This window comes from Pseudomonas flexibilis (genome assembly GCF_000802425.1).
In the GTDB taxonomy this organism is placed as follows: domain Bacteria; phylum Pseudomonadota; class Gammaproteobacteria; order Pseudomonadales; family Pseudomonadaceae; genus Serpens; species Serpens flexibilis.
Genome location: NZ_JRUD01000019.1, coordinates 1 through 54,862 on the forward strand (window position 1 = coordinate 1; position 54,862 = coordinate 54,862).

General features: G+C 66.0%; 56 protein-coding genes and 1 pseudogene (1 of these 57 cut by a window edge). 27 read left to right on the top strand and 30 right to left on the bottom strand.

What is annotated here, in order from left to right; all coding sequences use genetic code 11:
• Positions 1-347: 347 nt before the first annotated feature.
• The 8 genes from SF06_RS18070 (at position 348) to SF06_RS12090 (ending at position 5,484) form a co-directional block, all read left to right on the top strand.
• The gene (locus tag SF06_RS18070; RefSeq protein WP_081993434.1) at positions 348-581 is read left to right on the top strand and encodes a hypothetical protein; all 234 of its coding nucleotides are present in this window, start codon (positions 348-350) and stop codon (positions 579-581) included.
• Between the two features lie 95 nt (positions 582-676).
• A complete protein-coding gene (locus SF06_RS18075) occupies positions 677-1,105 on the top strand; it encodes an Imm50 family immunity protein (protein ID WP_076380835.1) in 429 nt (142 codons plus the stop codon).
• Positions 1,106-1,204: 99 nt separating this feature from the next.
• Positions 1,205-1,534, top strand: coding sequence for a DHCW motif cupin fold protein (locus SF06_RS18080; RefSeq protein WP_074467482.1), 330 nt, complete (start codon positions 1,205-1,207; stop codon positions 1,532-1,534).
• Between the two features lie 83 nt (positions 1,535-1,617).
• Positions 1,618-1,929, top strand: coding sequence for a hypothetical protein (locus SF06_RS18355; protein WP_139326697.1), 312 nt, complete (start codon positions 1,618-1,620; stop codon positions 1,927-1,929).
• Between the two features lie 112 nt (positions 1,930-2,041).
• The gene (locus tag SF06_RS18085) at positions 2,042-2,470 is read left to right on the top strand and encodes a VOC family protein (RefSeq protein ID WP_076380833.1); all 429 of its coding nucleotides are present in this window, start codon (positions 2,042-2,044) and stop codon (positions 2,468-2,470) included.
• Between the two features lie 646 nt (positions 2,471-3,116).
• The gene (locus SF06_RS12085) at positions 3,117-3,596 is read left to right on the top strand and encodes a YqhA family protein (protein WP_039561674.1); all 480 of its coding nucleotides are present in this window, start codon (positions 3,117-3,119) and stop codon (positions 3,594-3,596) included.
• A gap of 129 nt (positions 3,597-3,725) precedes the next feature.
• Complete coding sequence (locus SF06_RS18090; RefSeq protein WP_076380831.1) at positions 3,726-4,040, top strand: YdhR family protein; 315 nt, start codon at positions 3,726-3,728, stop codon at positions 4,038-4,040.
• Between the two features lie 586 nt (positions 4,041-4,626).
• A complete protein-coding gene (locus SF06_RS12090; RefSeq protein ID WP_039561676.1) occupies positions 4,627-5,484 on the top strand; it encodes an alpha/beta fold hydrolase in 858 nt (285 codons plus the stop codon).
• A gap of 12 nt (positions 5,485-5,496) precedes the next feature.
• Here SF06_RS12090 and map read toward each other — a convergent pair whose 3' ends face one another.
• Positions 5,497-6,309, bottom strand: a complete 813-nt coding sequence (gene map, locus SF06_RS12095) for a type I methionyl aminopeptidase (protein ID WP_039561678.1) — start codon at positions 6,307-6,309, stop codon at positions 5,497-5,499.
• The gene (locus SF06_RS12100; protein WP_052199809.1) at positions 6,306-6,563 is read right to left on the bottom strand and encodes a ParD-like family protein; all 258 of its coding nucleotides are present in this window, start codon (positions 6,561-6,563) and stop codon (positions 6,306-6,308) included. The genes map and SF06_RS12100 overlap by 4 nt, the downstream gene beginning before the upstream one ends.
• A 153-nt stretch (positions 6,564-6,716) precedes the next feature.
• Here SF06_RS12100 and queC point away from each other — a divergent pair, with 153 nt between their 5' ends.
• Genes queC through queE form a run of 3 tightly spaced genes read left to right on the top strand, consistent with a single transcriptional unit; the run spans position 6,717 to position 8,481 of the window.
• Positions 6,717-7,424 carry a 7-cyano-7-deazaguanine synthase QueC gene (gene queC / locus SF06_RS12105; protein WP_039561681.1) on the top strand — a complete coding sequence of 236 codons (708 nt, stop codon included), beginning with the start codon at positions 6,717-6,719 and terminating at the stop codon, positions 7,422-7,424.
• Positions 7,412-7,768: a 6-carboxytetrahydropterin synthase QueD gene (gene queD / locus SF06_RS12110; protein ID WP_039561683.1), complete on the top strand. Its 357-nt coding sequence runs from the start codon at positions 7,412-7,414 to the stop codon at positions 7,766-7,768. Before queC ends, queD begins: the two co-directional genes overlap by 13 nt.
• Entirely contained in the window at positions 7,765-8,481 is a 717-nt protein-coding gene (queE, locus tag SF06_RS12115) for a 7-carboxy-7-deazaguanine synthase QueE (RefSeq protein ID WP_039561684.1), read from the top strand. The genes queD and queE overlap by 4 nt, the downstream gene beginning before the upstream one ends.
• 8 nt (positions 8,482-8,489) lie before the next feature.
• On the opposite strand, the gene SF06_RS12120 is transcribed toward queE, so the two are convergent.
• The 3 genes from SF06_RS12120 to SF06_RS12130 form a co-directional block, all read right to left on the bottom strand.
• The gene (locus SF06_RS12120; protein ID WP_039561686.1) at positions 8,490-9,296 is read right to left on the bottom strand and encodes an alpha/beta fold hydrolase; all 807 of its coding nucleotides are present in this window, start codon (positions 9,294-9,296) and stop codon (positions 8,490-8,492) included.
• A gap of 19 nt (positions 9,297-9,315) precedes the next feature.
• A complete protein-coding gene (gene ycaC / locus SF06_RS12125; RefSeq protein WP_039561688.1) occupies positions 9,316-9,936 on the bottom strand; it encodes an isochorismate family cysteine hydrolase YcaC in 621 nt (206 codons plus the stop codon).
• Between the two features lie 95 nt (positions 9,937-10,031).
• Positions 10,032-10,436, bottom strand: coding sequence for a RidA family protein (locus tag SF06_RS12130; protein WP_039561690.1), 405 nt, complete (start codon positions 10,434-10,436; stop codon positions 10,032-10,034).
• 124 nt (positions 10,437-10,560) lie between these two features.
• Here SF06_RS12130 and SF06_RS12135 point away from each other — a divergent pair, with 124 nt between their 5' ends.
• Both SF06_RS12135 and SF06_RS12140 read left to right on the top strand, forming a co-directional pair.
• A complete protein-coding gene (locus tag SF06_RS12135) occupies positions 10,561-11,472 on the top strand; it encodes a LysR family transcriptional regulator (protein ID WP_039561694.1) in 912 nt (303 codons plus the stop codon).
• Between the two features lie 112 nt (positions 11,473-11,584).
• Positions 11,585-11,992 (top strand): hypothetical protein, encoded by a 408-nt coding sequence (locus SF06_RS12140; protein WP_039561696.1) that lies wholly within the window; start codon positions 11,585-11,587, stop codon positions 11,990-11,992.
• Positions 11,993-12,310: 318 nt separating this feature from the next.
• Here the strand turns inward: SF06_RS12140 and SF06_RS12150 are convergent, their stop codons facing one another.
• Positions 12,311-13,072, bottom strand: coding sequence for an NYN domain-containing protein (locus tag SF06_RS12150; protein ID WP_039561700.1), 762 nt, complete (start codon positions 13,070-13,072; stop codon positions 12,311-12,313).
• 430 nt (positions 13,073-13,502) lie between these two features.
• On the opposite strand from SF06_RS12150, the gene SF06_RS12155 reads away from it, so the two are divergent.
• Both SF06_RS12155 and SF06_RS12160 read left to right on the top strand, forming a co-directional pair.
• Entirely contained in the window at positions 13,503-13,991 is a 489-nt protein-coding gene (locus SF06_RS12155; protein WP_027590475.1) for a DUF3015 domain-containing protein, read from the top strand.
• A gap of 93 nt (positions 13,992-14,084) precedes the next feature.
• Positions 14,085-15,940 (top strand): annotated as a pseudogene (locus tag SF06_RS12160) (Lnb N-terminal periplasmic domain-containing protein).
• 82 nt (positions 15,941-16,022) lie between these two features.
• Here SF06_RS12160 and SF06_RS12165 read toward each other — a convergent pair.
• From SF06_RS12165 to SF06_RS12190, 6 genes are all read right to left on the bottom strand, one after another.
• A complete protein-coding gene (locus SF06_RS12165; protein ID WP_051587438.1) occupies positions 16,023-17,072 on the bottom strand; it encodes a urate hydroxylase PuuD in 1,050 nt (349 codons plus the stop codon).
• 72 nt (positions 17,073-17,144) lie between these two features.
• A complete protein-coding gene (locus tag SF06_RS12170) occupies positions 17,145-17,993 on the bottom strand; it encodes an alpha/beta hydrolase (RefSeq protein WP_037008908.1) in 849 nt (282 codons plus the stop codon).
• Positions 17,994-18,187: 194 nt separating this feature from the next.
• Complete coding sequence (folE, locus tag SF06_RS12175) at positions 18,188-18,733, bottom strand: GTP cyclohydrolase I FolE (protein ID WP_027590473.1); 546 nt, start codon at positions 18,731-18,733, stop codon at positions 18,188-18,190.
• Between the two features lie 140 nt (positions 18,734-18,873).
• A complete protein-coding gene (locus SF06_RS12180) occupies positions 18,874-19,434 on the bottom strand; it encodes a Smr/MutS family protein (protein ID WP_027590472.1) in 561 nt (186 codons plus the stop codon).
• 34 nt (positions 19,435-19,468) lie between these two features.
• The gene (locus SF06_RS12185) at positions 19,469-19,777 is read right to left on the bottom strand and encodes a hypothetical protein (RefSeq protein ID WP_027590471.1); all 309 of its coding nucleotides are present in this window, start codon (positions 19,775-19,777) and stop codon (positions 19,469-19,471) included.
• Between the two features lie 75 nt (positions 19,778-19,852).
• Positions 19,853-20,446 carry a cysteine hydrolase family protein gene (locus SF06_RS12190; RefSeq protein WP_027590470.1) on the bottom strand — a complete coding sequence of 198 codons (594 nt, stop codon included), beginning with the start codon at positions 20,444-20,446 and terminating at the stop codon, positions 19,853-19,855.
• Between the two features lie 176 nt (positions 20,447-20,622).
• Here SF06_RS12190 and prmB point away from each other — a divergent pair, with 176 nt between their 5' ends.
• Positions 20,623-21,531 carry a 50S ribosomal protein L3 N(5)-glutamine methyltransferase gene (prmB, locus tag SF06_RS12195; protein WP_437123622.1) on the top strand — a complete coding sequence of 303 codons (909 nt, stop codon included), beginning with the start codon at positions 20,623-20,625 and terminating at the stop codon, positions 21,529-21,531.
• On the opposite strand, the gene SF06_RS12200 is transcribed toward prmB, so the two are convergent.
• Positions 21,532-23,259: a thiamine pyrophosphate-binding protein gene (locus tag SF06_RS12200; RefSeq protein WP_039561706.1), complete on the bottom strand. Its 1,728-nt coding sequence runs from the start codon at positions 23,257-23,259 to the stop codon at positions 21,532-21,534.
• An 87-nt stretch (positions 23,260-23,346) separates the two neighbouring features.
• Complete coding sequence (locus SF06_RS12205; RefSeq protein WP_039561707.1) at positions 23,347-24,957, bottom strand: FAD-binding dehydrogenase; 1,611 nt, start codon at positions 24,955-24,957, stop codon at positions 23,347-23,349.
• Positions 24,958-25,044: 87 nt separating this feature from the next.
• Here SF06_RS12205 and SF06_RS12210 point away from each other — a divergent pair, with 87 nt between their 5' ends.
• The 3 genes from SF06_RS12210 (at position 25,045) to SF06_RS12220 (ending at position 27,592) form a co-directional block, all read left to right on the top strand.
• Complete coding sequence (locus SF06_RS12210) at positions 25,045-26,076, top strand: AraC family transcriptional regulator (protein ID WP_039561709.1); 1,032 nt, start codon at positions 25,045-25,047, stop codon at positions 26,074-26,076.
• 63 nt (positions 26,077-26,139) lie between these two features.
• Positions 26,140-26,694, top strand: a complete 555-nt coding sequence (locus SF06_RS12215; RefSeq protein ID WP_139326700.1) for a LemA family protein — start codon at positions 26,140-26,142, stop codon at positions 26,692-26,694.
• 10 nt (positions 26,695-26,704) lie between these two features.
• Entirely contained in the window at positions 26,705-27,592 is an 888-nt protein-coding gene (locus SF06_RS12220; protein WP_052199811.1) for a GIDE domain-containing protein, read from the top strand.
• 57 nt (positions 27,593-27,649) lie between these two features.
• On the opposite strand, the gene SF06_RS12225 is transcribed toward SF06_RS12220, so the two are convergent.
• The 12 genes from SF06_RS12225 to SF06_RS12280 all read right to left on the bottom strand — a co-directional run bounded on the left by SF06_RS12225 (position 27,650) and on the right by SF06_RS12280 (position 41,470).
• Positions 27,650-27,937 carry a helix-turn-helix domain-containing protein gene (locus SF06_RS12225; RefSeq protein ID WP_039561713.1) on the bottom strand — a complete coding sequence of 96 codons (288 nt, stop codon included), beginning with the start codon at positions 27,935-27,937 and terminating at the stop codon, positions 27,650-27,652.
• Complete coding sequence (locus SF06_RS12230; protein WP_039561715.1) at positions 27,921-28,259, bottom strand: type II toxin-antitoxin system RelE/ParE family toxin; 339 nt, start codon at positions 28,257-28,259, stop codon at positions 27,921-27,923. Before SF06_RS12230 ends, SF06_RS12225 begins: the two co-directional genes overlap by 17 nt.
• Before the next feature lie 123 nt (positions 28,260-28,382).
• Complete coding sequence (locus SF06_RS12235) at positions 28,383-30,101, bottom strand: bifunctional protein-serine/threonine kinase/phosphatase (RefSeq protein ID WP_039561717.1); 1,719 nt, start codon at positions 30,099-30,101, stop codon at positions 28,383-28,385.
• A 116-nt stretch (positions 30,102-30,217) separates the two neighbouring features.
• Positions 30,218-31,030 (bottom strand): formate/nitrite transporter family protein, encoded by an 813-nt coding sequence (locus tag SF06_RS12240; RefSeq protein WP_039561718.1) that lies wholly within the window; start codon positions 31,028-31,030, stop codon positions 30,218-30,220.
• Positions 31,031-31,062: 32 nt separating this feature from the next.
• On the bottom strand, positions 31,063-31,407 hold the full coding sequence (gene nirD / locus SF06_RS12245) for a nitrite reductase small subunit NirD (RefSeq protein WP_027591027.1): 345 nt from the start codon (positions 31,405-31,407) through the stop codon (positions 31,063-31,065).
• Complete coding sequence (nirB, locus tag SF06_RS12250; protein WP_039561721.1) at positions 31,407-33,932, bottom strand: nitrite reductase large subunit NirB; 2,526 nt, start codon at positions 33,930-33,932, stop codon at positions 31,407-31,409. The genes nirD and nirB overlap by 1 nt, the downstream gene beginning before the upstream one ends.
• A gap of 365 nt (positions 33,933-34,297) precedes the next feature.
• The gene (locus SF06_RS12255; protein WP_037009246.1) at positions 34,298-34,774 is read right to left on the bottom strand and encodes a YMGG-like glycine zipper-containing protein; all 477 of its coding nucleotides are present in this window, start codon (positions 34,772-34,774) and stop codon (positions 34,298-34,300) included.
• Positions 34,775-34,949: 175 nt separating this feature from the next.
• Positions 34,950-35,822 carry a copper resistance protein B gene (locus SF06_RS12260; protein WP_234703326.1) on the bottom strand — a complete coding sequence of 291 codons (873 nt, stop codon included), beginning with the start codon at positions 35,820-35,822 and terminating at the stop codon, positions 34,950-34,952.
• A gap of 11 nt (positions 35,823-35,833) precedes the next feature.
• Complete coding sequence (locus SF06_RS12265; RefSeq protein WP_039561722.1) at positions 35,834-37,585, bottom strand: copper resistance system multicopper oxidase; 1,752 nt, start codon at positions 37,583-37,585, stop codon at positions 35,834-35,836.
• A gap of 39 nt (positions 37,586-37,624) precedes the next feature.
• Positions 37,625-38,626: a YncE family protein gene (locus SF06_RS12270; protein WP_027591928.1), complete on the bottom strand. Its 1,002-nt coding sequence runs from the start codon at positions 38,624-38,626 to the stop codon at positions 37,625-37,627.
• An 88-nt stretch (positions 38,627-38,714) separates the two neighbouring features.
• Entirely contained in the window at positions 38,715-39,176 is a 462-nt protein-coding gene (locus tag SF06_RS12275; protein ID WP_039561723.1) for a DUF411 domain-containing protein, read from the bottom strand.
• 14 nt (positions 39,177-39,190) lie between these two features.
• Positions 39,191-41,470, bottom strand: coding sequence for a heavy metal translocating P-type ATPase (locus SF06_RS12280; RefSeq protein WP_234703329.1), 2,280 nt, complete (start codon positions 41,468-41,470; stop codon positions 39,191-39,193).
• Between the two features lie 212 nt (positions 41,471-41,682).
• On the opposite strand from SF06_RS12280, the gene SF06_RS12285 reads away from it, so the two are divergent.
• On the top strand, positions 41,683-42,366 hold the full coding sequence (locus SF06_RS12285) for a heavy metal response regulator transcription factor (RefSeq protein ID WP_027591810.1): 684 nt from the start codon (positions 41,683-41,685) through the stop codon (positions 42,364-42,366).
• Positions 42,363-43,691, top strand: coding sequence for a heavy metal sensor histidine kinase (locus SF06_RS12290; protein WP_039561725.1), 1,329 nt, complete (start codon positions 42,363-42,365; stop codon positions 43,689-43,691). The genes SF06_RS12285 and SF06_RS12290 overlap by 4 nt, the downstream gene beginning before the upstream one ends.
• Positions 43,692-43,768: 77 nt before the next feature.
• Here the strand turns inward: SF06_RS12290 and pdxR are convergent, their stop codons facing one another.
• Positions 43,769-45,238, bottom strand: coding sequence for a MocR-like pyridoxine biosynthesis transcription factor PdxR (pdxR, locus tag SF06_RS12295; protein WP_039561880.1), 1,470 nt, complete (start codon positions 45,236-45,238; stop codon positions 43,769-43,771).
• A 253-nt stretch (positions 45,239-45,491) separates the two neighbouring features.
• On the opposite strand from pdxR, the gene SF06_RS12300 reads away from it, so the two are divergent.
• The 4 genes from SF06_RS12300 to glyA are packed head-to-tail and all read left to right on the top strand — an operon-like array spanning position 45,492 to position 50,020.
• Positions 45,492-46,727 (top strand): benzoate/H(+) symporter BenE family transporter, encoded by a 1,236-nt coding sequence (locus tag SF06_RS12300; protein WP_039561727.1) that lies wholly within the window; start codon positions 45,492-45,494, stop codon positions 46,725-46,727.
• A complete protein-coding gene (locus SF06_RS12305; protein ID WP_039561729.1) occupies positions 46,727-47,506 on the top strand; it encodes a YggS family pyridoxal phosphate-dependent enzyme in 780 nt (259 codons plus the stop codon). Before SF06_RS12300 ends, SF06_RS12305 begins: the two co-directional genes overlap by 1 nt.
• A gap of 42 nt (positions 47,507-47,548) precedes the next feature.
• Complete coding sequence (locus tag SF06_RS12310) at positions 47,549-48,721, top strand: aspartate aminotransferase family protein (RefSeq protein WP_039561732.1); 1,173 nt, start codon at positions 47,549-47,551, stop codon at positions 48,719-48,721.
• Between the two features lie 33 nt (positions 48,722-48,754).
• Positions 48,755-50,020 carry a serine hydroxymethyltransferase gene (glyA, locus tag SF06_RS12315; RefSeq protein WP_039561733.1) on the top strand — a complete coding sequence of 422 codons (1,266 nt, stop codon included), beginning with the start codon at positions 48,755-48,757 and terminating at the stop codon, positions 50,018-50,020.
• Between the two features lie 18 nt (positions 50,021-50,038).
• Here glyA and SF06_RS12320 read toward each other — a convergent pair whose 3' ends face one another.
• On the bottom strand, positions 50,039-50,755 hold the full coding sequence (locus SF06_RS12320; RefSeq protein WP_039561735.1) for a 4'-phosphopantetheinyl transferase family protein: 717 nt from the start codon (positions 50,753-50,755) through the stop codon (positions 50,039-50,041).
• A gap of 249 nt (positions 50,756-51,004) precedes the next feature.
• Between SF06_RS12320 and SF06_RS12325 the strand changes: the two genes are divergently transcribed.
• Positions 51,005-52,312 (top strand): MFS transporter, encoded by a 1,308-nt coding sequence (locus SF06_RS12325; RefSeq protein ID WP_039561738.1) that lies wholly within the window; start codon positions 51,005-51,007, stop codon positions 52,310-52,312.
• Between the two features lie 65 nt (positions 52,313-52,377).
• Here the strand turns inward: SF06_RS12325 and SF06_RS12330 are convergent, their stop codons facing one another.
• Together SF06_RS12330 and SF06_RS12335 are read right to left on the bottom strand one after the other, a co-directional pair.
• On the bottom strand, positions 52,378-53,412 hold the full coding sequence (locus SF06_RS12330) for an AraC family transcriptional regulator (RefSeq protein WP_039561740.1): 1,035 nt from the start codon (positions 53,410-53,412) through the stop codon (positions 52,378-52,380).
• Positions 53,409-54,353: a carbon-nitrogen hydrolase family protein gene (locus tag SF06_RS12335; RefSeq protein ID WP_039561742.1), complete on the bottom strand. Its 945-nt coding sequence runs from the start codon at positions 54,351-54,353 to the stop codon at positions 53,409-53,411. Before SF06_RS12335 ends, SF06_RS12330 begins: the two co-directional genes overlap by 4 nt.
• Before the next feature lie 172 nt (positions 54,354-54,525).
• On the opposite strand from SF06_RS12335, the gene SF06_RS12340 reads away from it, so the two are divergent.
• Positions 54,526-54,862, top strand: partial view of an NADPH-dependent 2,4-dienoyl-CoA reductase gene (locus SF06_RS12340; protein WP_039561743.1) — the start only. 1,697 nt of this gene lie beyond the right edge of the window; 337 of the gene's 2,034 nt are visible here — the first part of the coding sequence; the start codon lies at positions 54,526-54,528; the stop codon falls past the right edge of the window.

Below are 54,862 nucleotides of genomic sequence, written 5' to 3' on the forward strand. Positions count from 1 at the left end.
GTAGTGGGAGAGGCTGCGGGAATGGCATGTGTCGGATTGGTCGGTATGGCGTGCGTGGAACGGCGGTGTCGACAGCTAGGTGATCCGGGACAGGGTGCAAGTGGGGTAATAGACGAGCATGGAATACCAGCAAGTCGGCGCACGGCCCTTGGCGGTTGAGCAACACCCCGGCACTGAGGCTGGCATTACCAGTGCGGTACTTCACGAACTTGGGGCTGCCGGCCATTGCGGCGCGGCAGGAATATATTCATCGAACCGCCGTGTACGTGACCCGTATGCACGGTGGTGTGGGAGGAGAGGCGCCGTGAGGCGTCTCCCTATCCCGATTATGTACCAATGGAAGGCCTATGTCGCTCCCCAAAGACAGAGTTGTAGTCGCAAGCGATGTAAATCCTAGAGACGGGATCGGCATTGAAATTTACAGAGATGACGAATTAGTCGTTGAAATTTTCAGGGATGATAGAGACAGAACTCGCACAGTAACTGTATTCAAAGATTCAATTTCGCTTGAGTTAATGGAAGAATCTATTCAAATATTCAAAAAAGAGATTCCTTGGGACTTCATTGAATACGAGGAATAGGCACATAACAATGCACTCAACTGCCGCTCACTTCGTTCGCTGGGCGTCCAAAAGCTACGCTTTTGGACGCCCGTTAGTTTAATCGTTAGGCTCGCATGAAAACTACAAAGCTAATCCACGGATCGGAGAAAGTTGTTGAAACCCTAGGGTTCTGGCCAGGCTTCCATGACGCAGAGGTCATATCCTTTTCCGCATCGCGTGCGCTGCCACTAGACGCAAACTCTCCAATTGCAAATTTGGTCGTGCGTGTCAGGCAGTACACTGAGGTTGGTGCAGGAACCGCCGACTATGAGTTCGCAATCACCAAAAGCATCTTGGTAAATTTTACTTTTGGTGGCATCAGCGACATATCCATATCAGAGTTCAATCACCAGAACGTCATAAATTCAATCAAGTTCACGCCTATCGAGAATGGAGAAATAATAGTCCTAATTGAATCAATTTGGGGTTTCGGTGGCAAAATAAAATGCAGTTCGGTCTCAGTTGAGTCCGTCCAAGAGCTACCAGTTGTTGTGCGCGCCTAACAATGCGCTCAACTATCGCTAACTTCGTTCGCTGGACGTCCAAAAACTGCGCTTTTGGCCGCCCCTTAGCTTAATCGTTAAAACGTTATGGGCCTCGCCATGGAAATTAGAGGAATACCATTCGGGACCACCGACTGGTCGAAAATTGAAGCGACGGAGCATCATGGCGAGACGGGTGCCGCTTACTGGAGAACTTGCCAGTTTGGAGTTATCCGTGTTCGCATGGTTGAGTACACGCCAGGTTATCTGGCAGATCATTGGTGCTCAAAAGGTCATATCCTTTTATGCTTGGAAGGCGAACTCGATACAGAACTCCCTGATGGGCGCAGGTTTACCTTGGCTCCCGGAATGAGTTACCAAGTGGCTGACGGAGCAGAACCGCACCGCTCATCCACAAAGGTGGGTGCCAAGCTTTTTGTGGTTGACTGAAATTTCTAATAGGTGGTTCACGTTCGCTTGCACAATGGGGCGTCGCCGCCTCATAACCTGAACGTTAGGCCAAGGAGGCCCGCATGAAAGCATTCGCCGCAATCCTTTTGGCACTGTTCGCAGGCCTGCAGGCGCTAATTGCCTGGTATTGGTCTCACACAACAGCCGCCGAGCAACTCAAGAGTGTCTTCACCTCTATGTATGGAAGTGTGCCCGCTTGGTCCGAGCTAGCCTTTTCTATTGGCGCAGGCTGGCTCGCGGCACCAATCGTTATTGTGCCTTTCTTGTGGCATCCATATTTGCAACAGGCATACGGTCTTATCTTGGAGCGGCCTCATTCGCGGCTTTTTTCATCACCATCCTTATGGTGTATGCCATGTACCCAGTACATCTAATGCTTACCATCAAGGCCTAGGGGTCTAACAATTCATAGAAGGACGCCTGCTAAAGCTTCACCTGCGCGGCCGCCGCTTAGGTTCAGCGCTATGCATCTAGGAGACAGAAACATTGAAGCCTCGAATTTCCGTTATCACACTTGGCGTAGCTGACCTTGAGAAAGCTGTCCGGTTTTACCGGGATGGTCTTGGGCTTCCGACCGAGGGAATTGTTGGAAAAGAGTTCGAGTATGGGGCTGTGGCATTTTTCGATCTAAGTGCCGGCCTAAAGCTAGCTCTTTGGCCGAGGCAGAGCCTTGCTCATGATTCTGGACTACAACTGAAGAGTCCGAGCTCGACAGAGTTTTCCATTGGCCATAACGTGATGTCTAAATCCGAGGTTGATGAAGTAATGGCACAGGCTGAAAGTGCCGGTGCCAGCATTGCAAAACCAGCAAATGATACTTTCTGGGGTGGTTACGCTGGTTATTTTAAGGATCTTGATGGCCATTTGTGGGAGGTTGTCTGGAATCCGCAGCTACTTCCGGAGCAAGATGCATAAAAGTCGGCTGTTTTCGCCCTTTTGGGGCTGGGTATAAGGTGGAAAAATGGATCTTAACCAGCAGCTAGACCTAAGATGCCCAAAATGCGAAACAAGAGTTTCGCAAAAGGTTCAACGCCGAATGAATAGTTTCTGGGGTGGTCTATCGGTGGCTGTGTGCGAAGGGTGTAAGGCTAATATCCAATGGCACCACTCCTTGCATCGTCGATTCAGAGTTGGTGGCTTTCTCTTCAGGTGCGGACTGTTTTTAGCATTGGCCTCGTTGGCGAATTTCATCACTCAGAACAAGGGGCTTGCATCATTACTGCTAATTGCAGGGGTGTTTCTCACTTTCTCTGGAATTCTCTGGACCTATACGAAGCATGAGAACATTAAGGTTGAGGTTGTAGAGAAGACATAACAATGCGCTCAGTTGTCAATGATTTCACTCGTTAGCTTGATAGTTGTGTGCTTAAGGAGAAGCAAGTTGGAAATAAGGACTCTGCACTTTGTGGTTGCTGATAAGTCCGCAGCAAGTCTGTAGCTCCCGTGTTCGACTAATGCAGTAAATGGCATGATTTTAACGGGGTGATAGACGGTCCGGTGAAATCGGTTAAGAGGAAGATCTGAGTCTACAATTTAAGTTTTGACGCGGCCCGGAGGAGTTATGATTGAGAAAGTTTTCAGGGGAAGTCGGTTTACCGTGTTGGTGGCGGTTCTTATCTGTGCGGTGTCGTCTTTGCTCTTGTACGGTGCCTCGGTTAATATAATTTTCAATACCGCGCTGGATTTTGTTCGTGATGTGCCTGCCTCTGCTGACGGCGGCAAAATCCTTGCGGTTCGCCTCCTGAAGCTGTTGGATCTTCTGCTGATCGCGATCACCTTTCAGATTATGGCGGTGAGCCTCTACCGTCTGTTTATCCGTCCAACGTCTATTGATGAAAAAGAAGCCAAGAACCCTCTGGATATTAATAGCTTTCATGATTTAAAGATAACGATAAGCCAGGTGACTGTTCTGATTTTGGTGGTCCTGTTCCTTGAGCAGGCGGTACAGATTGGCGCTACGATCGCTACGCTATATTTTGGTGCTGCCATCGGTATCGTTATTTTGGCCTCGGTATTTGCGTGGAAGAATATAAAGCACTGATGCGGAATGCACAGTTTGACGCCGCCTGCTGTTGCATGCTTTCTCGTTTAGGCTTCACTTCCCTTGCAACGCTTCGCGTTATTCGGCGTTCTGCGTATTTGACGAAATTTATAACGGAAGGGGGTTCGCATGATTACCGCAATCACGACGTTTCAGTTGCCAAAGCCGATTACTCGAGAGGAAGCGCGAAGCGTTTTCCTCAGCACGGCTCCAAAGTATCAGGGCGTATCGGGACTTTTCCGTAAAACCTATATCTTGTCGGAAGATGGGCGTACTGCTGGCGGAGTCTATCTCTGGCGCTCTCGTGCTGACGCAGAGGCGGTATACACCGAAGGCTGGAGGAATTTCGTACAGGAGAAGTACGGCGCAGCACCGCTAGTTACGTACTTTGATAGTCCTGTTGTAGTTGACAATGTTACGAACGAAATTCTTACGGATGAGTAGCATTGGAATACGCATTCGGCTGTTTACGGACAATGCAGACGCATTGCTGAACCCGGCACGCGACACGGCTTGCCGCTCCGCAGCCCATGTCGCGTGCCTTTTCGCGCTGCGTTGAGGCTGTAGAAACAGCTGCCGCCTCCCACACCGCCCATACCTCCCTCGTAAGCCGGCATAACCCACACCTGGGTCGGCCGAGGCACCGCATACGCCCATCACGAACACCACGTGACCGGTGGCGTCTGCAAGGTTCTGAAAATCGGCCCTTTTCCGCGGCCCGACGACCGTTGGGCGGATGGATGCGATTTCCTCGGGCCTGACTTGTTGCCGTCACACACCACTGCTTCACTGGGGGCGCTAACAAGACAGAGCGGTGCCCGCCTCGGGTCGAGGCGCGACACGCCACGCGCGGGATGACCCGCCACACATGCCCCCATCCATCAGCCTGCCGGCCAGTTCGTCTTCGGTCGCCGGGGGCCTTTTTTACTTATGCCTGCCGAATCGTGCGCAACCGGGAACCCGCGCGCGAGGGGTAAGGCATGCCGGATGAAACAGGAACTCGTCAGTTGCCATTAGGGAGGCACGCCAGATGAAAGCGGAAATCGCTGTGCTGGATATTCAAGGAACTCACCGGATCTACACGGAGCTGCATCGCAGCCGGACGCCTGCAGGGACCATCCTGCTGGTCAATGGCTCGCTGTCCACCCTGGCATCCTTTGCCCAGACCCTCCGCTACCTGCAACCGCACTTCAATGTCGTGCTGTTCGACCTGCCGTATGCCGGCCACTCGCGGCGCCACAACAACCATCAGCGGCTGCTCAGCCGCGAGGACGAGGCCGACATCATCGTTGGGCTGATCGAGCATTTCCGCGCCGATTGCCTGCTGTCGTTCTCCTGGGGCGGCATCGCCAGCCTCAAGGCGCTGGCGCGTCACCCCCGGCATCTGCGCAAGGCGGTCATCTACTCGTTCTCGCCAGTGGTCAACGGCGCCATGCTCGACTACCTGGAGCGCGGCTCCCAGGTGCTCGGCGCCGGCGACCGCGACGGCATCGCCGCGCTGGTCAACGGCACCATCGGCAAGCACCTGCCGTCGCTGTACCAGCGCTACAACCATCGGCACATCCGCTCGCTGGAGATCTACGAGTACGCGCAGATGAAGTTCCACGTCGACACCGTGCTGCACCACGAAGGGCGCTCCTGCGTCAGCCAGGCCGATGCCATCGACATTCCGTTGCTGTTTCTCAACGGCGAGTGGGACGAGTACACCACCGCCCAGGACGCACGCCTGTTCGCCCAGCATGCGCGTCATTGCGACTTCCACTGCGTGGCCAGGGCCGGGCATTTCATCGATGTCGAACACAAGCGCGCCTGCCTGGAGACCCGCGACGCGGTACTGGACTTCCTGCGGGTGCCGGCCATCGTGCAGCGGCAAACCGTGGCGGTCTGAGCGCCGGGCGCCTCAGGCCTCGACTGTCACATGCCTGGCCAGGGCCGGGCAGGTGTCGCCGGCGTCCGGCCACTGGGTGAGCACCTCGTAGCCGTCTTCGGTGACCGCGACCATGTGCTCCCATTGCGCGGAGAGGGAGTTGTCGCGGGTGACCACTGTCCAGCCATCGGCGAGGCTGCGCACCTGGCGTCTGCCGGCGTTCAGCATCGGCTCGATGGTGAAGATCATGCCCGGCTGCAGGCGCACGCCGCTGCCGGGGGTGCCGAAGTGCAGCACCTGCGGGTCATCGTGGTAGACCCGGCCGATGCCATGGCCGCAGTACTCGCGCACCAGGCCGTAGCCGCCACGCTCGGCCACGCGCTGGATGGCGTGGCCGACATCGCCCAGCGTGGCGCCCGGCCGCACCGCGCGAATGCCGGCCCACAGGGCTTCGTGGGTGGCTTCCACCAGTTGGCGCGCCGCCGCGTCGGGCTCGCCGACGAAGAACATGCGGCTGGTGTCGCCGTACCAGCCATCGCGGATCACCGCCACGTCGATATTGACGATGTCGCCGTCGCGCAGCACCTGGGCGGACGGAATGCCGTGGCAGACCACCTGATTGACCGAGGTGAGGATGGTCTTCGGGTAGCCGTGGTAGCCCAGGTTGGCGGGAATACAGCGCTGCACGTTGACGATGTGCTCGTGGCACAGCGCGTCCAGCTCGTCGGTCCTGACGCCGGCCTGCACGTGGGGCGCGATCATCGCCAGCACCTCGGCGGCCAGCCTGCCAGCCTCGCGGGCGCAGGCGATTTCCTGTGGCGAGTGCAGGGGAATGCGGCGGCTCATGCGTTATCTCCCGCCGCGCGCGGCAGCGGTGGCTCTGCCGGCAGCGCGCACAGGCGTCCGATATCCAGTCCGCCCTCCTGCTCGGCGCGAATCAGCAAGCGGGACAATTCGCGGTAGTCCAGGTCCGGATACAGCTCGGCGAGCATGCCCAGGCGCATCCAGTGCTCGGCCTGGGCATTGATCGAACGGCTGAGGGCAACGCTGGCGGTGCGCAGGTTCTCGTGCATGCCGTCGGAGATTTTGACGATTCCCATGAGGTGATCCGTATATGGAATGTATACGGTGCGTAGCTTAATCGTATGCGTGTCAGCCGGCAATCCACGCCAGCATGGACAAGCCGAAGCAGGTCGTTACAATGGCCGCCGCGTTACCGGTCGCAGCCTACCCGGACAAAACAAGGACACATCATGAACGCTCTGTTGATCTGCTCCGGCGGATTCGACTCCGTGACCCTGGCCTACCGGCTGGCGGCGGAGCACGCCCTCGGCGCCTTGCTGACCTTCGACTACGGTCAGCGCCACCGTAAAGAAATCGACGCCGCCCGCCTCGCCGCCCAGCGCCTCGCCGTGCCTCATCTGGTGATGGACATCGGCCCGATCGGCCGCCAGCTCTCCGGCTCCGCCCTCACCGACGACATCGCCGTGCCCCACGGCCACTACAGCGAAGAGACCATGAAGGTGACGGTGGTGCCCAACCGCAACGCCATCATGCTCACCATCGCCTTCGGCGTGGCCGCCTCGCGCGGGCTGGACACCGTGGCCCTCGCCGTGCACGGCGGCGACCACTTCATCTACCCCGACTGCCGCCCCGACTTCATCCGCCTGTTCGGTGAGATGCAGGCCCGAGCACTGGACGGCGTGGCCGAGGTGGCGCTGCTGGCGCCCTACGTGCACACCGACAAGACCGAAATCGCCCGCGACGCGGCGCGCTTCGCGGTGCCGGTGGCCGACACCTGGTCCTGCTACGAAGGCGGCGAGATCCATTGCGGGCGCTGCGGCACCTGCGTGGAGCGCATCGAAGCCATGGCGCTGGCCGGCACCCCCGACCCGAGCCCCTATCAGGACGCGCAGTACTGGCGCGACGCGGTGGCGAGGGTCAACGCATGTACACGATAAAAAAAGAGTTCCACTTCTCCGCCTCGCACCAGCTCAAGCAGATGCCCGCGGGCCATCCCTGCGCGCGCCTGCACGGCCACAACTACGTGGTGGTGCTCGAGCTCAGGGGCGAGCAGTTGAACCCGTACGGTTTCGTGCGCGACTACCTGGAACTGAAGCCATTCAAGGACTACATCGACGATACCCTCGACCACCGCCACCTCAACGAGGTCTTGGGTGACGAACGCACCACCGCCGAACGCCTGGCTCGCCACCTGTACGACTGGGCCCGCGCCCGCTGGCCCGAGGTGAGCGCCGTGTCGGTGTCGGAAACGCCCAAGACCTGGGCGGAGTACCGGCCATGATCGCCATCAGTGAGATCTTCGGTCCCACCATCCAGGGCGAGGGCGCGCTGATCGGCATGCCCACGGTGTTCGTGCGCACCGGCGGCTGCGACTTTCGCTGCAGCTGGTGCGACACCCGCTATGCGGTGGATCCGGTGTTTCGCGCCGATTGGCAGCCCATGGACGCCGAGGCGATCCTGGCCGAGATCAACCGGCTGAGCGGCGGCGAGCCGATTCTGGTCACGCTGTCCGGCGGCAACCCGGCGCTGCAGCCGCTCGAACCCCTGTTGCTACTCGGCCAGCTGCAGGGCCACCGCTTCGCCATGGAAACCCAGGGCAGCAAGGCGCAGCCCTGGTTCGACGCACTCGACTATCTGACCCTCAGCCCCAAGCCGCCGTCCTCGGGCATGCCGTTTCGCCAGGACCGCTTCGACGCCTGCCTGGCCGCCGCCGGGGCCGAGACCCAGGTCAGTCTCAAGCTGGTGATCGTCGACGAGGCGGACTACCAGTGGGCCCGGACCCTGGCTGCCAATTACCCGCAGTTGCCGCTGTTCCTGCAGCCCTGCAACCCGACACCGGCCACGACGGAGCAGCCGGAGCGCGAGGCCGACACCCAGGCCCTCAACGCGCAGCTGCGCTGGCTGGTCGAGCGCATCGCCGCCGACCGCTGGTACCGGCCCCGGGTGCTGCCGCAACTGCACGTGCTGATCTGGAGCAACGAGCGGGGCGTCTAGTGCCGTCGTTAATGGCGCGGGAGGCTCGCCAGAAACCGTTCGATCTCGTCGTTCACCGGCTCCGGATCGGTGACCGGCCCCATATGCCCGAGTCCGGCGAAGTCGACCCGGCGCACGTCGGGCAGGGCGCCGGCCAGCAGACGGGCCACGGCCAGTGACGAGGCGGGCGAGCGCTCGCCGGTCATGTACAGCACCGGCATGTCCAGGCGGCGGAAGGCATCCAGCGGGGTGGGGTCCCGGGTCAGCGCATGGGCCCAGTGCGGGATATTGACGATGCTGGCCAGGATGGCCGGCCTGCGCTCCTTCGGGATCTGTTGCCACGCGCCGGGTTCCATCCAGTAATCGATGAAGCACTCGGCGGCAGCGCTCGGGTCGTTGGCCTCCAGCGCGCAAATGGCGGTGGTGACGGTGCTGCGGATGCCATCGGCGGCATTGGGTGGCGGCGACTCGGCGTCGAGCAGGGAGAACAGGGTCGGCTCGTACAGCGCCAGGGCGCGCACCTTCTGGGAATGACGCAGCGCGGCGAGCAGGGCAATGGCGCCGCCATAGGAGTGGCCCACCAGCACCAGCGGCGGCCGGGCGCGCAGCAGCAGCGGTTCGATCAGGTCGACCTCGTCGGCCAGGGTCAGCAGCCGGCCGCCACCCCAGTGCGGCGTCTTGCCGGCGCCGTAGCTGTCCGGTGCGAACACCCGGTAATCACCGGACAGCCGCTCCATGAGACCGCGCCACTGGTTCGAGCTGCTGGCATTGGCGTGGAAGCAAAGCACTCCGCAGCCGTCGCCGGCGGTGCGGAAGAAGGGTTCGACAGGCGTCATGCGCGCCTCCGCAGGCCCGCTATTTCGCGTGTTGCGCGTAGCTGACCATCAGGTTGCGATAGTCTGGAATATGCCTGGCGAACAGGCTGCCCAGGCCCTCGACGTCGTTGCGCCAGTCGCGGTGCAGCTCGCAGGCGACGCCGAACCAGCTCATCAGCTGCACACCCGCGGCACTCATGCGCGCCCAGGCCGAGTCCCGGGTCAGGGCGTTGAAGGTGCCGGAGGCATCGGTGACCACGAACACCTCGAAACCCTCCTCGATGGCCGACAGGGCCGGGAAGGCCACGCAGACTTCGGTGACCACACCGGCGATGATCAGTTGCTGCCGGCCGGTGGCCTTCACCGCTGCGACGAATTCCTCGTTGTCCCAGGCATTGATCTGCCCGGGCCGGGCGATATAGGGGGCATCGACAAAACGTTCCTTCAGCTCGGTCAGCAGCGGCCCGTTGGGGCCGTTCTCGAAGCTGGTGGTCAGCAGGGTCGGCAACTCGAAGTAGCGGGCCAGATCGGCCAGTGCCAGCACGTTGTTGACGAACAGGTCCGGCTCGATGTCGCGCACCAGGGAAAGCAGGCCGGTCTGGTGATCGACCAGCAGCACGGCGGCGCGTTGCTTGTCGAGCCGCCGGTAGGGGATGGCCATGGTCTTGCCTCCTAGCCTCGGTCGGAGTCCGGGCATGACCTTCTGAGTGCGCGGCGCGAGGTCGGGTTCCGGCGGGGGCGTCGCCGGTCCGGGGGTTAGCGTTGATTCGGCTCCGGCAACCTGGCCACCACCTTGATCTCGAAGGCGAAGCCCGACAGCCAGGTTACCCCGACGCCGGTCAGGGTCGGGTAGGGCGCTTCGCCCCAGTAATCCGGCAGCACCTTCATGAGCGTGTCGAGGCGGGATTCGGGGTCGACCACGAACAGGGTCACGTCCACCACATCCGCAAAGGTGCAGCCGGCCGCTGCCAGCGCCGCGTTCAGGTTGTCGAAGGCCAGCCGTGCCTGGGCCTCCAGGTCCGGCTCGGGGGAGCCGTCTTCGCGACTGCCGACCTGCCCGGATACGAACAGGAAGCCGTTGGAACGAATGGCCGGGGAATAGCGGTTGCGCTCGTACAACGCCTGCCGCCCGCTGGGAAACACCACATCACGCTGTGCCATAAGGCCTCCTGAAAGGGTCGTTGACCCGAAAAAATGACCCGCCCACTTTAGAGTCGCCAGATGAGGCGATAAACGCGCAAAATCCGCCCTCACTGTTTTGCATTTCCAAACAATCGGAGCGCGCATGGATCGGTTCGAGGCGATGCGGGCGTTCGCCTGTGTGGTGGAGGTGGGCAGCTTCACCAAGGCGGCCGAGCACTTGCACCTGAGCAAAAGCAGCGTCACCCAACTGGTGCAGCAGCTGGAAACCCGCCTACGAGTGAAGCTGCTCAACCGCACCACGCGCCGGGTCGGCCTGACGCCCGACGGCGCCGCCTACTACGAGCGTGTGGTGCGCCTGCTGGCCGATCTGGAAGATGCGGAAGCCAGCCTGACCGGCGCCGCCGCTCAACCGCGCGGTCGTCTGCGGGTGGAGGTGCCCAGCCCGCTGGCGCGCCTGGTGCTGATTCCCGCCCTGGCGGATTTTCATGCGCGCTACCCGGATATCCAGCTGGACATGGGGGTCAGCGACCGGGTGGTGGACCTGATTGGCGAGCATGTGGACTGCGTGATCCGTGGCGGCGAGCTGGCCGACCAGTCGCTGGTGGCGCGCCGCATCGGCAGCCTGCGCCTGCAGGCTTACGCGGCGCCGAGCTACGTGCAACGTGCCGGCGTTCCCCGGCATCCGCAGGAACTGGAGGACAGTCACCACCGCATCGTCGGCTTTCTCTGGGCGCGTACCGGCAAGGTCCAGCCCTACGCCTTGCAATGTGGCGACCAGCGCCTATATGTGCGCGGCCGTCATATGCTGGCCGTCGACGACGGCAATGCGTACCTGGCCGCCGGCCTCGCCGGGTTGGGCGTGCTCTGGCTGCCCGACTACATGGGCGCGCCGCACCTCGAACGGGGCGAACTGGTGCCGTTGTTCGAGGAGTGGCACGTCGAGCCCATGCCGCTGTATGTGGCTTTCCCGCCGAACCGGCATGTGAGTGCGAGGTTGCGAGTGTTTATGGATTGGGTGGCCGAGGTGGTGGGGCGCTGGGCGCCGGTTGCCTAGGCTTTGCACGGAAAGTGCTTGGGCTCAGTGCTTGGGCTCGGCGAAATCCGGCCTGTTTGACGCGGCGGGGCGCGGTCGGCTTCACTGCCCGCAGAAACGGAGGGTCGTCCCCATGTTTGTCTGGCTACTAATTGTCACCCTGGCCGTTTCGGCCGCGGTCTGTTTCCTCGTCGCACGCATTTTCGACAAGCCGATCGGCAATATCCTCGCCCGGCTGGTTTCCGGAGAGCTGGGATCGGCGTGGCACCGCTACATCACCTTCGCCATTTATGTGGTGGGTATTTCCGGTGGGGTGCGCATCTGGGCGCTGGAACAATATGTGACGCCTCGCGCCAAGGACGAGGAAATCATCGAACTGAACACGGCGCGCTGGGTGCTGGAGGTGTACCGAACCATCATCGAAACCCTGCAGGGCATCGCTTGGATGCTGCTCGTGTTCTTCATCTTTGCGCTGATCGCCTACGTTATTCTGCGTGGCTTCGAGCTACGGCATGCCAGGAAGGAGCAGGAAAAGCAGTAGGCTGGCCTCTTCGATCGGATCGGCCTGTGTGTCTGGAGCGGCTTATCACGCTCTTCAGGCAGGAGCCTGGTTGAGAAAGTAGGTCCCAAGGCCATGCACTACCGGAAGGATCATTAGTCCGAAAAAGGCCATTACCCGATACGTTCGGGTGCTTCGGTACCTTTCAAGAAGGCCGAGGAGGGCGATGAAAAGGCAGTAAGCGGCCAGCAGGCCAAACAGATCGCTGTCGGCAATGGCAGCCAGGTAGCTGGAAAAACTCATCGGTGTCAGCCCACGGGTAGGGTTCTGGTATTGAAAGGGCTATCGGCTTCGCCTGGCTCAGCACGTGGTGAGTTCGGGAACGGCCTGCGCTGTCTGCTTGCGGATCGGTCGGATGAACATGGCTGTTCCATCAAACCGCATGTCGATTTCAAAAAGCTCCGATACCCGGATCAGATCGCCCAGCTTCTGATATCCATAGTTCACCGCCGAAAAAGAGCTGTTGTTTCGTATGTAATCGCCGACGTTGCTCAGGTTCGACCAGCCATCGTCGTCGGCGGTCTGATCGGCCGCGGTTCTGAGCAGGCGAACCAGGCTGGTGTCACCGCGGAGTTCGTTGCGGGTCTTTTTCTTGGGGCGTTCGGCAATAGCCTTTTCATCATCGGGGGAACCCATCAGGTTCTCTACGTAAATAAACGACGTGCAGGCTTGAACGAAGGGCGAGGGTGTTTTTTTCTCGCCAAATCCGTAAACAGGGAGGCCACTTTCCCGTAGTCGATGTGCTAACGGTGTAAAGTCGCTGTCGCTGGTCATGAGGGCAAAGGCATCGATGTTCTTGCTGTACAGCAGATCCATTGCGTCGATTATCATCGCTGCGTCGGTGGCGTTCTTTCCTTTCGTATAGACGAATTGCTGCATGGGTCGGATGGCAAAGGGGTGAAGACGTTCGACCCAGCCGGTTAAATGTTCGCTTTTCCAATCCCCGTGGGCATGGCGGACATTAACCATGCCGTATTTGGCCAGCTCTTCCAGAACCCCCTCGACGGCGTTGTGGCTGACATTGTCGCAATCGATCAGGAGGGCGATACGCGTCTGCTGCACGGCAACTTCCTTGTCAAAGGCTGAGGCCAGAACGGTGCCATTGATTCAGCGCCTGGGCAAGGGTCGATGCACAGCTCCAGGGCGGGTGTGCAGGGTGGCGGGCGGTTGAGCTGCTCGTACGGTGGTCCGTGCTTCAGTATCGGCATTGCCGGCAGCACGCAGAACAGATAGCTACCGGCGTTTGATGGTCAAACCGTAAGCGTTCGTACCAGATTCGTTCCTGATATCACGTCGAAGTGATCCAGTTCACACTTTTAGCCCCGGTACTCATGACGGTTATTTGATCCGCGTCAGACCCCGCAGGAGGTTTCCGAGTACAAATTGCAATCAGCACTTATGTGCCTTGACAGCTCTAGGGTGATTGCCGAAAGCTGTAACCCCTGTCGGGTTAGCCGACACTTAATGATCGTCTTGAAGAAGAGAAATAACTATGAAACGGATTCTGCTCGGTACTCTGATTGCTGCCGCCTCGCTGAACGCATTCGCTGAAGCGCCGGGTGGCCCGAACTGCGGTTGGGGCAACATGCTGTTCGAAGGTCAGAAGGGCCTGCCGTCGCACCTGGTGGCTTCCATCACCAACGGCACTTCCGGCAACGCCACCTTCGGCATGACCTCCGGCACCAACGGCTGCTCCACCAACGGCACCCTGACCTACGGTGGCAAGTCGATGCTGGTGCTGGGCAGCATCATGAACGAGCTGTCCGAAGACATGGCCAAGGGTGAAGGCGAAGCGCTGACCACCTTCGCAGTCGTGCTGGGCGTGCAGCCGGAAGACCGTGCGCACTTCTCCGCTGTGACCCACAGCCATTTCAACGAAATCTTCAGCTCGGCCGACGTCACCGCCGAGCAGGTCCATGCTGCTACCCTGGCAGTGCTGAAGAAAGACGCACGTCTGGCTCAGTACGCCGACAAGGCCTAACAAGGCTGCGGGCGTTCTACGGGACGCCCGACTCTTTTCGGTATGCCCGCCACGGCGGGCATATTCATGTGCTCCTCCCGCTATTGGCTTTTCATGCTTCGACGCTTGCTTCCCCTTTTGCTGAGCGGCGCTTGTAGCTTGTCGCAGGCTGCCCCGCACATCACACCCGACCGTTTGCAGATCCTGGCCAATGAACCGTTCTGGTTGTCCCTGGGGCACTACGAGCGCGGCACGCTGGGCGGCTGGCGCAGCTATGTCGACGATGATGAATATTTCCTTGCCGAGCATGGGGAGAAGGACCCGCTCGCCGAGCTGAGAGCGACTATCCCGGCCTTGTACCGCGACCCCGCGCTCGGTGACCGCCATCCGCAATGTCTCTATCCGGCCCGCACGCGCTGGCTGCGCGACCAGCTGTCACTGAACGATCTGCCGAAGGTGAATTGTGCGGAGTTCGACACCTGGTACAACGACATCGCGCCGCACAGCACCGTGCTGGTGTTCCCGGCGGCCTACCTGAACAGCCCTTCGTCGATGTTCGGCCATACCTTGCTGCGCATCGACCCCGTGGATATCGACCGCGAGGGCAGCCCACTGCTGAGTTCTGCAATCAACTTCGGCGCCTAATCGAGGGCATGGACAACAGCATCCTGTATGCCTGGAAGGGGCTGATGGGCGGGTATCCCGGATTGTTCTCGCTGATGCCTTACCGCGAGAAAATCAGTGAATACAGCCGCCTGGAGAACCGCGACCTGTGGGAGTACCGCCTGAGTCTTACCGCGGAGGAAACCGGGCGCATGCTGGAGCATGTGTGGGAGCTGCGGCAGATCCAGTTCGATTACTTCTTCTTCGACGAAAACTGCTCCTACCGGTTGCTCGAGCTGCTGGAAATCGCCCGGCCGGGGCTTGAGCTGACCGATCAATTTCCCCTGACCGCAATCCCTGCCGATACCGTGCGGGCGGTGAAGGACGCCGGGCTGATCGAGCGCATCGATTACCGACCTTCCCGTGAGCATGAGCTGCTGGCGCGTGTCGCGCCGTTGGATAGCCACGAGCAGGGCTGGGTACAACGTCTGGCCGAAGATGACACCGTGCTGCAGGATGGCGAATATCTGGCCCTGCCGGCCGAACGCCGCGCGCTGATTCAGGACGGTGCCTACCGCCTGCTGCGCTACCAGAAGAGCGGCGCCGAGCGTGATGCTGCCACCGCTGACCGCAGTTATCGCCTGTTACAGGCGATCAACCGCAACCCGCCGCCGCGCCTGGACGTCCAGCGGCCGCTGTTGCCCGAAGACGGCCATCGGTCGCGCGCCTTGCTGTTGGGTGTCGGCAATCGCGGTGATCGCGCCTTCGCCGAATACGGCCTGCGCATGGCGTATCACGACCTGCTCGACAACCTTGACGGTTTTCCGCTCGGGGCGCAGATCGAGCTGGGAGAGTTGAGGGTGCGCCAGTACGAAGGCAATCACTGGCAGGTTCAGCAATTTGATCTCATCAGTATCCGTTCGCTCACGCCGCGTACCCGCCTGCTCAAGCCTTGGTCCTGGCAAGTTGCAACCGGCGCTGAGCGGGTGCTCGGGATAGATGGAAAAGAACGCCTGGCAGGCTATTTCAACGGAGGGGGCGGTTTCTCCTGGAGCCTTGGCGAAGGACTGCTCGGATTCGCCATGGGAACCGTACGCCTTGAGCACAATCGTGACTTCGCCGCCGCGCTCAGTCCGGCAGCCGGTTTCGATACCGGTCTGCTCTGGCGCAATGCAGCTGGCAATTTGCTGCTCGAGGCCCAGGGCGACTATTTCCATAACGGTGAGGTGCGCCGGCGCCTCAGCCTCAGCCAGCAACTGGAGTTGAGTGAGAATCTCGGCATCCGAATGAGTGCGCAACGCGAATTCAGCCAATGGTCCTCGCCGGAAACGGAAGTGCAGCTGCAACTGCGCTGGTATTTCTACTAGGCAGAGGCGGCGCTCGGGTCAGTAACCGCGGGACAAACGCGACTGGCGCAGGCCGCTTCGTGCCAGCCAGAGCGTTGTCCGCCTACTCGATCCTCCCGCCTTTTTCGATCCACAACCCCAGCAGATCCCGCTCGGCCTGGCTCATCTGGGTGAGGTTGGCCAGCGGCATGTTCTGGCTGGCCACGGCCTGTTCATGGATGGCGCGCTTCCAAGTGAGGATCTGCTCTGGCGTGTCGAAGGTCGGCACCAGCGGAGTGGCCTGGAAGACCGGGTTGCTGGGTGTGCGGGAATGACACTCCAGGCAGCGGTCCTGGATGATGCGTTGCACCAGGGCGAATTCCCGGTGGGTGTCCAGTGGCTCGGGCGTCGGGATGGCGTGCTTGAAGGCCGCCGCGAACGACGGTGCTGCCGGTCTGGCGCGGGCTTCGCGTTGCAGGCCGTCCGGCATGGCGACATACAGCGCCAGCACGCCGAGGGCGCTGGACAGCGCCCATTTCGGCGTCAGCGCCTGCTCCAGTCCGTACCAGATCAGCACCAGCAGGCCGCCGATCAGCAGCAGCAACTGCCAGGCGTAGGGATTGGCCATCAAGTCCGGCGCGTGGGCGCAGAGCAGGGTGAACAGCAGGGGCAGGGTCAGGTAGCGATTGTGCCGCCTGCGCAGGGTCGCGCGCGCGGCGCAGGGCTGGGTTGCCCGGCTCGCGCCGTGCAGGTTGCTGGCCATTAGGGTCACCAGCAGCGCGCCGCTGTGCAGGTAGGCGCCGCTGGCGCCGAACAGCTGGTGGTAGCCCCACACGGCGTAGCCGAGCAGGCCGTAGAGCACGAACGCCAGCAACAGCGGGCGGCGCTGCAGGGCATCGCATAAAGCGCGGTAACCGAACCAGGCGGTGGCCAGCGTACCGACCGTGACCAACACCGCTGCTTCGGGGCGCAGTACCGTGTCGCCGAGGGATACCGGCGCCGGCAGCAGGCACCAGGCCGCAACCGCCAGCAGTGCGGCCTGATGGCGCATCGTCAGGCGTGGGGCGGCGCAGGGATCAAGGGGGAAGGTGCGCGCCAGCACGTATAGCGAAGCCAGCCAGAGCGCGGCGGCCAGTAAGGCCAGCCAGCCGAGGGTGAGGGCCAGGGCATCCATGCGATGGGTCTCCGTGTAACGGCAGCTTCTCCGTCTGCCGTTCTTTCAGAGACAGGCCATCGCCCGACTGGTTCAGGGCGTTGGCACCTGCTGTTCCAGCCACTTCACCAGTTGCTCGCGCCAGTGCCGGGTGTAGAGCATTTCGCCGTGGCGGCGCTGCGGATCCAGCCACAGCCAGACTGGCGGGGCGGCGGTGTGGTAGAGGCGCTCGCCGTGGCTGCAGGGCACGGTAAGGTCGGCGCAGCCGTGCAGGATCAGCAGCGGCATGGGTGGGCGCTGATGCAGGTAGCGGTCGGGGCTGAAATCGTCGCGGATGGTCCAGGCCAGCGGGTAGCGCAGCGGAGAGGTCAGCCAGACATCGCCGAGCTTTTCCCGGGCGATCAGCCGATAGCCGGAGAACGCGCTGTCCAGCACCAGGGCCTGCACGTCGCCGGGCTGGCTGTGGGCGACCACGGTGGCTGCGGTGGCGCCGCCCAGGCTCTGGCCGTAGACCACCAGCGGCAGCTGCTCTTGTCGTGCCCGGGCCACCGCCCAGGCGAGACCGGCGCGGGCATCCTGGTTGACGCCGTGGATATCCGGAGTGCCTTCGGAAAGGCCAAAGCCCCGGTAATCAATGAGAAACAGGTCCCAGCCATGGCGGTTCAGCCAGCTCATCGCCACGTAATGGGTGCTGATGTTCTCGGCGTTGCCGTGCAGGAAGTAGATCAGCCCGCGACGGGGCTGGCTCCGGGCCGGCAGGTACCAGCCGTGCAGGCGGGTGCCGTCGGCGGATTGGAAATGCACGTCCTCGTAGGGCACACCGGCCTGCGCGGGGGTGCCGCGCAGGCCGGGCTCGGGAAAGTAGAACAGGTGGCCACAGCCGGCGCAGAGGGCCAGCAACAGGCCGAGCAGGGCGTGGCGGATCAGAAGTGAGGCAGCCATGTCAGTCCGTTTCGCTGCGTGTGTCGTCGCGTTTTTCCCGGTGCGTGTTCAGGTGCAGCGGCTGAATTGGCGCGCGGAGCACGTCGGCTCCGGAACCCATTGGCGTAAATCACAGGCCCAAGGGCTCTAGCAAGAGCTCCTTGGGAAGCTGCGAGTCCTGTCGCGAAGCAACTTCCGCGACGTTTGCGGCGACCTCAGCGGATCAGGCTGAGAAATTCGCTGCGCGTGGCGGCATTGCTGCGGAACTGGCCGAGCATCACCGAGGTGACCATGGAGGAGTTCTGCTTCTCAACGCCGCGCATCATCATGCACATGTGCTGGGCCTCGATGACCACCGCTACGCCAGCGGCGTCGGTGACCTGCTCGATGGCCTCGGCGATCTGCCGGGTAAGGTTCTCCTGGATCTGCAGGCGGCGGGCGTACATGTCGACGATGCGCGCGACCTTGGACAGGCCCAGCACCTTGCCGTTGGGCATGTAGGCCACGTGGGCCTTGCCGATGAAGGGCAGGATGTGGTGTTCGCACAGCGAGTACAGCTCGATGTTTTTCACCAGCACCATTTCGCTGTTGTCGGAGCTGAACAGCGCACCGTTGGTGACGTCTTCCAGCGTCTGCTCGTAACCGCGGCAGAGGAACTGCATGGCCTTGGCGGCGCGCTTGGGCGTATCGCGAAGGCCTTCGCGGGCGACATCCTCGCCGAGTTGTTCGAGGATCGAGCTGTAGTGTTGTTCCAGTGACATTGGTTTACCTGTCGGGCATGGAAATGAGCACGAGGCGCGCAGGGTAGGGACGCAAGCGTCCGGCTGCAAGCCTCACGATACCCGCGCGTGGCGTGGGTCGTCGTTTCTGCATGAGGAATTATCGCTTGCCGTGCGGCGCTTCATTCGTCCCGGCCGTCCAGCATGGTGCGCTTGAGCAGCACGTAGAGGGCGCCGGTGCCGCCGTGGCGCGGCAGGCAGGAGGTGAAGCCGAGCACCTGCGGATGCTGGCGCAGCCAGGTGTTGACGTGGCTCTTGATCAGCGGGCGCTTGCCGTCCAGGCGCGCGGCCTTGCCATGGGTGACGCGCACGCAGCGCACTTCCAGCTTCGCGGCCTCGGCGAGGAACTCCCAGAGCGTCTCGCGGGCCTTTTCCACGGTCATGCCGTGCAGGTCGAGGCTGCCCTCGAAGGCGATCTGGCCGGCCTTGAGCTTGCGCATCTGGCCATCCTGCACCCCGTCGCGGGCCCAGTGCAGTTCGTCCTCGGCACCCACGTCGATGACGAACTGGTCGGACAGGCCATCGACTCGGAGCGTGTCACTGCGCTGGGTGGCGTTCTGTCGACGGTTGGCCAGTTGCTGGCGATCGGCGCGTGGCTTGCCGGTGTCGGCGCGATCGTCCTGGATGCGGCGAACGCCACGCACGGCCTGGCTGAAGAGGGAAAAATCGTCGTCTTGGTTCATGCGACCTCCTGAGGGCCGCTAGTTTACTCCCGATTCAGTCGCGCTTTTTCATCAGGTGCGGCGACAGGCCGAGATCCTCGCGGATGCGCAACCGCTGGCGGCAGTGGCGCCAGATGAAGATACCCAGGATCAGCAGGGCGATGCCCAGCAGGAGCAGCGTCCAGGCATTGGCGGGGCTGTCGTTCAGTTCGCCGAGGGCAGGCGGGCGGCCCAGCAGGGTGGCGGTGCCGGCCATGACCAGCAGAACGCCCAGGGTGGCGCCGAGCGCGCCGGCCAGGCCGCCCAGGCGCCAACTCCAGCGGCGTGGCGCCGGGCGGGTCGAGAAATTGTCGGAGAACTTCATGCCGTTGCACCTCACGAGCCAGCCGGTGTGAGACCTGGGCCGGCTGCGCGGGTTCGCTGGCGGGCGACGGGAGGCTCAGAGCACGTCGCGGGCGTGGGGCACCACCACCGCAAAGTTGTCGGCCAGGGCGGCCATTTCCATGCGGTGCAGGTCGGCGGCAGCCAGGGTGCCTTCGCCCAGCGGGATGTCGCGGGTGGCGATGGCCGCATCCACCAGGGTGCAGCGGTAGCCGTAGTCCTTGGCGGCACGCACGGTGCTGCTGATGCTCGAATGGGTCATGAAGCCGCAGACGATCAAGTCCAGATGTCCGTGAGCCATCAACCGGTCATTCAGGTCGGTGCCGGCGAAAGCGTTCGGCAGGCGCTTCTCCACCACGGTTTCGCCCGGTTGCGGCGCCAGTTCCGGCAGGAAGTGACCCCGCTTGCCTTGCGGGTCGAGCAGGCCGCCGGGAATGCCCAGGTGGCGCACGTAGATGATGGGGCGGCCCTGGCTGCGCGCGGCGGCGATCAGCTCGGCGATCTGCGCCATGGCGGGCTCCAGGCCCGGCAGGGCCAGCGTGCCCATGCGGTATTCCTGCTGCGGGTCGATGATCAGCAGGGTGGCATTGCCCAGCGTGGCCGGCGCATAGGCGCGACCGTACAGTTGGAGCATGGAAAGCGGCTGGGTCATGGGTATCTCCTGAAACGCGAGGACGGCATTGTGGCCTCAGTGGTAACACTTGTGAATCGGCTTGCGACGTTTTTCCAGCATCAAAATGATGGCACTTGGTCCCATTGCGCGGGACGGACGGTCTTGCTTGGGATAAAATGCCGCGCATTTGCCCAGGAGAGTTCATTGTGTCCGTTCTGCCCACCCGCCTTCGTACCTTGCGCGATTACATTCGCTGGGCGGTCAGCCGTTTCCAGGCTGAGGAAATCTACTTCGGGCATGGAGCCGACAACGCCTGGGACGAGGCCCGCCTGCTGGTGCTGGGTGCCCTGCACCTGCCGTACGAAATGACCGACGCCTACCTGGACTGCCGCCTGGAAGACCACGAGTGCGACCTGCTCGGCAGCCTGATCGAGCGCCGCGTGGTCGACCGCGTACCGACTGCCTACCTGCTCGGCGAGGCCTGGTTCTGCGGGCTGCCGTTCAAGGTGGACGAACGCGTGCTGGTACCGCGCTCGCCGATCGCCGAGCTGATCAGTCAGCGTTTCGCGCCCTGGCTGTCGGCCGAGCCGGCGCGCATCCTCGACCTGTGCACCGGCTCGGGTTGCATCGGCATCGCCTGCGCCTACGCCTTCCCGGAAGCGGAAGTGGTGCTCGGCGACCTGTCCTTCGATGCGTTGGAAGTGGCCAACTGCAACATCGAGAAGCATGGACTGGAGGATCGCGTCTACACCGTACAGGGCGACGGCTTCGATGGCCTGCCCGGCCAGCGCTTCGACCTGATCGTCTCCAACCCGCCCTACGTGGACGCCGAGGACTTCGCCGACATGCCGGACGAGTACCACCACGAGCCGGCCCTGGGCCTGGCCTGTGGCGATGACGGCCTGGACCTGGTGCGGCGCATGCTCGCCGAAGCCGCCGACCACCTCACCGAGCAGGGCATCCTGGTGGTGGAAGTGGGCAACAGTCAGGTGCATGTGCAGGCCCTGTACCCGGAAGTGGACTTCACCTGGCTGGAGTTCGAGCACGGCGGCCACGGCGTGTTCCTGCTGGCGGCGAAGCAATGCCGGGAGCACCAGGCACTGTTCCGCAGCCGTCTTTCCTGATCAACCGGTCACCCGGCGCCACAGGGCGCGGCCGATCACCCGCACCTTGTCCCGGGGCGTGAAGCGCTTGAGGGTGGCCTTGACCACCCCCTGGGTGAAGCGAGTGCGCTTGGAGTAATCGACGCGCACATCCACCAGCACCGGGCGGTTCTGCGCGGCGAGTTGCAGCGCCTGGCGGATGCCCTCTGCGCAGCCGTCGTTGCCGTCGATGGCCACGAAGGCGGCGCCGGTCGCCTCGGCCAGGGCTTTGACATTGAGCGGCTGTAGCACCGTGCAGGTCTTGCGGTTGTAGGGGATTTCCTGGGCCTGGGCGATCTGCGACAGCTCGCCATCGTTGAACACGAACAGCGGCACGCCCAGCCGCAGCTGGCTGGCGGTGAGCAGCTCCAGACCGGTCATGCGCAGCGCGCCGTCGCCCACCACGCCCACCACGGTCTTGTCCGGATTGGCCAGCTTGGCGCCGATGGTCGCCGGGATGCAGTAGCCCATGGCGTTGAAGTCGCTGGGCGACAGGTAGCGGCGCGGGCCATGGATCGGCATCAGCTCGGCGATCAGGAAGGTGTGGTTGCCGTCGTCGGCGACCACGATGGCCTCGTCGTCCAGCTGGCTGCGCAATTCGGCGAAGAAGCGCGCCGGGTTCACTCGACCCTGGCTGTCGTGCTTGAACCACTCGTCACGGTAGGCCGCCTTGTCGGCGCGGATACGCTCGGCCATACCGCTGCGCGGGGCCGGCTGCAGGGTTTCCACCTCGCGCAGCAGGGCAGGGATGAGCTGCGCGGCATCGCCCTCGAGCGTGACCCGGGCAGGGAAGTTGGCGTTGAACACCTCCGGATTGATGTCCGCGTGAATCAGGCAGTCCGGCACCGGCATGCTGTAGCTGCCGGTGGGGATTTCCGAAAAGCGCGTACCTACCGCCAGCAGGCAGTCGCAGCCGGCGAAGGCGTTGGCGGCCGCCGGCACGGCATAGTCGCCGAAGCCCATGCCCACATGCAGCGGGTGATTGCCGGGAAAGGCACTCAGGCCCTGCAGGGTGGTGCAGGCCGGCGCGTCCAGCAGCTCGGCCAGGCGCACCAGCTCGGCCTGCGCGCCCACCGCGCCCCAGCCGAGGAACAACCCCGGACGCTTGGCGCTGACCAGCAGGCGCGCCGCCTCGCGCAGGGCCTCGGCGTTCTCCTGCGGGGCGGCGATGGCTTGCTGGAAGGCCGGCATCTCGTCCACCTCGCCGAGGAAGTTGCCGATGTTGTACGGCAGTTCGACGAATACCGGCCCAGGCTCGCCGCCGGTGGCGATGCGGTAGGCCTCGTACAGGGTGGGAATCACCTCGGCATGGCTGCCGATGCGGAAAGTGGCTTTGGTGATGGGCTTGAGCAGGGCGTGCTGGTCGATGTCGTGCAGCTGGTAGCGGTAGGGGCTGTCGCTGTGGATGCCGCCGGAAATGATCAGCATCGGGATGCCGTCCAGCCCCGCCTCGCCGATGCCGCTGGCGGCGTGGGTGACACCCGCCGCCGGCACGATCACCAGGGTGCCGATGCTGTCGCTGGTGCGGCTCACCGCATCGGCCATGAACGCCGCGCCGCACTCGTGGGTGACCAGCACCGGCTGGATCTTCTCCGAGGCGTTCAGCTCGTCATACAGCTCGGTGTTGTGCACGCCGGGTATGCCGAAGGTAAAACGCACGCCCAGCTGTTCCAGGGCAAAACGCGCCAGTGCCGCGCCGGTCTTCTTCATGTCCTGCTCCTTGTGAATGTTGTTGTGTGGCAAGGCCTGAACCGAAATCTATGGGGAAGGCTCGCGAACAAGTTTGCTCCTGCAGAATCAACCACCTTGTGCAATCGCCTGTGCCGCGCGGCGGCCGTTGAATACGCAATTGCTCAGGAATGTCCCCTCCAGCGAACGAATGCCGCTGATCCCACCGCCCCCGAAGCCCGCCGCCTCGCCGGCCGCGTACAGCCCGGGCACCGGTTGGCCCGTCGCGTCGAGCACCCGCGACTGCAGGTCGGTGAGCATGCCGCCCATGCTCTTGCGGCTGATGATGCGCTCGCGGATGGCAATCAGCGGGCCGGCCTTGGGGTCGAGGATTGGCTGGTTCCTGCAGGTACGCAAGCGGTCGCTGCGCCACTGGCGCAGCTGGGCCAGGCGGCGCAGTTGGTCGTCGTTGTGCAGCGCCGGGCCGCGCTTGAGCATGGCGTCGTAGGCCTGCACATCGGCACGCATGCCAGCCAGGTCCACCGGCAGCGGGCCGAGGGCGTTCATGCGCCCGGCCAGTTCCTCCAGCGTGTTGCCACTGACCACGTCCGGGCAGCGCTCCAGCATCCAGTTCACCAGCGCCTTGTTGCCGGTGAGGGTCTGCCAGATCAGCCTGACCAGCTTGCGGTCGCGGAACAGCGGGTTGGTATCCGTGCCGGAAATGGCCATTTCCTTGATCGCGATGCGCCAGTTCATCAGTTGCCAGCTGTACTGGCCGGGTAGTCGGCCGACGCGCTTGCACAGGTCGTGGGTGTCGAAGCCGGTGACCAGCGGCTGCGGACCGATACGCCGGCCGTGGGCGTCCAGCCACAGCGCCGAACGCGGCGGAATCAGGCTCAGCCCGTGGTCGGGGTATTCGGGTTCCGGGTGGGCGATGCCGGCGGCGTAGTTCCACATCTGGCCCAGGTTGACCACCTGGCCGCCCACCGCCTGCACCTGGTCATGCAGGGCGCCGTCGGCGCATGGCGGGGTGCCGCTGAGCAGGTTGTCGGGGCAGGGGCCGTACAGCGCCGTGTCCCAGTGCTGGCGCACCCGGCCGAGATCGCCGCCGATGCCGCCGGTGCACACCACCACCTGTTCGGCCTGCACCCGAAACGCGCCCCATGGGCCGTGCCCGTGACAACCGCTGACCGCGCCGTTGCGCCGCTCCAGGCCCTCCACCCGGTGCTCGAACAGCAGATCCAGCAGGTAGCTGCACGGGTGCGAGAACAGGCGCGCGGCCAGCGTGCCGACCAGCCCGCGCCCGCAGCCCCAGGCCACGTGGTAGCGCGGCAGCGAATTGCCGTCGCCCTGGTTGCCGCGCTCCACCCACTGCACGGCGGGGAAGAAGCGGATGCCCTGGTCATGCAGCCAGTCATAGATCTCCACGCGGTTGCGCGCCACGTAGTCCTCTGCCCAGCGCCGGCCCCATTGCGCGTCCGGCGCGAACTGCGCGGCGCGCAGCCAGTCGGCGAGGAACAGCGCGGGGGAATCCTGGATGCCGTTGCGTTTCTGCTCCGGGGTTTCGCTCAGCAGCAGGCCGCCGAACGCCTCGTTGGCCTGGCCGCCGCAGGCTGAGCGCGGGCCGGCGTCCAGCAGGGTGACGCGTTGCCCCCGGTCGAGCAGTTCCAGCGCGGTGACGATGCCGGCCAGGCCGGCGCCGATCACCAGGGTATCGGCGTGGTGCAGGGAGTTGCTCATGTGCCCTCGGTGTAGTTCTTGTTTTTGCCGGCGAGCATAGGCAGCCTTGGCGCGGCCCGGCCTGACATTTTGCGAACGAGGACCCTCATGACCCAGATCGCCCGCAGCGCCGTGTTCATCGGTTTCGAAGCACTCTGCCGCGCCAATGGCCTCGACCCGCTATCCCTGCTCCCACGTTGTGCCCTGGACCCCGAGGTGCTGCAGCGCCGCGACCTGTATGTGCCCTATGCACGCTTCGGCCAGGCGCTGGCGCTGGCGGCCGAACGCTCCGGCAACCCGCTGTTTGGCCTGCACCTGAGCCGCCTGCACGACTATCTGATCTTCGGCCCGTTCGGCCTGTTGCTCGCCCAGGCAGAAAGCTTCCCCGAGGTGCTGCGCCTGACCCGCAACTATGTGCACCTGCACGCCCAGGGCATCGAACTGGCGACGCTGGAGCAGGGCGATGCCCTGGAGATGCGCTACAGCCTGACGCTGCGCGAGCACATCGACACGCGCCAGTTGCTGGAGCTGGGACTGGGCGTGGTGCACCGCAGCCTGGGCAGCCTGTTCGGCGACGCCTGGCGGCCGCGGCGGCTGGAGATCCGCCATGAGGCGCGCGCACCGTTGCCGCACTACGAGGCGTTCTTCGGCTGCGAGGTGCGTTTCGGCCAGGCGCGCAACGCCTTCATCACCGACCGTGCGCTGGTGAACCATCGCCCGCTGGCCCAGGCCGCCCCGTTGCGCTCCCACCTGCTGGCCGAGTTCGCCGGCCAGGCGGACATCGCCGAAGATCCGGTGGCGCAGCTGTGCTACGTGCTCCAGTCGATCCTCACCACCGGCGAAGCCAGCCTGCCGGTGGCCGCCCGCCTGCTCGGCCAGCACCCGCGCGTGCTGCAGAAGACCCTGCAGGCGCGCGGGGTCAGCTTTCGTACCCTGCTCGACCGGGTGCGTTACCAGGAAGCCTGCCAGCAGCTGCGCCAGTCGGGCCAGTCCATCACCGAGCTGGCGCTGCACCTGGGGTATGGCGACGAAACCGCATTCGCGCGCGCCTTCCGGCGCTGGAGCGGGGTGTCGCCGCAGGCGTGGCGGCAACGCGCGAATGCGGGGCCGATCAATCCTTCGCGCTGCGCCAGGCCATAGACTCCGCGACTTTATGCGCAACGACATTGCGGGGGTTGCATGAGTCCGAGTCTGACGGTGGCGATGGTTCTGGTGGTGGCGTTCTTCGCCGTGGCGTACGCGGTGGGACTGTACAACGGCCTGGTGCGCCTGAAGCATGGCGTGGGCAAGGCCTGGGCGAACATCGACGTGTTGCTGCGCCAGCGCCACGAGGAGCTGCCCAAGCTGGTGGAGACCTGCAAGCAGTACATGCAGCACGAGCGCGCCACGCTGGAGCGGGTGATCGAAGCGCGCAACGCGGTGGCCAGCGCCCGCGAGCGGCATGACATGCAGGCGCTGGGCCAGGCGGAAAGCGGCTTGCGCGCCGGGCTGGGGAAGCTGTTCGCGCTGGCCGAGAATTATCCGCAGCTGAAGGCCGACGAGAGCTTCCGCCATCTGCAACAGCGCATCAGCGCCCTGGAGAGCGGCATCGCCGACCGGCGCGAGCTGTACAACGAGGCGGTCAATCTGAACAACGTGCGCATCGAGCAATTCCCGGATGTGCTGCTGGCGCGTTTCTTCGGCTTCGCCGCCGCGACCCTGTTGCAGTTCAGCGAGGCGGAAAAGGCCGACGTGGATCTCAAGGCGCTGTTCGGCTGAGGACGGGGCGATGAATGTCGTGCATACGCTGGCGCTGTTCGCCGGGGCGGTCTTCGCCTGTGCTGCCGGCGGCTGGAACAGCGTGCGCTGCTGGTCGCAGGCGCGCCATCTGCAGGACACGCCCAGCTCGAAGATCCGCTCCGCGGCGCAGGGGTATGTGGAGCTGGCCGGCCTGCTCCAGTCCGCGGAGCAGACGCAGTTCGGGCCACTCACCGGACAGCCGTGCCTGTGGTGGCGCTACGAGATCGAACGCTATAGGACGAGCGGCAGGTCGCGCCGCTGGCAGACGTTGGAGAGCGGTCGCAGCGAGGCCTGGCTGCGCCTGGCCGACAGCACCGGCGAATGCGTGATCGATCCGCGCGGCGCGCAGGTTTATCCGGCGACGCGCCAGGTGTGGGAGGGCACGCTGCGCCATCCGTTGCGCGACGCCTCCTACGGGCTGCTGGACGGGCTGTTCGGCGCCCGGTATCGCTATACCGAGGAACGCCTGCACGTGGGCGAGTACCTGTATGCCATCGGCGAATTCCAGACAGAAAGCCCGGCCAGCCGCTCCCTCGACGGGGAACAGGCCCGGGGCGCGGTGGTGCGTGAATGGAAAGCGGATTTCACCGGCCTGCTGCGCCGTTTCGACGCCAACGGTAACGGTCGCCTGGATGACGAAGAGTGGCGGCTGGTCCAGCTGGCCGCCCGCCTGGAAGCCGAGCAGCGCCATCGGCAGGCCGCCCGGCAACCCGACTGGCACCGCCTGGCCAAACCCGGCGAGGCGCAGCCGTTCGTTCTTTCCAGCCGCGGCAAGGAGGGCGCGATCCGTCATCTGCGCAGGAAGGCGCTGCTAAGCGCGCTGGTATGCCTGGCGGCGGCGGGGATGACGGCAGTATTGCTCGATCGGTTGTTGTGAGCGGACTGGATTGGCGAGGATAGCCTGGCGCTCCCAGCGCGGCGCCAACTGCTGTGGTCAAACGAGGTGCACCTCGACCCGCTTTCCCAGCGCGGCTGCATACTTGCGCAGCGTATCCAGGCTGGGCGAGTGCTTGCCGGAGGCAAGGGCGTTCTCCAGTCTGGCCACGGCCGGCGCTTTGGTGCCCATGCGCTCGGCCACCTGCGCCTGGGTCAGCCCGGCGGCGCGGCGCGCGGCCAGCATCTCATCCAGCAGGGCGAATTCCTCGCGGTTGAGGCGTTCGTATTCGGTGCGGGCCTCCGGATCTTCCAGGGCCTTGGCCTTGAGTTCAGCGTGAGTCAGCATGTTTCTTCACCTCTTTCATGCGCATTTCGGCCAGCCGCCGCTCCTTGACGGGTGTCCTGCTGGCCTTCTTCACGAAGCTGTGGAGCACCACAATGCGCTGGTTCACTAGCGTGCAATAGAACACCCGCGCGATACCTCCCGCTGCCTTCAGGCGTAGCTCGAACAGGCCGTCGCCGAAGGATTTGCTGTGGGGTTCGCCCAAATGGGGACCGTACAGTTCCATGCGGTCGGTCAGTGCGAAGTAGCGACCGCGCAAGCCTGCGGGGAGCCCAAGCACCTCTTCCTGAACCTTTTCGTTGTAGTACGTGATGGTGTAGTTCATCGACGGTGGCATGCTAACAAATATGTTATCGAGGCGGCAGCCGACAACGACAGGCGGAACCGTGCTGGTCCGTAGGGTAGTCAAGCCCCAGCCGGGCCACCGGCCGGTGTGGCCTGCCGGGTGTTAGCGCAACAGGAGCATCATAAGCATCGCCAACTGCACCCACACCACCGTCTGCCAGAAGCGCAGCGGATGGCGCTGCAGCAGCGGCGCTTTCGCGCGTTGCCGCAGCTCCGGCGGCGGCTGGCGCAGATCGTGGAGAAATTCCGACAACTCGCCGTAGCGCCGCGCCGGGTTGGGGTGCACAGCCTTGCGCAGCACGGCGTCGACCCAGCTCGGCAGGGCGCGATCCTCGCGCCACAGCGGGCGGTAGCGCAGGCGCAGCTGGGCGGTGCGGCTGCGCGCTCGGGACACCTCGGCGCCGTAGGGCAGGTCGCCGCCCAGCAGGCGGTAGGCGATCACGCCCAGGGAGAACAAATCCGAACGAACGCTGCCGCCTTCGCCGAGGAAATACTCCGGTGCGGTGTACGCCAGCGCGCCGGGCACCGGGTTGTCCGGATCCATGCCACCTTCGGCCAGGCCGGTGACCTGCGCCGAGCCGAAGTCGATCAGTTTCAGGGTGCCGGCGGCGTCGATCAGGATGTTCTCCGGACGCAGGTCGCGGTGCAGCATTTCCAGGCGGTGAAAGGCGCGCAGGCCTCGGGCGATCTGCTCCAGCAGGTCGCGCACCTGCTCCAGCGAGGGCTGCGGATGATCGGTCATCCACTGGGCCAGCGTCTGGCCCTCGACGTATTCCGTCACGCTGTACAGAAACCGGCGTGGCCGGCCAGAGGCGGGTGCGCGCACCACATGCACGCTGTGCACGCGGCGGGCGATCCACTCCTCGAGCAGCAGGCGTTCGAGATACGCACGGTCGTGGCGCAGGTCCAGGGACGGGGTCTTGAGCACCAGCCGTTCGCCGCTGTGCTCGTCCTCGGCCAGGTACACATGGCTGCGGCTGCTGGCATGCAGTTCGCGCAGGATGCGGTAGCCGTCGAAGCACGCCGGCGGCTCCAGCAGCGGCGGCAGGGCGAGTTCTTCGAGCTGGCGTTGGACTTCCCCGGCCTCGCCGTCAGGCAGGGCATCGATGCGCACCAGCTGGGCGGTGAGGTTGTCGGGGCTGCCCCGCGCGTGGGCTTCCAGCACCAGGCGGCGGGCGGTGGCGTCCAGATCGTCCCCGTGGGCATCGATCAGCGCGAGCAGCGCCGCCTCGCTCAGCCATTCGTGCACGCCATCGGTGAGCAACAGGAACAGGTCGCCGACCTGCAGCGGCAGGGCGCGGTAGTCGATTTCCAGATGCGGGTTGATGCCCAGCGCCCGGCCCAGGCAGCTCTGCTCCGGCGACAGCCAGACCCGGTGCTCCTCGGTGAGCGGTTCCAGCTGGCCGTTGCGCAGCCGATAGATGCGCGCATCGCCGACATGGAACAGGTGCGCGGTGGTGGACTTGAGCACCAGTGCGCTGAAGGTGCAGACATGGCCGCGGTCACGGTCGTAGCGGTACGGGCTGCGCCGCGTCTGGGCATGCAGCCAGGCGTTGGCAGCGACCAGCACGCGCTGGCCGGATTGCTTCACCGACCAGGCGTCCGGCGTGCAGAAGTAGTCTTCCAGAAAGCTCTTCACCGCCGTTTCGCTGGCGATGTGGCTGACCTCGCTGCTGCTGATGCCATCGGCGATGGCCAGGGCGATGCCCTTGCTGTGCTGCTGCTCGGGCTCGGGCAGGCGCAGGCCGTGGAAGTCCTGGTTGAGGGGCTTGCGGCCCTTGTCCGAGAACTGGCCGACGGTGACGGCGAGGGTGGTGGGCATGGAGGATATCGTGGATACAGGAGTTTGGGGCGAGCATTGATGCTGTTTGTCCCCCTCTCCCCTCGTGGGAGAGGGTTAGGGAGAGGGGGGAACGGCTGTACGCGACCCCGGATGACTCAAAGCACTGCCCGCTTCGGCGCCGTGCGCACATGGGTGGCGTACAGGGTCAGGCCGGTGAAGGCCAGGCCGCCGACCAGGTTGCCCAGCGCGGTGGGGATCTCGTTCCACAGCATGTAGTCCATGATCGAGAAGTCGCCGCCCATCATCAGCCCGGCCGGGAACAGAAACATGTTCACCACCGAGTGCTCGAAGCCCATGTAGAAGAACAGCATGATCGGCATCCACATGGCGATCGCCTTGCCGCCGACGGTGGTGGAGATCATCGCGCCCACCACGCCCATCGACACCATCCAGTTGCACAGCACGCCGCGCAGGAAGATGGTTGCCCAGCCGGCCGCGCCGTACTGGGCGTAGCCCAGGGTGCGCGCCTCGCCGATGTGCGAGAGCTTCTGGGCCACCTCGCCCGGCTCGGTGGAGAAGCCGTAGGTGAAGACGAACACCATCATGAAGGCCACGGTCAGCGCGCCGGCGAAGTTGCCGAGGAACACCAGCCCCCAGTTGCGCAGGATGCCGCCGACGGTGACGCCGGGACGGCGGTCGAGCAGCGCCAGCGGAGTGAGCATGAATACCCCGGTCAGCAGGTCGAAGCCCATCAGGTAGAGCATCACGAAGCCGACCGGGAAGAGCATGGCGCCGACCAGCGCCGAGCCGGTCTGCACGGTGATGGTGACGGCGAACACCGCCGCCAGGGCGAGGATGGCGCCGGCCATGAAGGCGCGGATCAGGGTGTCGCGGGTGGACATGTGGATCTTGGATTCGCCGGCGTCGACCATCTTGGTGACGAATTCGGCAGGCACGATATAGGACATGACGGGATTCCTGTTCTTCCGAAAGGGGGCAATCAGCCCAAAGCAATTTCCACGGCGTCGCCGTTCAGCCGCGCCGGCCAGACCCGCAGGCGTTGCTGCGGGTCCTCCAGGCACAGGCCGTCGTCCAGCCGGAAGTGCTGCTTGTAGAGGGGGGCGGCGACCACCGTTCGGCCCTTGAGGGAGCCGACGAGGCCGCGGCCGATGACGTTGGCACCGGATTTCGGGTCGCGGTTCTCGATGGCGTAGACCTGATCGCCGGACAGGTGGAACAGCGCCACCTGGGTGCCGTCCAGCCAGGCGACCACGCCAGAGTTGGCCACCAGATCATTGCGGCTGCACAGGGTGCGCCAGTGGGTGAGCGGGGCGAGCATGTTCATCAGTGCACCTCCTCGGCGGGAATCAGGGAAAGCTCGGACGCGCGCGCCGGACGGCGCTGGCCGCGTTCGCGCACGAAATGGATGTCGGGGTCGTCGCGGTGGTCGTTGACGAAGGTGCGGAAGCGCTTGAGCTTTTCCGGATCCTTCAGGGCGTTGGCCCATTCGCATTCGTAGCGGTCCACCACGAGCTGCATCTGGCGCTCCAGCTCGGCGCCCAGGCCCAGGCTGTCGTCGAGGATCACCGCCTTGAGGTAGTCCAGGCCGCCGTCCAGGCTTTCGCGCCACACCGAGGTGCGCTGCAGCTTGTCGGCGGTGCGGATGTAGAACATCAGCACGCGGTCGATGGTGCGGATCAGGCCGGCGTCGTCCAGGTCGGTGGCGAACAGCTCGGCGTGGCGCGGGCGCATGCCGCCGTTGCCGCAGATGTACAGGTTCCAGCCCTTCTCGGTGGCGATCACACCGATGTCCTTGCTCTGCGCCTCGGCGCATTCGCGGGTGCAGCCGGAGACGCCGAACTTGATCTTGTGCGGCGCGCGCAGGCCCTTGTAGCGGTTCTCCAGGGTCAGGGCCATGCCGACGCTGTCCTGCACGCCGTAGCGGCACCAGGTGCTGCCCACGCAGGACTTCACCGTGCGCAGCGACTTGCCGTAGGCGTGGCCGGTCTCGAAGCCGGCGTCGATCAGCTCGGCCCAGATGTCCGGCAACTGGTGCAGCTGGGCGCCGAACAGGTCGATGCGCTGGCCGCCGGTGATCTTGGTGTAGAGGTCATACTTCTTCGCCACCTGGCCGATGGCGATCAGCCCCTCGGGGGTAATCTCGCCGCCGGGCACGCGCGGCACCACCGAGTAGGTGCCGTTCTTCTGCATGTTGGCCATGAAGGTGTCGTTGGTGTCCTGCAGCGGCACCAGCGCCGGGTCCTGGATCGGCCGGTTCCAGCAGGAAGCGAGGATCGAACCCACCGCCGGCTTGCAGATGTCGCAGCCCAGCTCGCCCTTGCCGTGGCGGGCCAGCAGATCCTCGAAGCGCTCGATGCCTTCGACGCGCACGATGTCGTACAGCGCCTGGCGGGTGTGGGCGAAGTGTTCGCACAGGCTCTTGTCCACCGCCACGCCGCGGGCAGTCAGCTCATGCTCGAACACCTGCTTGAGCAGGCTGGCGCAGCCGCCGCAGCCGGTGGCTGCCTTGGTGGCGCTTTTGAGCTCGCCCAGGTCGGTGACGCCGGCATCCACCTGGCAGCACACCGCGCCCTTGGTGACGTTGTGGCAGGAACAGAGGGTGGCGGTGTCCGGCAGGGCGTCGGCACCCAGCGTCGGGGTGCCGTCGGAGACCGGCAGGATCAGGCTGGACGGGTCGGCCGGCAGCTTGATGCCGTTCTGCGCGTACTGCAGCAGGGTGTCGTAGTAACTGTTGTCGCCGACCAGCACGGCACCGAGCACCCGCTTGCCATCCGCGGCCACCACCAGACGCCGGTAGCTGGCCGTGGCTTCGTCGATGAAGCGGTAGCTGCGCGCACCCGGCGTGGCGGCATGGGCATCGCCGATGGAGCCGACGTCCACGCCCAGCAGCTTGAGCTTGGTGGACAGGTCGGCGCCGGTGAACGGCGTGGCGTCGAGGCCAGTCAGTTGGTCGGCCACGGTGCGCGCCATGCTGTAGCCCGGCGCCACCAGGCCGAACACGCTGCCGTTCCAGGCTGCGCATTCGCCGATGGCGTAGATGGCCGGATCGCTGCTGCGGCACAGATCGTCCACCGCCACGCCGCCGCGCGGGCCGATTTCCAGGCCAGCGGCGCGGCCCAGGGCGTCCTGCGGGCGGATGCCGGCGGAGAACACGATCAGGTCGGTTTCCAGGCTGTCGCCGTCCTTGAAGTCCATGCGGTAGCGATACTGGCTGCCGGCGACGATGGCCTCGGTGGCGCGCGACAGGTGCACGCCGACGCCGAGGGCCTCGATGCGCGCCCTGAGCGCCTCGCCGCCCAGCTCGTCCAGCTGCACGGGCATCAGGCGCGGGGCGAATTCCACCACATGGGCCTCCAGGCCCAGCGACTTCAGGGCGTTGGCCGCTTCCAGACCGAGCAGACCGCCGCCGACCACCACGCCGCGCCGGGCGCCCTGGGCGGCGAGCCGAATGGCGTCCAGATCCTCCAGGGTGCGGTAGACCAGCCGGGATGTGCCCTCGGCACCGGGAATCGGCGGCACGAACGGGTAGGAGCCGGTGGCCAGCACCAGATGGTCGTAGGCGTAGCGGCCCTGTGCGGTCACCACTTCGTTGCGGGCGCGGTCGATGGCGGTCACCGCCTCGCCCAGGTGCAGCTGCACGCCGTGGCGGGCATAGAAATCCGCCTCGCAGAGCGCCAGCGACTCGGCATCCCGACCGCCGAAGTACTCGGACAGGTGCACCCGGTCGTAGGCACGCTGGCGCTCTTCGCCGAACACCCGCACCTGAAAGCGCTCGAGCGCACCCTGCTCGGCCAGACGGGCCACGCAGTGATGACCCACCATGCCGTTGCCGATGATGACGATGTTCATGTGTCCTTCCTCTGCCTTTGCCGGCCGGTGTTCCGCCGGCCGAAACGCAAAAAGGCGCCTGGAGCCGTTGAGAGCTCCAGGCGCCTTTGCCTGGTGATTCGATGTGGGGTGGTGTTGGCCGAGCGCCGTTGCCCGGATCACCTGAATAACGGGGTCTTCGCTGACCCTGCCTGGGAGTTAGCAGGGAGCGTGCCAGCGACGGAATGACGTGCGGCAATGCCCGATGCAGAGGGGTTTGGCGGCGAATAAGGGCAGGCGCGACGGGCTTGACGAATGATCCCTGATGGGGCGAAGCGCCCGTCGCGCTCCCTGTTTTGGGGCAGAGGCGTTATCCCCTCTCACCCGGCCGGGGAGAGGGGAAGGACTCAGCGGTACTTGTGGTGCCACTGCTCCTTGTAATGGCCCCGGCCGCGTTTGTGCTTGTGATCGTGGCGCACATGGCGACGGTCGCCCCGGTAATCACCCCGGTAATCGCGTCTGTCATCATCGCCGTAGGCATTGCCCAGCGCGCCGCCGGCGGCGCCACCCACGGCGGCACCCAGCAGGCCGCCATTGGTACCGCCGACCTGCTGGCCCAGCACATTGCCACCGGCCGCGCCCAGTCCACCGCCGACAGCGGCTTCGGTGCGAGAGCGCTTGTCGGCGCCAACGGCACTGCCGGCAGCACCACCGACCCCGGCGCCGATCACCGCGCCGGTGCTGCCGCCAAGGTGTCCGCCGACCACGCTGCCCATCACGCCACCCAGCGCTCCACCGACGGCGGCTTCGGTGTTATTGCCGGCAAAGGCGGCGCCGCTGAACAGGCCGAGGGTCAGGAAAACAATCGGGGCATGCTTCTTCATCAGGTGTGGCCTCAGAAAAATGACGGGGCGATGCTCGCTGCCCGAGGGTGCCGAAACAAGCCCTCGGCCGACGAGCTGCACGGCTTTACCGACTTTTTAAGCCGTCCTTACAAAACGCGGAACTTTGCGTCCTGGCGCGCAGCCAAACGCCCCTGGCCGGTAGCGGTCGCGGGCCTCAAAACCAGAAACGAACCCCGGCGACCACGGCGGTTTCCTCGCGATCCTCTCCCGCGCGGCGCAGGTAATCCGCCGTGTTGCCATAGGCGCGCTGCCAGCTCACGCCCAGGTAGGGGGCGAACTGCCGGGTGATCTCGTAGCGCAGTCGCAGGCCGGCCTCCACATCGCTGAAGCCCGCGCCAACGCCGCGCGCCGCGTCGTTGCGACCGTGCAGGTTGAGCTCCACGGCCGGCTGCAGGATCAGCCGGTTGGTCAGCAGGATGTCGTAGTCGGCGGCCAGGCGCAGGCCGGTCTGGCCGCCTTCGCCGAAGAACGCGCTGACTTCGGTTTCCAGGCCGTACAACGGCATGCCCTGGACGCCCGCCACCGCCCAGGTCTGCGGCGAGCCCGGCTTGAAGTCCTGACGCACGCCGAGCACGCTTTCCCACCAGGGGCCGATGGCGTGGCTCCACAGCAGCTGCAGTTCGGCTTCCTCGGTGTGGCCATCGATGCGCTCGCCTTCCGAGCGCACCGCCAGGCGGTTGATATCGCCGCCGATCCAGCCGTCGATATCCCAGGCCAGGGCGTTGCCGTCGTCGGCATCCCGCCATTCCAGCTGGTCGGCAAGCAGCAGGAAGTTGGTCCCGCCCGCGTGCATGGCGTGCGGCGGCAGGTCGGGGAAGGCGGCGGCGCGGTCGGCGGCGGTTGGCGCCGGGATCGGCGTGCGGCCGGCGCCGTGCGCTGGCGCACGGTGGTGGCGATGGTCATCGGCACTGGGTGAGGGCGTGCTCGGCGGATGGTGGCCATCGTGGGCACCTTGTGCCAGCGCCTGTGTGGTAAGCAGCAGGCCGACGGTCAGCGAAGCGAAATGGGATGTGCTGCGGAGGTTCATCATCGGCTTCCTCATTCTTCCACGCGGACTTCGCGAAACATGCCGAGGTCCATGTGCATCAACAGGTGGCAGTGGAAGGCCCAGCGGCCCAGCGCGTCGGCGGTGACGCGAAAGCTGCGCCGGGAACCGGGCGGCATGTCGATGGTGTGCTTGCGCACCAGGAAGTTGCCCGGTTCGTCCTCCAGGTCGCTCCACAGGCCGTGCAGGTGGATGGGGTGATGCATCATGGTGTCGTTGACCAGCACGATGCGCAGGCGCTCGCCGTACTTCAGGCGGATCGGCTCGGCATCGGCGAACGGCACGCCGTCGAACGACCAGGCGAAGCGCTCCATATGGCCGGTCAGGTGCAGCTCCAGGGTGCGCCCCGGCTGGCGACCGTCCGGGTCGGCGAAGCGGCTGCGCAGGTCGGCGTAGGTCAGCACCCGCCGCCCGTTGTCGCGCAGGCCGATGCCCGGATCGTCCAGCTTGGCCACCGGCATCATGGTCTGCATGTCGAGCAACGGGTTGCCCGTCTCGCTGGCCGGGTGCGTCACCGTGCCCTGATCTAGGCCCGCCATGGCGCCGTGAGCGCTGTGATCCATATCCGCCATCGAACCGTGGGAACCGTGATCCATACCGGCCGCCTGGCCGTGCGCCCCATGCTCGCCGTGGCCCATGTCCGCCATGCTCAGCACCGGGCGCGGGTCCACGGCCGGCACCGGCGCGCGCAGGCCATCGCGCACCGCCAGCGTGCCGCAGGCATAGCCGCTGCGATCCATGGCCTGGGCGAACAGGCTGTAGGCCGGTTGGTCGCCGGGTTCGACCAGCACGTCATAGGTTTCCGCCACCGCCAAGCGCAGTTCGTCCACCTGCACCGGCTCGACCGGCTGGCCGTCGGCGGCGATCACGGTGAGCTTCAGGCCGGGGATGCGGAAATCCAGGTAGCTCATGGCCGAGCCGTTGATCAGGCGCAGGCGAATGCGCTCGCCCGGCTTGAACAACCCGCTCCAGGGATTCGCCGGCGTGCGGCCATTGAGCAGGTAGGTGTAGGTGGCGCCGCTGACGTCGGCCAGGTCCGTGGGGCTCATGTTCATCCGTGCCCAGGCCCAGCGGTCACCCAGCGTTGCGCTCCAGCCCTGGTCGGCCACGTCGCGGATGAAGTCGCCGACGGTGCGGCGGTGCTCGTTGTAGTAGTCGGACTGCTTCTTCAGCTTGGCCAGCACCCGCGCGGGATTCTCGTCGGTCCAGTCGGAGAACATCACCACGTAGTCGCGTTCGTAGCGGTGGGGCTCGGGCTGCCGTGGCTCGATGATCAGCGGGCCGTACACGCCGAGCTGCTCCTGGAAGCCGGAATGGCTGTGGTACCAGTAGGTGCCGTGCTGCTTCACCCGGAAGCGGTATTCGTACAGGCCGTTCGGCGCGATGCCGGCGAAGCTGAAACCCGGCACGCCGTCCATGTTGGCCGGCAGCAGGATGCCGTGCCAGTGGATCGAGGTGTCCACCGGCAGGCGGTTGCGCACGCGCAGGGTCACGGTGTCGCCTTCGCGCCAGCGCAGCAGCGGGCCGGGAATCGAGCCGTTGATGGCCATGGCGGTGCGCCGCTTGCCGGTGAAGTCGACGTCCAGCGCGTCGATGGTCAGGTCGAACTCGGTGCCGGCCAGCACGGTCGGCTGTCCGGGGCTGGTCAGCGCCCAGACCGGCTGGCGCCACAGGCCCAGGCCGGCGAAGGCGCCGCCGGCGGCGAGGCCCTTGAGCAAGGTGCGTCGTGAAGTCGTGGAATGCATGCGAGCGGATGTCCTTATGAGTCAAGAAGGTGCGCGAACTCAGCGCGCCACGATGCCGTTGGGGCCAGCGGCGGTCGGGTAGCGGGTCAACTCCCGGTGGCTGTTCAGGTCGACCACCGACACGCTGGCGTCGAAGGCGTTGCTGATGTAGGCGCGGCTGCCGCCCTCGGCGATGGACACGCCGTGGGCGCCCTTGCCGACCTCCGGGCTGGCCAGGAGCCGGCCGCTGCGGGCATCCAGGACCGACAGGCTGTGTCCGGGCGCCTGTGCGCTGCCCTGGTTGGCCACCACCAGTTGCTTGCCATCGGGCGAGACGGACAGCTGGATGGGACCGGGGCCGACCGGGTAGGTGTCGAGCAGCGAGCGCTGACGCGGATCGACCGCCGCCACCGCGTCTTCGCCACTGAGGGACACGAACAGGCGCTGGCCGTCGGGGGCGAAGGCGACCTGCACCGGTTTCTTGCCGACCGCGATGCGCGCGACTTCTTTGCGGCGCTGCACGTCGATCAGGCTGACATCGCCGCTGTCGCGGTTGGCCACCGCCAGGCTGCGGCCGTCCGGCGACAGGCGCAGGCCGTGAGGGTAGCGACCTACCGCGATGCGCTCCGCGACCCGCCTGGTGACGAGGTCGACGACCAGCACCGCATGGCTGTCTGCATCGGTGATGAATACCCATTTGCCGCTGGCATCGGGCACCACGTGGGCCAGGTGACCGCCGATGGCAATCGGGATTGCCGGGGCGTCGGGATTCAGCGCATCCAGCACCAACAGGCGACCGCCTTCGTCATGCCCGCCATGCCCGCCGTGGCCATGCGCCTGGCCAGCGGGCATGCCGACAATCAGCAGGGACTTGCCATCGGGGGTCAGATCCACGTTGTGGGGTAGCACCTCCAGGGCGACGGTGCGGGTGGACGCGGCGTCCTCGTCGATGATGGTCAGGCTGCCGGCGCCTTCGTTGGCGACATAGACGGTGGCAGCCATCACGGGCGTGCCGGCGAACAGGGCGCTGGTCAGTGCCAGCGCCAACAGGCGGGATTGCATGGGGAAATCCTCTGGCATTGCGATCTACCCCCAGCCTGCGGCAGCGCCGCTGACGGCAGGCTGAAGCGTCGATTACGTTTTCGTCAGCTCAGCGGCGCGGCACCTTCGGCGCCGGGTAGCTGGCCAGCACCTCGTCCTGCCCGGCGCGGTTGAGGCCGAGCACCTGATACGCCTCGTGCGGCTGGCCGTAGTCCATGCCCGGCGAGCCGGCGGGCATGCCTGGCACGGCGATGCCGCGCAGGGCGGGGCGCTTGAGCAGGGCGTGAATCTGCGCCACCGGCACGTGGCCCTCGACGAACTTGCCGTCGATCACGCCGGTGTGGCAGGAGGCCAGGCGCGGCTGCACGCCCAGCTTCTGTTTGACCGCGCCCATGTCGCGCTCGACGTGGTCGCGCACCGTGAAACCGTTGTCCTTGAGGTAGACGATCCAGTCCTTGCAGCAGCCGCAATTGGCGTCGCGGTGCACGTCGATGGTCAGGGGTTCGGCCGCCTGGGCGGCGCCGCTCAGCAGCAGGGCGGCGAGGGCTGCGATACGCAGTCTGGGGTGCATGGAACTTCTCCGGATCAGTCGATGGAAACCTTGCGCAGGCGCAGTGCGTTGAACACCACCGAGGCCGAGCTCAGGCTCATGGCCAGCGCGGCGATCAGCGGCGAGAGCAGCAGGCCGGTCAGCGGATAGAGCAGGCCGGCGGCCAGCGGAATGCCCAGCGTGTTGTAGAGGAAGGCGAACGTCAGGTTCTGGTGCATGTTGCGCACGGTGGCCACCGACATACTGCGCGCGCGCAGGATGCCGAGCAGGTCGCCCTTGACCAGCGTGACCTGGGCGCTGTTCATCGCCACGTCGGTGCCGGTGCCCATGGCGATGCCGATATCGGCGCGCGCCAGGGCCGGGGCGTCGTTGATGCCATCGCCGGCCATGGCCACGCGGTGACCCTGCTGTTGCAGGGTGGCGGCCAGGCGCTCCTTGTCCTGCGGCTTGACCTCGCCGTGCACCTCCTCGATGCCCAGCTCACGGGCCACCGCGCGGGCGGTGGTCAGGCCGTCACCGGTGGCCATGATCACCCGTACGCCATCGGCCTGCAGGCGCTCGACTGCCAGTTTCGAGGTCGGCTTGATCGGATCGGCGACCGCCAGCAGCCCGGCCAGCGTGCCGTCCACCGCCAGGTACATGATGCTCACCCCGTCGCCGCGCAGCCGTTCGGCGCTGGCCTGCAGCGGGCCGGTATCCACGCCGGCGTCGGTCAGCAGCGCGGTGTTGCCCAGTAGCAGGCGGCGGCCCTCGACCTGGCCGCGCACGCCGATGCCGGAGGCCGATTCGAACGCCTCGGGCGTGCTCAGCGCCAGGCCCAGGGCGCGGGCCTGATCGACAATGGCGTGGGCCAGGGGATGTTCGCTGCCCTGATCCAGGCTGGCGGCCAGGCGCAGCACCTCGTCGCGCGCGAAGCCGGGCGCCGCCTCGACGCTGTGGAACGCGGGGCGGCCTTCGGTCAGGGTGCCGGTCTTGTCGACGATCAGCGTGTCGATCTTGCGCAGGTTCTCGATGGCGCCGGCGTCGCGGAACAGCACGCCGCTGCTCGCCGCCTTGCCGGTGGCGACCATTACCGACATCGGCGTGGCCAGGCCCAGGGCGCACGGGCAGGCGATGATCAGCACCGCCACCGCGTTGATCAGGCCGAACACCCAGCTCGGCTCCGGCCCCCACAGGCCCCAGACGAACAACGTCAGGATGGCGATGCCGATCACCACCAGCACGAAGTACCCGGCGATGACATCGGCCAGCCGCTGCATCGGCGCCTTGGAGCGCTGCGCCTGGGCGACCATCTGCACGATCTGCGCGAGCACGGTCGCGCTGCCGACCTTCTGCGCCTGCATCACCAGGCTGCCGTGGGCGTTCAGGGTGGCGCCGATCAGGCTGTCGCCGGCGCGCTTCATGATCGGCAGCGGCTCGCCGGTCAGCATCGACTCGTCCACCGCGCTTTCGCCGTCCAGCACCAGACCGTCGACCGGCACCTTCTCGCCCGGTCGCACGCGCAGGGTGTCGCCGCTGTGCACGTGGCTGAGCGGAATGTCTTCTTCGCTGCCGTCGGCATTGATGCGCCGCGCGGTCTTGGGCGCCAGGCCGAGCAGCGAGCGGATCGCCGCCGAGGTCTGCGAGCGCGCCTTGAGTTCGAGGATCTGGCCGAGCAGGGTCAGCGAGATGATCACCGCCGCCGCCTCGAAGTACACGCCGATGCGCCCGTCCTGTACGAAGTCGGCGGGAAACACGCCCGGCGCCAGGGTGGCGACCAGGCTGTACAGGTAGGCGGCGGCGGTGCCCAGGCCGATCAGCGTCCACATGTTCGGGCTGCGCAGCCGCACCGAGCGCACGCCGCGCACGAAGAACGGCCAGCCGGCCCAGAGCACCACCGGGGTGCTCAACGCGAGTTCGACCCAGTTCTGCGCAGCGCCGTGGAACAGGTTCAGGGCATGCCCGCCCATGGCCAGCACGGTGACGATCAGGGTCAGCGGCAGGGTCCACCAGAAGCGCCGGGAGAAGTCCCTGAGCTCCGGATTTTCCTCTTCTTCCAGTTCCGGCATGACCGGCTCCAGCGCCATGCCGCAGATCGGGCAGGTGCCCGGGCCGATCTGGCGGATCTCCGGATGCATCGGACAGGTGTATTCGGCGGCCGCTGCCGTGGCGGCCGCCCCTGCGTCGGGCGCGGCAGCCGGCGCGTGATCGGCGTGCCGGGCGGACAGGTACTTGTGCGGTTCGGCGCCGAAGCGGTCCAGGCAGTGCTGGCTGCAGAAGCGCAGGCGCTGGCCGGCATGCTGGGCCTGGTAGGGACTGTCGGACTTGACCGTCATGCCGCACACGGGATCGCGGTCCGGGACGGCGGCACTTGCAGGGTGTGGGTTCGGCGGGCTGGGCATGGCGGGATTCCTTTTACCTGTTGGCACCGTAGCGTCGGATGGCTGACATCAGGCTGAGCCCGGGATTACTTTTCTGTCAGCTTGTGGTCAGCGTCGTTCGGGCGCTGCACACTGCCCGCGTCTGTTTCCCGTGGGGGGTGTTGCCCATGAAACTCCTGGTCGCCGAAGACGAGCCGAAAACCGGTACCTACCTGCAGCAGGGCCTCGGCGAGGCCGGCTTCAGCGTCGACCGCGTCACCAGCGGCGCGGATGCCGTGCAGCAGGTGCTGAGCGAGTCCTATGACCTGCTGATCCTCGACGTGATGCTGCCCGGCCTGGACGGCTGGGAAGTGCTGCGCCGGGTGCGCGCCGCCGGCCAAGACATGCCGGTGCTGTTCCTCACCGCCCGCGACCGGGTCGAGGACCGGGTCAAGGGCCTGGAGCTGGGCGCCGACGACTACCTGGTCAAGCCCTTCGCCTTCTCCGAGCTGCTGGCCCGGGTGCGCAGCCTGCTGCGCCGCGGCAACCCGGCGGCGGTGACCACCCACCTGCGCATCGCCGACCTGGAGGTGGACCTGCTCAAGCGTCGCGCCGTGCGCGCCGGGCGGCGCATCGATCTGACCGCCAAGGAATTCGCCCTGCTGGAACTGCTGCTGCGCCGGCGCGGCGAGGTGCTGCCCAAGTCGCTGATCGCCTCGCAGGTGTGGGACATGAACTTCGACAGCGACACCAACGTGATCGAAGTGGCCATCCGCCGGCTGCGCGCCAAGATCGACGACGACTTCGAGCCCAAGCTGATCCACACCGCGCGCGGCATGGGCTACATGCTCGACGAGCCCGAGCCGTCATGAGGCGCCTGTCGCTCACCGCGCGGCTGAGCCTGCTGTTCATGCTGGCGGTGGCCGGGGTGCTGGCGGGCTCGGGGTTTTTCTTCAACCACCTCAGCCAGCACCATTTCGACGAGCTGGACCAGCAGACCCTGAGCGTCGCGGCTGCCGCTGCCGAACGCCTGCTGCGCGAGGCGCCGCCGGCGAGCCGCGACGGGCAGCTGCGCGCGCTGTTCAGCGGCCAGGCCGACCTGCAGGCGCGCATCCTCGAGGACGGGCGCCCGCTGTTCGCCACGCCGGAGCGGGGCACGGCCCCGTTCGGCGCCGGCTCCGGCGAGTGGCGGTACGAGGGGCGCGCCTGGCGGGGACTGGAAAGGGAGGTCGTGGTGGACGAGCGGCCGGTGAGCATCCAGCTGATGCTGGATGTCACCACCCATCAGGTGTTCTCCCACCAGCTGGCCGGCTGGTTGTGGGCGGGGCTGGGGCTGGCGGCGCTGCTCAGCGTGCTGCTGGGCTGGTTGCTGGTGCGCAGCGGCCTGCGCCCGCTGCGCCAGGTGACCGAGGTGATCGCCTCGGTGTCGGCCCGTTCGCTGGAGGAGCGCATCGAGCAGGAGGTGCCGGCCGAGCTGCGCGCGCTGGTGCAGGCGTTCAACGCCATGCTGGCGCGCCTGGAGGACTCCTTCGTGCGCCTGTCCAACTTCTCGGCGGACATCGCCCACGAACTGCGCACCCCAGTCACCAATCTGCTGACCCACACCGAGGTGGTGCTGACCCGCGCGCGCAGCGTCGAGGACTACCAGGAGAACCTGCATTCCAACCTGGAAGAGCTGCGGCGCATGGCGCGGATGATCGACGACATGCTGTTCCTGGCCAAGGCCGACAACGGGCTGATCATCCCCGAGCAGCGGCCGGTGGCGCTGCATGAACTGTGCGCCAGTCTGCTGGATTTCTACGAGCTGTCCGCGGAGGAACGCGGCATCCGTTTCGAACTGAGCGGCGAGGCCACGCTGCAGGGCGACGTGCTGATGCTGCGCCGGGCACTCTCCAACCTGCTGTCCAACGCGCTGCGCTACACGCCGGATGGCGGCAGCATCCGCCTGACCCTGCGGCAGAGCGAACACAGCGTGCGCCTGGCATTGGCCAACCCCGGCGGGACCATCGCCGCCGAGCATCTGGAGCGTCTGTTCGACCGCTTCTTCCGGGTCGACCCGGCCCGCCGCGAAGGCCACCCCGGCAACGCCGGCCTGGGCCTGGCCATCACCCGCTCGATCGTCGAGGCGCACCGGGGAAGGATCCGCTGTCACAGCGCGGAGGGTTGGACGACCTTCGAGCTGGAGTTTCGCGTGTGAGGGTGCGATGCCCGGTCTACCTCAGGCGAGCTCGATTTCATTGCGCAGCAATGTCGCAGGGAGTCGCGCCGCAGGGCCTATTTGCTGCGCAGCGCCTTGGCCAGGCGCAGCATGGCGGCTTCGATTTCCATGGCGGTCAGGGATGAATAGCCCAGCAGCCAACCCTGTTTCCGTTCCTCCCCGGCATACAGGCGACTGAGTCCGGGGAGCTGCACGCCGGCGTTGGCGGCCAGGCGGATGGTCCTTTCCTCCGACCAGCCCTCGTCCAGCAGGCAAGGCATCTGCAAGCCGCCCGGAGGTCGCATGGCGGTGGCGATACCGCTCAGATGCCTGCCGATGGCCTCGAACATGCTGGCCCGACGGCCCGCGTACAGTTTGCGCATGGCCCGCACATGGGCGTTGTAATGGCCGTCTTCCATGAAGCGCGCCAGGGTGAGCTGGAGGATCTGCGGGGTGTGTCCGTCCATGATGCTGCGCGCATGGGTGAACGCTTTTACCAGGGGCTGGGGCAACACCATGTAACCCAGGCGCAGGCCCGGAGAGAGGGTCTTGCTGAACGTGCCCACGTAGAGGGTGCGCTGGTACTTGTCCAGGCCCTGCACACAGGCGGTTGGCAAGCCGTCGTAGTGAAACTCGCTGTCGTAGTCGTCCTCGATGATCCACCTGCCGTTTTCCGCCGCCCAGTTGATCAGCTCGAGCCGGCGCGCCAGTGGCAGGGTGGCCCCGGTGGGGTACTGGTGGGAGGGCGTCACGTAGACGCAATTGGCGCCGCTGCGGTCCGCGCGCAGCAGGTCGGTGCGAATGCCCAGCGCATCGACATCGATGGGCACGACCCTGGCCTCGGCGCTTTCGAAGGCTTTCCGGGCGCCGTAGTAGCCGGGGTTTTCCAGCAGGATCGGCTTGCCGGCATCGACCAGCAACTGGGCGCACAGGAACAGCGCCTGGCGGGTACTGCTGAGTACCAGGATCTGCTCCGGGGTGCACGCGGCCCCGCGTTCCAGGTTCAGGTAGGTGGCGATGGCCTTGCGCAGCGGCTCGGCGCCCTGCGGGTCGCCATGCAGCAGGACGGTGGCCCGATAGTCCTTCATGGCCTGGCGTTGCAGGCGTAGCCAGACATCGATGGGGAAGGTGCGGGTCTCCGGCAGACCGGTGGCGAACGCCCTGACCACCTGCTGATCGCTGACCCCGCCGCTGTCCAGAATCATGCGCCCACGCCGGCTCAGGCCGGGTTCCGCCGCCGCCGTCTCGCTGCGTCGGGCCTCCCGTGGCCTTGGGCGCTGGCGCGCGATCCCCTGCAACTCGTTGCCGAGCGTCTCGGCCACGTAGCTGCCCGAGCCCTCGCGTCGCACGATGAAACCGTCACGGTGCAGTTGCACATAGGCGTTTTCGACCGTGTCGCGGGCGACCCCCAGCGATGTGGCCAGGGAGCGGGTGGCCGGCAGTTTCAGGCCGGGGGCCAGTGCGCCGTCGAGGATCAGCGCGCGCAGGGCGCGCTGAATGCGCTGATGCAGATCCAGGCGCTGAAGCTCGGCATCGTTGAGCCGCATCTTCAGCGTTTCGAGCTCGAAGGTTTTCACGAAGTGGTCTGCCCTGAACAGAAAAACCGGCCGGCGGAAGCGGGCCAGTTTATCCATGGTTGCGCTCAGCGCCGAAGGAGTTTCTCGACGTACCCCTACGGCAGCCCCAGGCGGGAAAGTGGTCTGGTTATCTGATGGAAAGTGTACGGGTTCTACGGACCATTACCGCGCTATAAATCAGCCGCCAGTTCCAGCCTCGTGTTGCCAGGAGCCACCTGAAGCCATGTCGTCCCCTGTCTCCCCATCCGCGGTTCGCCTCCGCGATCTCGCCCATCCGATCGTCGCCGGGCTGGTCTCGGTGATCGTCAACTATGGCGGCACCTTCATCCTGGTCTTCCAGGCGGCCCAGGTGGCGGGCCTGAGCCCTGAGCTGACGGCTTCCTGGGTGTGGTCGGTATCGATCGGCGTGGGGCTGAGCGGGCTGTTGCTCAGTTGGCGGTTCCGCGAGCCGATCATCACCGCCTGGTCGACCCCGGCGGCGGCATTCCTGGTCGTCGCCCTGGCGACGACGCCCTATGCCGAGGCGGTCGGCGCCTACCTTGTCTCGGCCGCCGCCTTCGTGCTGCTGGGCGTGTCCGGCTATTTCGAGAAGGTCATCCGCATGATTCCGCCGGGGGTGGCTGCGGGGTTGCTGGCGGGCATCCTGCTGCAGTTCGGCATCGGTGCCTTCGCGGGCGTGAGCATCGATCCGCTGCTGGCCGCGCTGCTGATTGGCGCCTATGTGGTACTCAAGCGTCTGAGCGCGCGCTACGCGGTGGTGGGGATTCTGCTGCTCGGCCTGGCCTTCCTGCTGGTCCAGGGGCGGGTGGACCTGTCCGGGCTGGAGCTGCGGCTCGCGGCACCGGTGTTCACTCCACCCGCGTTCTCGCTGAATGCCTTGCTCAGCGTGGCGCTGCCACTGTTCCTGATCACCCTGACCGGCCAGTACATGCCCGGCATGCTGGTGCTGCGCAACGATGGCTTCCGCACCAGCGCCAACCCGATTGTCACCGTCACCGGGCTGGGCTCGCTGCTCATGGCGCCGTTCGGCTCGCACGCGTTCAACCTCGCCGCGATCACGGCGGCCATCTGCACCGGCAAGGACGCCCACGAAGAACCCGCCAAGCGCTGGATCGCCGGTGTCGCCGCGGGTGTCTTCTACATCCTCGTCGGGGTCTTCGGCGTCACCCTGGCCGCACTGTTCATGGCCTTCCCGGCGACCTTCATCACCACCCTGGCGGGGCTCGCCCTGCTCGGCACCCTCGGCGGCAGCCTGGCCAGCGCCATGGCCGATGCCAGATCCCGCGAAGCCGCGCTGATCACCTTCCTGGCCGCCGCCGCCGATATCAGCCTGTTCGGGATCGGCGGAGCGTTCTGGGGGCTGGTGATCGGGCTGGCGGCATTCGCCGTGCTCAACGGCCGTTTGCCGCGCCGCGTGCCGGCCGGTCAGTCGGTCGCCGATGTGGGAGGGGCCCACTGATGCCGCGCCTGCACGAACAGCATGGCCGCTACCCGCAGGCCAACAGCGTCGAGGACTTCCTGCGCAACCTGGCCGCCGTGCGCCAGCGCATCGCCCAGGCGTGCCAGCGGGTCGGGCGCGATCCGGCGGGCGTGCGCCTGCTGCCGGTGAGCAAGACCTTCGACGAGGCGCACCTGCGCCTGGCCTATGCCGCCGGTTGCCGCGTCCTGGGCGAGAACAAGGTGCAGGAGGCGCAGCGCAAGTGGCAGGCCATGGCCGACCTGGGCGACCTGCAGTGGTCGGTCATCGGCCACCTGCAGACCAACAAGGCCAGGCAGGTCGCGCGCTTCGCCGCCGAGTTCCAGGCGCTGGACAGCCTGCGGCTGGCCGAGGCCCTGGACCGGCGGCTGCAGATCGAGGGTCGGCGGCTGGACGTGTTCGTCCAGGTGAATACCTCCGGCGAGGCCAGCAAGTACGGCCTGGCGCCCGACGCGGTCGCCGACTTCCTGCGCGCCTTGCCGGCGTTCTCCGCGCTGCGCGTGCGCGGCCTGATGACCCTGGCGCTGTTCTCCGCCGACGCGGCCCGTGTGCGTCCCTGTTTCGTGCGGCTGCGCGAGCTGCGGGAGCGACTGCGCCAGGACGCGCCGGCCGGTATCGGCCTGGAGGAGCTGTCCATGGGCATGTCCGGCGATTTCGAAATCGCCATCGAAGAAGGCGCCACCGTGGTGCGGGTCGGCCAGGCCATCTTCGGTGCGCGCGCCCTGCCGGACAGCCACTACTGGCCGGCGGCCGGCGAATAGCACGTCGCGCACGTTTACCCACGATCTCCACGAAGGAATGCCATGACCCGCTCATCCGCGTATCTGATGCCGACCTACGCACGCCAGCCCGTTTCGTTCAGTCGCGGCCAGGGCGCGCGCCTGTGGGATGCGCAGGGCATCGAGTACCTGGACGCGATCGCCGGCGTGGCGGTGACCGGCCTTGGTCACGCCCATCCGGAGATTGCCGCCGTGATCGCCGAGCAGGCCGGCCAACTGCTGCACACCTCCAACCTGTTCCGCATCGAATGGCAGGAGCGACTGGCTGAGCGCCTGTGCGTCTTGTCGGGCATGCAGCGGGCGTTCTTCTGCAACTCCGGAGCCGAGGCCAACGAGGCGGCGCTCAAGCTGGCCCGCCTGCACGCCACTGCCCGGCGGGTGGCGCAGCCGCAGGTGCTGGTCATGGAGAACAGCTTCCATGGCCGCACGCTGGCAACCCTGGCGGCCACCGGTAACCCGGCCGCGCAGCGCGGCTTCGAACCCCTGATGCCGGGCTTCGTGCGGGTGCCCTACGACGACATCGAGGCGCTGCGGGACGCGGCGCGGCAATTCCCGGGCATCGTCGCGGTGCTGGTCGAGCCGGTGCAGGGCGAGGGCGGGGTGCGTGCCGCCTCCGCCGGCTATCTGCAGGCCCTGCGGCAACTGTGCGATGCGCACGACTGGCTGATGATGGTCGACGAGGTGCAGACCGGCCTGGGCCGCACCGGCAGCTGGTTCGGTTTCCAGCAGGCGGGCATCGTGCCCGACGTCATCACCCTGGCCAAGGCGCTGGGCAACGGCCTGCCGATCGGCGCCTGTCTGGCCCGGGGTCGGGTGGCGGAACTGTTTTCCCCTGGCCAGCATGCCTCCACCTTCGGTGGCAATCCGCTGGCCTGCCGGGTGGCCTGCACGGTACTCGACATCCTGGCGCGCGAGCAGCTCCCGCAGCGGGCCGCCACCCTCGGTCGCCGGCTGCTGGCGGCCCTGCAGGAGGGACTGAGCGGCTGTCCCGAGGTGCTGGCGATCCGTGGCCTGGGCCTGATGGTCGGCATCGAGCTGAATCGCCAGTGCCCCGAGCTGGTTGGCCGGGCGCTGGAGGAACAGCGCCTGCTCATCACCGTGACCCGCGGCGCCACCCTGCGGCTGCTACCGCCCTTGATCTGCGACGACGCGCAGATCGACGACATTGCCGCGCGCGTCATCCGGCTGCTGGCCTAGCAGGCCCCCGATTTCCAACCCACAGGTTCCCTTATGTACGACGCATCCCTGACCCTTACCGATTTTGATCCCGAGCTGTCCGAGTCCATCCATGCCGAGGAAGTCCGTCAGGAAGACCACGCCGAACTGATCGCTTCCGAGAACTATGCCAGTCCTCTGGTGATGGCGATCCAGAGTTCGGTGCTCACCAACAAGTACGCCGAAGGCTATCCGGGCCGGCGCTACTACAGCGGCTGCGAGCATGTCGACGTGGCCGAGCGCCTGGCCATCGCGCGGGCCAAGGCCCTGTTCGATTGCGACTACGCCAACGTCCAGCCGCACGCCGGCTCCCAGGCCAACGCCGCCGTGTTCCTGGCCTTGCTCAGTCCCGGCGACACGGTGATGGGCATGAACCTGGCCCAGGGCGGCCACCTGACCCACGGCAACCCGGTGAACTTCTCCGGGCGCCATTACCGGATCGTTCCCTACGGACTCGACCCACGCACGGGTTTGATCGACTACGACGCGATGGAGCGCATCGCCCTGCAAACTCGGCCGAAGCTGCTGATCGGCGGATTTTCCGCCTACTCCCGGCACATGGACTGGGCGCGCATGCGCGACATCGCCGACCGGGTCGGCGCGCTGTTCTGGGTCGACATGGCCCATGTCGCCGGCCTGGTGGCGGCCGGCGAGTACCCGAACCCGCTGCCGCACGCCCATGTGGTCACCAGCACCACCCACAAGACGCTGCGCGGCCCACGGGGTGGCCTGATCCTGTCCAGGGGGCAGGACGAGACGTTCTACAAGAAGCTCGATTCGGCGGTCTTTCCGGGTGTCCAGGGCGGCCCGTTGATGCACCTGATCGCCGCCAAGGCCGTGGCCTTCAAGGAAGCGCTGCAGCCGGGGTTCAAGACCTATCAGCAGCAGGTCGTGGCCAATGCTCGGGCCATGGCCGCGGTGCTGCAGCGGCGGGGTTTCCGGATCGTCTCCGGCGGGACGGACAACCACATGATGCTGATCGACCTGTCCGACCGGCCTTACACCGGCAAGGACGCCGATGCCGCCCTGAGCGACGCTTGCATCACCGCCAACAAGAATTCGGTGCCCAACGACCCGCGCTCGCCGTTCGTGACCTCGGGGCTGCGGATCGGCACCCCGGCGGTGACCACCCGTGGGTTCGGCGTGCCGGAGTGCGAGCAGTTGGCGGGCTGGCTGTGTGACGTGCTGGATGCGCTGGAGTCCGGCGACAGTGAGACGGTGGTTCGTCAGGTAGGGGAGCAGGTGATGGCGCTATGCCGGCGCCATCCGGTGTATCGCTAGGCGCTGTACGGAAAGTGCCTAGCCCGGGCTGGCCGGCGTGGCCACGACTGTCAGCAGCTGCTCGCCCAGCATCCCGAACTGGCCCTCCAACTGTGCGCCTACCCGCCATTCGTCGCCCAGGTCGCGCAGCAGGCCCAGGCGCAGGCGGCCGGCCGGGTCCCAGTCGAGCAGTTCCGCGTCCTGGAAATAGAAGCGCTGGCCGACCAGGGGATACAGCGCCTTGAACAGGCTTTCCTTGGCCGAGAAGGTCAGGGTTGTCAGCCAGGCGTGCAGCGCCGGCTCCAGCTGTTCGAGCCGCTGGCGCTCGCCGGCGGTGAGGATTTCCCCACGCAGGCGCTGGCTGCGTTCGGCACTCAGCAGTCGCTCCAGATCGATGCCCAGGCCGCGCCAGTGTTCGGTGCTGGCGACCAGCGCGGCGGCCTGGCCGTGGCTGTGGGTGATCGAGCCGACCACGCCGGCGGGCCAGCGCGGCGCGCGGTCCTCGCCGACGGCGGGGACGCCCGGCTGGCCGGTGAGGGCGTGCAGGGCGTGGCGCGCGCACAGGCGTCCGGCCAGGTATTCGCACTGGCGCTTGGCGACGCCGGGCACGCCGGGAATCGCGCAACTGACGAAGTCGCCGGGTTGCAGCTGGTCGGCCTGGAACAAGGTGCTGACCAGCCGCGCGCCGGGCATGGGGACGGGCAGGGGCCAGTGCTCGCGCAGCGCTGCGCAGCAGGCGGGGTGGAAGTCGCTCATGGGGGGCATTGTGCCGGGGCGGACGGGAGTCGTCACGTCGTCAGGAACCGGCCATCCCGCCCGTGCCGGAGCCTGCTTTGCACGGGGCAAGGCACGACCCGGCGGTGCTGTCGGCGCCCTGCATGCATGGCGAGATACTGCACCGTGGTGGATAATGCGCGCTTTTCGGCGGCTCCGGCTGGGGCTGCCGGGCCGCCGTTGTACCGTTGTTCGCTGGACTGCCTGTCGCCGTCCTGCCTGAGAGTTGCCATGTTCAGCCCGCTCGTCACCTTCCCGGCGTTGTATGCCGCCACCCTGCTCATGCTCGCCGGTTCAGGGCTGTTCAGCACCTACATGGGCCTGCGCCTGACGGAGGAGGGCGCAGGCGATGCCTGGGTCGGCGGATTGATGGCGGCTTACTATTTCGGCTTGGTGTGTGGCGGCAAGTTCGGCCATCGGCTGATCGCCAGCGTCGGCCATATTCGCTCGTATGTGGCCTGCGCCGGGCTGGCCACGGTGATCGTACTGCTGCACGTGCTGGTGGAGCGGTTGGAGGTCTGGCTGCTGCTGCGTTTCGTCATGGGCGCGGTGATGATGAACCAGTACATGGTCATCGAGAGCTGGCTCAACGAGCAGGCGGAAAGCCACATGCGTGGCAAGGTCTTCGCAGGCTACATGGTGGCTGTGGACCTGGGGCTGGTCGTTGGCCAGGGGCTGCTGGCAATGCTTCCCTCACTGGATTTCAAGCCGCTGGTGCTGGTGGCGATCTGTTTCGCCTCGTGCCTGATCCCGCTGGCGGTGACGCGGCGTGTGCACCCGGCCAAGCTGGTGGCGGCCCCGCTGGAGATCGGCTTCTTCTGCAAGCGGGTGCCGCAGGCACTGGGCAGCATCTTCGTCGCCGGGCTGATGGTCGGCGCCTTCTATGGCCTGGCGCCGGTGTATGCCAGTCGCAATGGCCTGGATACCTCGCAGGCCAGTCTGTTCGTGGCCATGTGCATCGTCGCCGGTTTCTGTGCGCAGTGGCCGCTGGGCTGGCTGTCCGATCGCCTGGATCGCAGCTGGCTGATCCGGGGCAATGCCATTTTGCTGTGCCTGACCGCCATTCCTCTCTGGGGGCTGTTCAGCCTGCCGTACTGGTTGTTGCTGGCCAATGGCTTCGTGACGGGCATGCTGCTGTTCACCCTGTATCCGCTGGCGGTGGCGCTGGGCAATGACCATGTCGAGCAGTCGCGGCGGGTGGCGCTATCGGCCATGCTGCTGACCACCTATGGTGTGGGCGCCTGCCTCGGGCCGCTGCTGGCCGGCCTGATGATGCAGCGCTTTGGGCCGGGGATGTTCTACGTGCTGGTGTCGATCTACGCCCTGGCGCTGATCTTCTGGGTGCAGCCCAAGCGTGTTACCGGGCGCCATCGTGTCGACGAGGCGCCACTTAGTCACGTGCCGATGCCGGATACATTGAGCCCGATGGCGGCGGCGCTCGACCCGCGTATCGAGGACGTGCCGGAAGAGCTGCTGGTCGAGACGCCGGCGAGCATTGGGCGCTCCGACGATGAGCCGGCAACGCGGGAAATGGCGTAGCTCGGCTTCGTGCCGGCTGACCGATGTCGCGTGCGGCATGGCGCAACGCACAGCGGTCGTTGTACCTACCCGGTTCGCGTCGCGCGGCGAAATTCGCCGGGGGTCTGAGCGCTCCAGCGCTTGAAGGCGCGCTGGAAGGCTTCCGCCGAGGCGAAGCCGAGCAGGTAGGCGATTTCGCCGAAACTCAGCTCGGTGTCGCGGATATAGGTCATCGCCAGGTCGCGGCGGGTGTCGTTGAGGATGTCGCGAAAGCGCGTGCCTTCCTCGGCCAGCTTGCGGCGCAGGGTCCAGCTGGGCAGTTGCAGGCGCCGGGCGATCTCCTCCAGATCCGGCTCGCGGCCATGCAGCAGCGGGCCGAGCAACTGGGTGATGCGCTCGCGCAGGCTGCGGGTGCGGGTCAGCTGCGTCAGCTCCGCCTCGCAGAGTTCCAGCAACTGGTGCCAGGTGCTCGGGCAGTGGGCGGGGTTGCGCAGCGCCAGCGCCTCGCGATCCAGGCGCAGGCGGTTGTGCGCGGCACCGAACTCCACCGGGCCGCCGAACACCTCGGCATAGCGCTCGGCATAGTCCGGGGCCGGGAACTCGATCTCCACCCGCTGCGCCGCCAGCGGCCGGCCGGCCAGGGCGCCGAGCTGGTGCAGCCAGCCGGCCAGCAGCGCGTCGACCACGAAGCGGTTGTAGGTGTTGTAGGGGCTGATCGAATAGAAGCTCAGCCAGGCGCCGTCGGCGTCTTCCGCGAAGCTCGACTGCCCCCGGTAGTTGGCGGCGTACAGCGGCTCGAAACGGATCAGCGTGCGCGCCGCCTCGCGCACCGTAGGCGCCTGGGCGGCGGTCACTCCGGCCAGGCCGACCTGGGCGATATGGCCGAGGCGGCCCATCTCCAGGCCCAGCGCCGGGTCGCCGCACAGCTGCATGGCGGCATGCCCCAGGCGCATGTAGCGGGGAATCGACAGCCGTGCGCGGGGTTCGGCCAGGCGCGCCGGGTCCAGGTCGTACTCGACGAGCAGCGGCTGCGGATCGATGCCCTGCTGGCGCAGGGCGGCGGCCAGGCTGAGCACGCTGCCCACCGACAGATCGCCCAGGCGCACGCGCGCTGTCTTCACGGCTCGATCCACTGGTTGAGCAGATGCGTGCCGGGCAGGCTGCTGAGCTGCGGTGCCTGGGCCGGGGTCAGCGCCACACCGCGCGGCACGCCGCCGATCGGCCAGCTGAGCCGGCCGCGCAGGAACAGGGGCGGGCTGGTGCGCCCGTTGGGCAGCTGCACACGGCTCTGCGGCCAGCCGGGGAGCCAGTCGCGCTCGATCAGGTACTGCTGATCGCCGACCGTCACCCGCTGGGTGGGAATGCGTACCGAGGTCCAGGGCCAGTCCTGCAGGAACGGCTCGCCAATGATCCGCCCATCCGGGCCGAACACCAGGCTGAGGTTCCACAAGGGCCCGCTGCCGCTGTGCAACTGGCCGTCACCGTCGATGTGCGGTTCGGGCAGCAGGATGGAGCCGGCCTGCAGGGTCACGCCGTATTCCCTGGCCAGGCCGCCGAACAGCGCCTGGTAGTCGGTGGCCATCTGCTCGGCCTTCATGCGCAGCAGGGCTTCGTCGAGGCGGTTGGCGTCCAGGTTGCGCAGCAGCACATTCATGGCCAGCAGCGGGTTGCCCAGCAGCAGCCAGTTGCGCACTTCCAGGCGGTCGCGGGCGCGGTAGAACTCCGGTTTTTCGCCGGTGGCCAGCAGCCAGGTGCCGATATGGTCGGGCAGCACCACCAGGGTTTGTGGGTTGAGCAGGCCGGCATCGCGGGCCGCGTCGAGAGCGGCGGCCAGCACCAGGCGCAGGTGCGCCGGGCTCTGGTAGTCGAGCGGGAACAGCTGCGGGCGGATGGTCAGCAGGTTGCCGTGTCGCACGGCGGGCGGCGGCGGGCTGATCACCTGGGTGCGCAGGTCGGACAGGTAGTGGATGGTCGGGCGTTCCTTGGCCCAGTCCAGGAAGCTCAGCAGGGCGGCGCCGGCGAGCAGCAACAGGGCGGCGGATATCAGCAGGGTGCGTTTCATGGCGGTCAGGGTAGGGGGCGGCGTCGGACTTGCCAAGCCGCGTTGTGCATTTGGATCAGCAACTTGTCAGTTTTGATCATTGAGCGCCTCGCGCCGGCTGACTATCGTCTGGCGCCATAACAGGCTGCGTCGATGAGCGTAGCCAGCACCGTGAACTGCCGGAAGGATCGCCATGACCGCACGCTACCCGCACCTGCTCGCCCCGCTGGACCTGGGCTTCACCACCCTGAAGAACCGCACCCTGATGGGCTCCATGCACACCGGCCTGGAAGAGAAGCCCAACGGCTTCGAGCGCATGGCGGCCTATTTCGCCGAGCGCGCCCGCGGCGGCGTCGGCCTGATGGTCACCGGCGGCATCGGCCCGAACGAGGAGGGCGCGGTGTACTCCGGCGCCGCCAAGCTGAGCACCCCGGAAGAAGCCGAGAAGCACCGCATCGTCACCCAGGCCGTGCACGAAGCGGGCGGCAAGATCTGCATGCAGATCCTCCATGCCGGTCGCTACGCCTACA

Excerpts from the sequence above, each read along its gene's own strand:
- SF06_RS18070 (WP_081993434.1), top strand. The coding sequence starts at position 348 with ATGTCGCTCCCCAAAGACAGAGTTGTAGTCGCAAGCGATGTAAATCCT.
- SF06_RS18075 (WP_076380835.1), top strand. The coding sequence starts at position 677 with ATGAAAACTACAAAGCTAATCCACGGATCGGAGAAAGTTGTTGAAACC.
- SF06_RS18080 (WP_074467482.1), top strand. The coding sequence starts at position 1,205 with ATGGAAATTAGAGGAATACCATTCGGGACCACCGACTGGTCGAAAATT.
- SF06_RS18355 (WP_139326697.1), top strand. The coding sequence starts at position 1,618 with ATGAAAGCATTCGCCGCAATCCTTTTGGCACTGTTCGCAGGCCTGCAG.
- SF06_RS12085 (WP_039561674.1), top strand. The coding sequence starts at position 3,117 with ATGATTGAGAAAGTTTTCAGGGGAAGTCGGTTTACCGTGTTGGTGGCG.
- SF06_RS18090 (WP_076380831.1), top strand. The coding sequence starts at position 3,726 with ATGATTACCGCAATCACGACGTTTCAGTTGCCAAAGCCGATTACTCGA.
- SF06_RS12090 (WP_039561676.1), top strand. The coding sequence starts at position 4,627 with ATGAAAGCGGAAATCGCTGTGCTGGATATTCAAGGAACTCACCGGATC.
- map (WP_039561678.1), bottom strand. The coding sequence starts at position 6,309 with ATGAGCCGCCGCATTCCCCTGCACTCGCCACAGGAAATCGCCTGCGCC.
- SF06_RS12100 (WP_052199809.1), bottom strand. The coding sequence starts at position 6,563 with ATGGGAATCGTCAAAATCTCCGACGGCATGCACGAGAACCTGCGCACC.
- queC (WP_039561681.1), top strand. The coding sequence starts at position 6,717 with ATGAACGCTCTGTTGATCTGCTCCGGCGGATTCGACTCCGTGACCCTG.
- queD (WP_039561683.1), top strand. The coding sequence starts at position 7,412 with ATGTACACGATAAAAAAAGAGTTCCACTTCTCCGCCTCGCACCAGCTC.
- queE (WP_039561684.1), top strand. The coding sequence starts at position 7,765 with ATGATCGCCATCAGTGAGATCTTCGGTCCCACCATCCAGGGCGAGGGC.
- SF06_RS12120 (WP_039561686.1), bottom strand. The coding sequence starts at position 9,296 with ATGACGCCTGTCGAACCCTTCTTCCGCACCGCCGGCGACGGCTGCGGA.
- ycaC (WP_039561688.1), bottom strand. The coding sequence starts at position 9,936 with ATGGCCATCCCCTACCGGCGGCTCGACAAGCAACGCGCCGCCGTGCTG.
- SF06_RS12130 (WP_039561690.1), bottom strand. The coding sequence starts at position 10,436 with ATGGCACAGCGTGATGTGGTGTTTCCCAGCGGGCGGCAGGCGTTGTAC.
- SF06_RS12135 (WP_039561694.1), top strand. The coding sequence starts at position 10,561 with ATGGATCGGTTCGAGGCGATGCGGGCGTTCGCCTGTGTGGTGGAGGTG.
- SF06_RS12140 (WP_039561696.1), top strand. The coding sequence starts at position 11,585 with ATGTTTGTCTGGCTACTAATTGTCACCCTGGCCGTTTCGGCCGCGGTC.
- SF06_RS12155 (WP_027590475.1), top strand. The coding sequence starts at position 13,503 with ATGAAACGGATTCTGCTCGGTACTCTGATTGCTGCCGCCTCGCTGAAC.
- SF06_RS12165 (WP_051587438.1), bottom strand. The coding sequence starts at position 17,072 with ATGGATGCCCTGGCCCTCACCCTCGGCTGGCTGGCCTTACTGGCCGCC.
- SF06_RS12170 (WP_037008908.1), bottom strand. The coding sequence starts at position 17,993 with ATGGCTGCCTCACTTCTGATCCGCCACGCCCTGCTCGGCCTGTTGCTG.
- folE (WP_027590473.1), bottom strand. The coding sequence starts at position 18,733 with ATGTCACTGGAACAACACTACAGCTCGATCCTCGAACAACTCGGCGAG.
- SF06_RS12180 (WP_027590472.1), bottom strand. The coding sequence starts at position 19,434 with ATGAACCAAGACGACGATTTTTCCCTCTTCAGCCAGGCCGTGCGTGGC.
- SF06_RS12185 (WP_027590471.1), bottom strand. The coding sequence starts at position 19,777 with ATGAAGTTCTCCGACAATTTCTCGACCCGCCCGGCGCCACGCCGCTGG.
- SF06_RS12190 (WP_027590470.1), bottom strand. The coding sequence starts at position 20,446 with ATGACCCAGCCGCTTTCCATGCTCCAACTGTACGGTCGCGCCTATGCG.
- SF06_RS12200 (WP_039561706.1), bottom strand. The coding sequence starts at position 23,259 with ATGAAGAAGACCGGCGCGGCACTGGCGCGTTTTGCCCTGGAACAGCTG.
- SF06_RS12205 (WP_039561707.1), bottom strand. The coding sequence starts at position 24,957 with ATGAGCAACTCCCTGCACCACGCCGATACCCTGGTGATCGGCGCCGGC.
- SF06_RS12210 (WP_039561709.1), top strand. The coding sequence starts at position 25,045 with ATGACCCAGATCGCCCGCAGCGCCGTGTTCATCGGTTTCGAAGCACTC.
- SF06_RS12215 (WP_139326700.1), top strand. The coding sequence starts at position 26,140 with ATGGTTCTGGTGGTGGCGTTCTTCGCCGTGGCGTACGCGGTGGGACTG.
- SF06_RS12220 (WP_052199811.1), top strand. The coding sequence starts at position 26,705 with ATGAATGTCGTGCATACGCTGGCGCTGTTCGCCGGGGCGGTCTTCGCC.
- SF06_RS12225 (WP_039561713.1), bottom strand. The coding sequence starts at position 27,937 with ATGCTGACTCACGCTGAACTCAAGGCCAAGGCCCTGGAAGATCCGGAG.
- SF06_RS12230 (WP_039561715.1), bottom strand. The coding sequence starts at position 28,259 with ATGAACTACACCATCACGTACTACAACGAAAAGGTTCAGGAAGAGGTG.
- SF06_RS12235 (WP_039561717.1), bottom strand. The coding sequence starts at position 30,101 with ATGCCCACCACCCTCGCCGTCACCGTCGGCCAGTTCTCGGACAAGGGC.
- SF06_RS12240 (WP_039561718.1), bottom strand. The coding sequence starts at position 31,030 with ATGTCCTATATCGTGCCTGCCGAATTCGTCACCAAGATGGTCGACGCC.
- nirD (WP_027591027.1), bottom strand. The coding sequence starts at position 31,407 with ATGAACATGCTCGCCCCGCTCACCCACTGGCGCACCCTGTGCAGCCGC.
- nirB (WP_039561721.1), bottom strand. The coding sequence starts at position 33,932 with ATGAACATCGTCATCATCGGCAACGGCATGGTGGGTCATCACTGCGTG.
- SF06_RS12255 (WP_037009246.1), bottom strand. The coding sequence starts at position 34,774 with ATGAAGAAGCATGCCCCGATTGTTTTCCTGACCCTCGGCCTGTTCAGC.
- SF06_RS12260 (WP_234703326.1), bottom strand. The coding sequence starts at position 35,822 with ATGAACCTCCGCAGCACATCCCATTTCGCTTCGCTGACCGTCGGCCTG.
- SF06_RS12265 (WP_039561722.1), bottom strand. The coding sequence starts at position 37,585 with ATGCATTCCACGACTTCACGACGCACCTTGCTCAAGGGCCTCGCCGCC.
- SF06_RS12270 (WP_027591928.1), bottom strand. The coding sequence starts at position 38,626 with ATGCAATCCCGCCTGTTGGCGCTGGCACTGACCAGCGCCCTGTTCGCC.
- SF06_RS12275 (WP_039561723.1), bottom strand. The coding sequence starts at position 39,176 with ATGCACCCCAGACTGCGTATCGCAGCCCTCGCCGCCCTGCTGCTGAGC.
- SF06_RS12280 (WP_234703329.1), bottom strand. The coding sequence starts at position 41,470 with ATGACGGTCAAGTCCGACAGTCCCTACCAGGCCCAGCATGCCGGCCAG.
- SF06_RS12285 (WP_027591810.1), top strand. The coding sequence starts at position 41,683 with ATGAAACTCCTGGTCGCCGAAGACGAGCCGAAAACCGGTACCTACCTG.
- SF06_RS12290 (WP_039561725.1), top strand. The coding sequence starts at position 42,363 with ATGAGGCGCCTGTCGCTCACCGCGCGGCTGAGCCTGCTGTTCATGCTG.
- pdxR (WP_039561880.1), bottom strand. The coding sequence starts at position 45,238 with ATGCGGCTCAACGATGCCGAGCTTCAGCGCCTGGATCTGCATCAGCGC.
- SF06_RS12300 (WP_039561727.1), top strand. The coding sequence starts at position 45,492 with ATGTCGTCCCCTGTCTCCCCATCCGCGGTTCGCCTCCGCGATCTCGCC.
- SF06_RS12305 (WP_039561729.1), top strand. The coding sequence starts at position 46,727 with ATGCCGCGCCTGCACGAACAGCATGGCCGCTACCCGCAGGCCAACAGC.
- SF06_RS12310 (WP_039561732.1), top strand. The coding sequence starts at position 47,549 with ATGACCCGCTCATCCGCGTATCTGATGCCGACCTACGCACGCCAGCCC.
- glyA (WP_039561733.1), top strand. The coding sequence starts at position 48,755 with ATGTACGACGCATCCCTGACCCTTACCGATTTTGATCCCGAGCTGTCC.
- SF06_RS12320 (WP_039561735.1), bottom strand. The coding sequence starts at position 50,755 with ATGAGCGACTTCCACCCCGCCTGCTGCGCAGCGCTGCGCGAGCACTGG.
- SF06_RS12325 (WP_039561738.1), top strand. The coding sequence starts at position 51,005 with ATGTTCAGCCCGCTCGTCACCTTCCCGGCGTTGTATGCCGCCACCCTG.
- SF06_RS12335 (WP_039561742.1), bottom strand. The coding sequence starts at position 54,353 with ATGAAACGCACCCTGCTGATATCCGCCGCCCTGTTGCTGCTCGCCGGC.